Origin of the sequence: Streptomyces sp. NPDC008163 (assembly GCF_042956885.1) — a bacterium.
GTDB classification, from domain to species: domain Bacteria; phylum Actinomycetota; class Actinomycetes; order Streptomycetales; family Streptomycetaceae; genus Streptomyces; species Streptomyces drozdowiczii_A.
Window position 1 is genome coordinate 56,021 of the sequence record NZ_JBIBHG010000003.1, and the last position, 55,684, is coordinate 111,704.

Here is a 55,684-nt window from a genome sequence, read left to right on the forward strand (position 1 = left end):
CGCACCGACTGCCTGGACGCGTGTGAGCGGGCCAACGTCATCGTCGTCCAGCCCTCAGCCGAAGGACGCAAGGCCGGCGGGCGGCCGGTCTGGCTGGGCCAGGTGAACGATCGCGGCGCCGCCGCCGACATCGCCGCCTGGGTCGCTGCCGGCGGCCCGGGGCTCGCCGAGCCGCCCGCCGTCCTCGACCTGTACGCCTTCCGGCCCTCGCGTCGTGTCCGCGCCGAACTCCCCGACGAGTAGCGCCCTTCTCCGGCCAGGTAATGGGCGGTTCGGCGGAAGCGGGGACGGTTACGGCCGCAGCCGGTTACCGCCGCTTCTGCGGGGTGGCGTCGGCTCGGTGTGGGGGGGGGCGGTGAGGTCGAGCAGAAGCATGGCGTCGTGGTCGGGGGTGCCGGGCTGGGCGGTGTAGATGCCCATGCGCTGGCCGGGGGTGCCTTCGAGGGCCATGCCCTGGAAGTTGAGGGTGAGCTTGCCGACCTGGGGGTGATGGAAGGTCTTGGTGAGGATCTTGCGGCCGGTGACCTCGTAGCGTTCCCACAGTCCGGCGAAATCGGGGCTCTTGAGGAGGAGTTCGCCGACGAGCTGGGTGAGGTCGGGGGCGTCCGGGTCGGTGCCGGCCAGGGCGCGGAGCCGGGCGACGCAGCTGCGGATCTGGTTGTCCCAGTCGGGGAAGACCTCGCGGGCGGCGGGGTGGAGGAAGAGGTAGCGGGCGAGGTTGCGCTGGGTGGCGGGCCAGTCCTCGATGCCCGCGTACAGGGCGAGACCGCCGGGGTTGTGGGCCAGGACGTCCATGCTGCGGCTCACGACGTAGGCCGGGTTCGGCCGCACCGTCTCCAGCACCAGCTTCAGGTGCGGGCGTACGGTGCGGCTCGGTGCCGGGGCGGCCTGGGGTGCGTAGCGGGCGGCGCGGACGGCGAGGTCGCGCAGATGCTGGTGCTCGGCATCGTCGAGTTGCAGGGCGCGGGCGAGGGAGTCGATCACGGCGGGGCTGGGGCGGGTCTCCTTGCCGCGCTCCAGGCGGGTGTAGTAGTCGATGCTGACTCCGGCGAGCGTGGCCAGTTCCTCGCGGCGCAGCCCCGGGGTGCGCCGTACGCCCGGTCCGGGGGTGAGGCCGGCGGACTGGGGGCTGGTCTGCGTGCGGCGGGCGCGCAGGAAGCGTGCCAGTTCGTCACCGCTGCTGTGCTGCTCGGCTGCCATAACGCCAGTCTCCCTCGGCCGCTCGTCCGACGTGCCCTCGAAGGGGGCCCTGTCATACCCCCCGCTGCCCATCCCCTGGCACATCTCGGCCTGCCTGGAGCGGGCGGGAGGGTGCAGGGTTGATTGTGTCGCCTCATGTCCGAGGACGCCTGCGGCTCTCCTGCCAGGCAGCGCGTTTCCCGGATGGCGTGCCCCTGGCGGGCGGGTGACGGTGTACATGACGACTCGTAGACCGGGCGAGCCCCGGCCTGGGCCTCGCCTACGGAGAAGGGATACGACGATGGCGCACTGGAACGGCTCGGATCTAGCGAAGATCGCCGCAGCCGAGGAGCTGGACCTCTCATCGGAACGGGCCGACGGCACCCTGCGTGATCCGGTGACGATGTGGGTGGTCCGCTCCGGGGGCCAGGTGTACGTCCGGTCCGTCAAAGGCGCCGACGGCCCGTGGTACCGGGGCACGCAGTCCCGCCACCAGGGCCGCATCGAAGCCGGCGGCGTGCGCAGCGACGTCACCTTCCAGGAGGCCGATCCCGGCGAGTACCCGGGGGTGGATGCCGCCTACCGGGAGAAGTACGGGCACTACACGAGCATCGTCGAGCACGTCCTGACAGAGCGGGCCCGCGCCTCCACCCTCCGCCTCGAACCCCGCTGACAGCCCCGAGCCATCAGCGGCTGCACAGCTTACCGACCTGCCGCAGTAACGAAAGGCAAGACCTCTTATTATGCGTGCCACCCTCATGTACGGGCCCGGCGACGTCCGGGTCGAGAACGTCCCCGACCCGACCGTCGTCGAGCCGACGGACGCCATCGTCCGCATCACCCTGGCCTGCGTGTGCGGCTCCGACCTGCACCCCTACCACTCCATGGACAAGACCGACCAGGGCGCGCCGATGGGCCACGAGTTCCTCGGTGTCGTCGAGGAGACCGGCTCCGCGGTGCGCGGCCTCAAGCGCGGCGACTTCGTCGTCTCCCCGTTCGCGTACGCGGACAACACCTGCCCGATCTGCCGCGACGGCTTCCACACCGCCTGCCCGCACGGCGGCTGGTACGGGGCCGGCGGCGTCGGCGGCGCACAGGCCGAGGCCATCCGCGTCCCCCAGGCCGACGGCACCCTGGTGAAGATCCCCACCGACGTCGACCCGGCTCTGCTGCCGTCGCTGCTGGCCCTGAGCGACGTCTACCTCACCGGCTACCACGCCGCCCACATGGGCCGGGTCGAGCCCGGCAAGACCGTGACCGTCATCGGCGACGGTGCGGTCGGCCTGTCCGCCGTGCTGGCCTCTCACCGCATGGGCGCCGAGAAGATCATCCTCATGGGCCGGCACACCTCCCGCACCGACCTCGGCCGCGAGTGGGGCGCCACCGACGTGGTCGCCGAGCGCGGCGAGGAGGGCATCGCGAAGGTGATGGACCTGACCGGCGGCAAAGGGTCCCACGTCGTTCTGGAGGCGGTCGGGCTGATGCCCGCCTACGAGCAGGCGTACGGCATCGTGCGCCCCGGCGGGATCATCTCCCGCGTCGGCGTCCCGCAGTACGAACAGGCCCCGGTCGGCTTCGGGTCGCTGTTCGGGAAGAACGCCCAGCTCGCCGGCGGCCCCGCCCCGGTACGCGCCTACATCGAGCAGGCCATCCCCGACGTGCTGGAAGGGCGTATCGACCCCGGCCGGGTCTTCGACGCCGAGGTCGGCCTCGACCAGGTCGCCGACGCCTACCAGGCCATGGACGAGCGCACCAGCCTCAAGGTGGTGGTGCGCCCGTGACCGCCCGCACGCCCAACACAGCCGCCACCGCCGCGCACGAGCGGCTGTTCCCCGGCCACGTCTCCACCCTCGCCGTCACGGATCCGGAGCTGATCGAGTACTTCGACAACTTCGCCTTCGACGAGGTCCTGCGCCACACCGGCGACCTGGACGAGCGCACCCGGCTGATGACCCAGCTCGCCGCGATGATCGCCGTCGGCGCCCTCGCCGAGTACCGGGTGATGCTCGGCGCCGCCCTGAGCGCCGGGGTCACCCCGGTTCAGGTGAAGGAGATCGTCTACCAGGCGGTGCCGTACGCCGGGATGGCCCGCGTCTTCGACTTCCTGCACGCCACCAACGACGTCCTCACCGACCGCGGGGTGGAACTGCCGCTGGAAGGGCAGTCCACCACCGGCCCCGACTCCCGGATGGAGCAGGGGGTGGCGGTGCAGAAGCGGATCGTCGGCGACAGCGCGGTCGAGGGCATGTATGCGAACGCGCCCGCCGCCACGCAGCACTTCCAGCGGTTCCTGAGCGGCAACTGCTTCGGCGACCACTACACCCGCACCGGCCTCGACGTGCCCACCCGGGAACTGCTCACCTTCGCTCTGCTCGCCGCGCTCGGCGGCGCGGACTCTCAGGTGAAGGGCCACGTCGCGGCCAACCTCAACGTCGGCAACACCCGCGCCACCCTGCTCGGCGTGCTGACCGGCCTGGTGCCGTTCATCGGCTACCCCCGCACCCTCAACGCCCTGGCCGCCGTCGACGCCGCCGCCCCGGCCGACGACGCCGCGTCCTCGAAGGAAGAAGCATGAACTCCCGTACCTGGCTCATCACCGGTGTCAGCAGCGGCTTCGGCCGCGCCCTGACCACCCAGCTCCTCCAGCGCGGCGACCGCGTCATCGGCACCGTCCGCAACCTGGACAAGATCGCCGACCTCGCTGAGGAGTATCCCGACTCCTTCCGGGCCGAGATCCTCGATGTCACCGACACCGACGCGGTCCGCATGACGGTGGACGCCGCGTTCGCCGCCGGCCGCGTGGACGTGATCGTCTCCAACGCCGGGTACGGGCTGTTCGGGGCCGCCGAGGGAACTCACCGACGCGCAGGTCGAGCACATCATCGCGACCAACCTCACCGGCTCCATCACCCTGATCCGCGCGGCGCTGCCGCACCTGCGGGAGCAGGGCGGCGGGCGCATCGTGCAGATGTCGACGTACGGCGGGCAGGTCGCCTTCCCCGGCAACTCGATGTACCACGCCACCAAGTGGGGCATCGAAGGGTTCGCCGAAGCGGTCGCCCAGGAAGTCGCTCCGTTCAACATCGGGGTGACCATCGTCGAGCCCGGCGGGGCCCGTACCGAGTTCCGCTACGGCAGCGCCCAGGTCGCCGAGGCGATCGACGCATACGACGGCAACCCGGCCCACGCCTTCCAGGCCATGCTGGACCCGGCCAACGGGCTGGCGCCCGGGGACCCGCAGCGTATGGCCGCAGCGATCATCGAGTCCGCCGACACCGAGCCGGCCCCGCTGCGGATGATGCTCGGCTCCCAGGCCCTGGACTCCACGCTCGGCGTGCTGCGCAAGCGGATCGACGACTTCGAAGCCCAGCGCGAGCTGGCGGCCTCCACCGACTTTCCCCCAGGCGAATAGGCCCCTCCCATAGCCCGGCACGCAGCGACAGGAGAAGTGATCGCGCATGAAGTACATCAAGCTCGGCGGTCTGCGGGTCTCCCGGATCGGGCTCGGAGCGATGGGCATGTCGCACGGCCTGACCGGCGCCGGAACCGACGACGCGGAGTCCATCCGCACCATTCACCGCGCCCTCGACCTCGGCGTCACCCTCATCGACACCGCCGAGATCTACGGCCCCTACATCAACGAAGAGCTCGTCGGCCAGGCTCTCAAGGGCCGCCGCGACCAGGTGGTGCTGGCGACGAAGTTCGGCCTGGTCGACCACGGCGGGGCCGGCGCGTGGAATCTGAACTCCACCCCCGACAACATCCGCACCGCGGTCGAGGGGTCGCTCAAGCGGCTGGGCACCGACCACATCGACCTCTACTACCAGCACCGCGTCGACCCGGACACCCCCATCGAGGAGACCGCCGGGGCCGTCGCCGAACTCATCACCGAGGGCAAGGTGCGCCACTTCGGCCTGTCCGAAGCCGGACCGGACACCATCCGCCGCGCCCACGCCGTCCACCCCGTCACCGCCGTACAGTCCGAATACTCGCTGTGGACCCGTGGGATCGAGGACCGCGTCCTGCCCGTCCTGCGGGAACTGGGCATCGGCCTGGTGCCCTTCTCCCCGCTCGGGCACGGCTTCCTCACCGGCACCGTCCGCAACGAGAACGACTTCGCCGAAGGCGACTTCCGGCGCGGCAACCCGCGCTTCACCGGCGAGAACTTCCAGCGCAACATGGCCATCGCCGACGAGGTGCAGGCCATCGCCGCCGACGCCGGTGCCACCGCGGCCCAGGTCGCCCTCGCCTGGCTGCTGGCCCAGGGCGAGGACATCGCCCCCATCCCCGGCACCAAGCGCGTCGTGCGCGTGGAGGAGAACACCGCCGCAGACCGCCTGGCCCTCACCGCCGGGCAGCTGGAGCGGCTGTCGAACCTGCCGCCCGCCGCCGGGGACACCCACCCCGAAGCCGGACTACGCATGCTCGAACGCTGACCGCCGGCGGGCCCGGCCCACGGCAGAGGCCGGGGCAGGCACGGGCGGCGGGTGCCGTCGGGAGGCTACTGGGCGCTGTCCGCTCCGGCGAGGCGGATTTCTTCGATGTCGAGACGGCGCTGTACCTGGACCAGGACGGTGTCGTCGATGGCCTGCTCATCACGCAGGCGCAGCACGGTGGCCCGCTTACGTTCCAGCAGGGCGAGCCGCAGATCGGTGTACTGCCGGTCCCGGCGCAGGATGTCGGCCTGCTCGCCGGGCTTTGGCTCGCTCCCGCCGGCACGGACGACATGGAGGTGGCTCTCGTACTCGCGGCGCGTGCGCTCGGTGATCTGCGGGTCGGTGCCGAGCCGGGCGGCGGTCTCCTCCAAAGCCTGGTACGCCTCCTCGGTCGCGGTGGCCTCGGCCAGCAGGCGTTCTTCGCCCATCTCGGTATCGCGTGGCAGCCGGGCCCAGCGCACCACCACGGGCAGCAGCAGCCCTTGCACGACCAGGGTGAGGACGATGACTCCGGCGGTGACGAACACAATGACGGAACGGTCGGGGAAGGGCGTCCCGTCGTCCAGAGCGGCCGGGACGGACAGAGCCAGGGCCATCGAGATCGCGCCGCGGAAGCCGCACAACGAGGTGACGATACGGGAGCGGTAGGCGACACGCCGCTCGCGTTGGGCGGGGCGCCGGTCCAGCAGCCGGATCCCGTAGGGCACGGTGAACAGGAACGCGAAGCGGGTGGCGACGACTACGGCGCTGACCGCGCCGACCGCGGCCAGGGCGAGGGTGAGGTCCGGCCCGTGCAGAGTGCGAACGGCGGCCTGCGCCTGAAGTCCGACCAGGACGAACAGCGCGCCGTTGAGCAGGAAGGTGGCCAGCGACCAGAACTGCTCGGTCTGCCGACGGGTGGCGGCACCCGCCAAGCGGGGCCCGGCCTGGCTCATCACGAGCCCCGCCGCCACGACCGCGAGGACACCGGAGGCGTCGATCACCTCCGCCAGCAGGTAGGCGCTGAAGGGCGTCAGCAGCACCGTGAGGTTGGCCAGCAGCGGGTCGGTGTTCACCCGGCGGCGCACTATGACGCCCAGCCATGCGACCACCGCCCCAGCGGCGATGCCGCCCAGGTAGGACAGGGCGACCAGCCAGGTGACGTGGCCGAGGGTCAGGTGCTCCTCGCCGATGGTGATGCCGACGGCGAGGCCGTAGATGACGAGGGCTGTTCCGTCGTTGACCAGGCTCTCCGCGCGCAGCAGGGTCAGGTTGCGGCGCGGCAGGGCGCGGGCGAACACCCCGACGGCGGTGGCGTCGGTGGGCGCGACCGCCGCGCCCAGCACCCAGGCCGGGCCCCAGGCGAGTCCGAGGGCGTGTGCGGTCGTGGGGGGGGGGGGGGGGGGGGGGGGGGCCGGGGCCCCCCCCCCCCCCGCGCCCACCCCCCCCCCCGCCCCCCGCCGGGCCCCCCCCCCCCCCCCCGGGGGGGGGGCCCCCCCCCCCCGGGGGGGGGGCCCCCCACGACCAGGGCGGTGCTCATCAGGACGATGCCGCGCAGGTCGCGGCGGATGCCCCGCAGCGAGGTGGTCAGGCTCTCCCAGTACAGCAGGGCGGGCAGGAACAGCAGCAGCACTGCCTCTGGGGGCATGCGTGCCTCGCGCAGCGCGGGTACGAACCCGAGGACCGCCCCCAGAGTGAGCAGGACGACGGGCGGAGCGACGTGCAGTCGGTTGCTGATCATCTGGCCGAGCAGCAGCGTCGCTCCCAGTACCACCAGGAGTTCCAGAGCAGGCACCTTGTCTCCCAGGCAGTGGAACCGGCTGCCCCGGTGGGACAGCGCGAATCGGGCAGTTCCGCGACGCTACCGGCCCTTGGGACGCTCGGCCCCGCGACCTGCCGCAGCATCGCCCGCCCCGCTCACCACGTCGCGCGGGCGCAGTGCGGTTCAGTCGGCCGAGTCCGTGGCGGGCTGCCGGGCGGCGGCCCAGGAGGCGAGGATTCGCAGGCCGTCGTGGGTGGGGGAGCCGACCTCCGCCGTCCACACCACCAGCTGCTGGTCGGGGTCGGTGCTCGCACTCAGGGTGTCCCAGTCCAGCGACAGTTCGCCGGCGACCGGGTGATGCAGCACCTTGGTGCCCACGCTGAGCGTGGCGACGTGGTGGGCGGCCCACCACGTGCGGAAGTCGGCGTCCTGTACGGACAGCTCGCCGACCAGCGCGGTCAGGCGCGGATCATCCGGGTACTTCCCCGCTTCCATCCGCAATTGCGCGACCGCTGTACGCGCGACGCTTTTCCAGTCCGCGTACAAGCGGCGCATCATCGGATCGGTGAACAGGATCCGCACGTAGTTGCGGTGCTTCTCCGGCACCTTCCCGAAGTCCGTGATCAAGGCCGCAGCCAGCGGATTCCACGCGATGACGTCCATCCGGCGTCCCATGACGATCGCCGGGGTGGAGGTGAGGTCGTCCAGGACCCGGCGCAGCTGCGGCTGCACCTTCTGCACCGTGCGGCGGCGGGGCTTGGCGGTCTCCTTGCCGGCCAGGCCGAACAGGTAGCGGCGCTGGTCCTCATCCAGGTGCAGCGCCTCGGCGATCGTCTCCAGTACCGGCGCGGAGGCGGGCAGGCGGCCCTGCTCCAGGCGGGTGTAGTAGTCGGTGGAGATCGCCGCGAGCTGCGCGACCTCCTCACGGCGCAGCCCGGCCACCCGGCGCGGGCCGCCGCCGTCGGGCAGGCCCACGGCGCGCGGCGTCAGCTCGGCCCGGCGGGCCTTGAGGAAATCTCCCAGCTCGTTGCGGTTGCTGCTCATGAAGCCACTGTCTCACCGACGGCAGCACCGGCGGGAGGGAAGGTTCCTTCCCCGGATGGTCTCCTCCCGGGGAAGAAACTCTCCTCTGGGCGGGCGGCCGAGGCACTGCGAACCTGTCGTTGTGCGGGGACGGAAGACAGGAGGCGTAGGTCGTGCAGGAACGTAGCGCGAACAGTTCCCCCGGCTCGTGTCCCCGGCCCACGCCGGCCAGGGACACGAGCGGCACACGGTCCGTCTTCACGTTCGATGCCCTGGGCACCCGATGGGAGATCGACACGCACGAACCGGTGGAAGAGGCGCTGCGCGGGCAGATCCTCCACCGGATCGACGGCTTCGACGCCGTGTACTCCCGGTTCCGCCCCGACTCGCTCGTCTCGCAGATCGCCGCCGCACCCGGCGGTGGCCGCTTCGTCTTCCCCGATGACGCCCTCGGCCTCTTCGACCTCTACGACCAGCTGTCGGTGCTCACGGACGGGGCGGTGGATCCGCTGGTCGGCCGGGACCTGGAACTCCTCGGCTATGACCCGGCGTACTCGCTGACCCCCGCGACCCCCGCCCGACGCGCGGCCCACGCGGTCACCCGTCCGGCGTGGAGCAGGGACGTCGAGCGGGACGGGGCGGTGCTGTACACCCGCCGGCCGCTGGTGATCGACGTCGGCGCGGCGGGCAAGGGCTACCTCGTCGACCTCGTCGGCGCCCTGCTACGGGAGGCCGGGATCACCCGCTTCGTCATCGACGCCAGCGGGGACCTGCGCCATACCGGCGGGCCCCCGGTCCGGATCGGGCTGGAGCACCCCACCGAGCCCGGCCGCGTGATCGGGGTGGCGAACCTGTCGGACGCGGCACTGTGCGCATCCGCCACCACCCGCCGTACGTGGGGGCCGGGACTGCACCACGTCCTCGACGCCCGCACCGGCACTCCCGTCAACGACATCGTGGCCACCTGGGTCGTCGCCGGCCGTACGGCCGTTGCGGACGCCCTGGCCACCGCCCTGTTCCTCACCCCGGCACACCGGCTCGCGGCCGGCTTCCCGTTCACGGCCGTGCGTATGCACGCCGACGGCCGCACCGACACCTTCGGCAGCTTCGACGGCACCTTGTTCACCGCCGACCAGACCTGACCAAGCCCCAAGGCCGGGCCCCCGGCGTGCGGCGTACCGCCGCACGCTCACCAGGCGACACCGTCTTACGGAAAGGCAGCACCCAGCATGAGCGCGCTGAGCAGGAAAATCACCGTGGCCACGGCGATGGGCGCCTGCGCCCTCACGACCATGACCGGCTGCTCCACCACCGACACCGACAGCTCGCGGCCGTCCTCACCCAGCAGCCCCAGCACCCCGGCACCGGAGGCCGACGGGAGCACGCAGTACGCGGACGGCCGCTATGAGGCGACCGGCGAGTACGGGAGCCAGGACTCCTCCATCGGCGTCACCCTCACCCTCGCCGACGACGTGATCACCGACGTCGCGGTCGACCCCCACGCGACCGACCCCACCTCCCTCGACCTGCAGGAACGCTTCGCCGACGCGATCGGCGACCGGGTCGTGGGCCGCGAACGACGACGTGCACATCGACCGCCTCGCCGGATCCAGCCACACCCCCGACGGATTCAACGACGCCCTCGAAAAAATCAAGAACGAAGCAGAGCGATAACGCCTTCCACCGGCAGCGAAGCACATTTCGATACATGCCATGAGCCACACCCGTTAAATTCCGTCCGACTTCCCGCTATTCGGGGAATCGGCACCCTTCGAGAGGACAGCGTGAAAAGCAGAGCATTGTGCGTGGCAGGGGCCATGTCACTCACCCTGGCCGTTTCCGCGTGCGGCAACGACGCAGCAGAGGAAAACCGTCCCTCCTCGGGCGCGAAGCCGTCCGCGACCGCACAGGCACCGAGCCCAGCGGGCACCGAGAGCGTGAACGGGGTGAAGGTCAGCGTGCGCATCGGGGACACGACCACGCAGGCGACGCTGACCGACAACGCCACCGCGCGGGCCTTCGCCGCCACGCTCCCAGTCACGGTGCAGATGAGCGACATGCTGGAGCGCGAACTGTACGGGTCGCTGCCCCAACCGCTCCCCGCGCCCGGGAGCGACCGGCAGACCGACTACCAGGCCGGTCAGCTCGTGTACTGGCCGCCCGGTCCCGGCCTGGCGGTCTACTACAAGCACGCCGGCCCACCGGTCCCGGGGCCCGGCATGGTGGTGCTCGGCACGATCGACGAGGACCTGGACGCCTTCACCGGACTCGACGGCACCGCCCAGGTCACGATCGCCCGCGCCGACTGACCCCACCACGCCCAACCCGCATCCGCCGATCCGACTCGTAAGGGGGGAGGGATCCTTCCCCGGAACAATCCTTCCTCTTTTCGGGCGCGCGAGGCGGTGCCAAGGTGGACGACGTGGTGATGAGGAGCCCTGGGAAAACCCGGTAGCCAATTTCCGGAGTACGGGTTGCTCCTCCGCCGCAGGACTTTTGCACATCATCCGGCGTGCGGCGCCGGAGACGCTTTCCGGAATATTCCGGAGAACGGAGAAGAAGCCGCCGTGCAGCACATCAAGCTCAGGAACCTGGACGTCTCCCGCATCGGCCTCGGAGCGATGGGGATGTCCGACTTCTACACCGGGGCCGGTACGAACGAGGCGGAGTCGATCCGCACCATCCACCGTGCGCTCGATCTCGGCGTCACCTTCCTGGACACCGCCGAGATCTACGGCCCCTTCGTCAACGAGGAACTGGTCGGCCGCGCCCTGAAGGGACGGCGCGACCAGGTGGTGCTGGCCACGAAGTTCGGCCTGGTCTCCCACACCGACGGAACAGCGACGCCGAACGCGGTCGACTCCTCCCCCGCGAGCGTCCGCGCCGCCGTCGAGGGCTCCCTGCGGCGCCTGGGCACCGACATCGACCTCTACTACCAGCACCGCGTCGACCCGGACACCCCGATCGAGGAGACCGTGGGCGCGCTGGCCGAGCTGATCGGCGAGGGCAAGATCGGGCACATCGGCCTGTCCGAGGCCAAGCCCGCCACCATCCGCCGCGCCCACGCCGTCCACCCGATCACCGCGCTCCAGACGGAGTACTCCCTGTGGGAACGAGAGGTCGAGGAAGAGATCCTGCCGCTCGTCCGCGAGCTGGGTATCGGCTTCGTCCTGTACTCGCCGCTCGGGCACGGCTTCCTGACCGGCACCGTCCGCTCCATCGAGCACCTGGAAGCGAGTGACTTCCGCGTCGGCAACCCCCGTTTCGGGGGTGAGAACTTCCGGCGCAACCTGGCCATCGCCGACGAGGTTCAGGCCGTCGCCGACCAGGCGCAGGCGACGCCCGCCCAGGTGGCGCTGGCGTGGCTGCTGTCCAAGGGTGAAGACATCGCTCCGATCCCCGGGACCAAGCACGTCTCCCGCGTCGAGGAGAACACCGCCGCCGACACTCTTGTCCTGACCGCCGACCAGCTCGTCCGGCTCGACAGCCTCCCCAAGGCCCTCGGAGACCGCTTCCAGGAGGAGTACGGGCAGCTCATCGAGAAGTGACCACCCCGTTTCCCACCTCCCGCCGGGCCCGGCACAGATACAAGGAGACACGCCATGTCGCAGGAACCCTCCGCGGCGCAGCAGGCCATCGGTGACGTCACGCCCAAGCTCGCCGACCTGACCGACCAGGTCCTCTTCGGGGACGTCTGGGAGCGGCCCGGTCTGTCGCCCCGGGATCGCAGCCTGGTCACCGTCGCCGCCCTGATCGCCCTCTACCGCAGCGACCAGCTCGGCTTCCACCTCAAGCTCGCCCTCGACAACGGGCTGACCCGGGAAGAACTGAGCGAGGCCATCACCCACCTGGCCTTCTACGCCGGATGGCCCAACGCGATGGGCGCCGCCGGCCAGCTCAAGGCCATCCTCGCCGACGCCGAATAGCCGCGGCAGCGGGAAACAGCGTTCCTGAGCCGGGGCAGCCCGTGCCCGCGCCGCGAGTCGCGGCGCGCACAAGGGGGGCACCGAAGTTGCGCACCACCGTCAGCAGCCACAAATGATCAAGGAGACATCCGGCATGACCGACCAGGGATTCGAGCAGATCTTCCCGCTCGGTGACACCAACGACGCCTACGCCGAGAACTTCATCGGACAGAGCTACCTGGCTCCCCTGACCGGCGGGAGCGTCCCGGTCAGCAACGTGTCCTTCGAGCCGGGCTGCCGCAACAACTGGCACATCCACCACGGCACCGGTGGCGGCGGCGACCAGATCCTGCTCTGTACGGCCGGCAGCGGCTGGTACCAGGCCGAAGGCCAGGACCCGGTCAGCATGACCCCGGGCACCGTCATCCGCGTCCCGGCGGGCACCAAGCACTGGCACGGCGCGAAGGCCGACGCGTGGTTCTCCCACGTCGCCTTCATCACCCCGGGCGAGAACGTCAGCAACGAATGGCTGGAGCCCGTCACCGACGAGGTGTACGGCCGACTGCCCAAGAACGGAGCGAACGCATGAGCATCCTGAACGAGACCTACACCCTGTCCAACAGTGTCGAGATCCCCAAGCTCGGCCTGGGCACGTGGTTCATCGACGACGACAAGGCATCCGACGCCGTACGCGCGGCGATCGAGATCGGCTACCGGAACATCGACACCGCTCAGGCGTATGGCAACGAGCGCGGCGTCGGAGAAGGTGTCCGAACCTCCGGCCTGGCCCGCGAGGACCTGTTCGTGTCGACGAAGCTGGCCGCGGAGATCAAGGACTACGACGCGGCGACCGCGGCGATCGACGAGTCGCTGGCGAAGCTGGACATCGGCTACATCGACCTGATGCTGATCCACGCCCCCCAGCCGTGGGACGACTTCCGCGGCGGCGACTACGCCGAGGGCAACCGCCAGGCGTGGCGCGCACTGGAGGAGGCCCACAAGGCCGGGAAGATCCGCGCGATCGGAGTCTCGAACTTCCTCCAGTCCGACCTGGAGAACATCCTCGCCCACAGCACCGTCGTCCCCCACGTCAACCAGGTGCTCCTCCACGCCGGAAACACCCCGGAGGAACTACTGGCGTTCTGCGGGGAGCGGAACATCCTCGTGCAGGCGTACTCGCCGATCGCCCACGGCACGCTCCTCAACAGCCCCCAGATCAAGACGATCGCCGAGAAGTACCAGGTGAGCGTCCCGCAGCTGTGCATCCGCTACACCCTGCAACTGGGCACCCAGCCGCTGCCGAAGACCGCGAACCCCGATCACATGCGCTCCAACGCCGCCGTCAACTTCGAGATCTCCGAAGCGGACATGACCGCGCTGCGCACCCTCGACGAGCGCGACTACGGCGAGCACGCCGCCTTCCCCGTCTACAGCGGCAAGTAAGACCGTACCGGGCCGGCCGCCGCGCCCCCCGCCGCGGCCGGCCCGGCAGCACGCCGCATCACCGCCACCAGGACGGCGGCAGAACGAAGGGAGCACCGATATGACGGACACGATGAAGGCACTGCTGCTCGGCCGCGGACCCGAGTGGGTCCTGGACGACGTGCCGGTCCCCGAGCCCGGACGCGGCGAGGTACTCATCCGCAACCGCGCCTCGGCGACGAACAACGCCGACCTGCCCATGCTCGCCGAAGCCGACCCCACCCACGGCGGCACCGGTAAGGAGTCCATCGCCGGGTTCGAGTACGCCGGCGAGATCACCGCCGTCGGCCAGGACGCCGGCGACTGGAAAGTCGGGGACCCGGTCATGGGCACCTTCCCCTCCGCCTTCGCCGAGTACCTGGTGGCCGATCACCGGTTCGTGCTGCCCCGCCCCCAGGACCTGGAGCCGGAAGTGGCGTGCGCGCTGCCGACCGCACTGCTGACCGAGTTCGGCGCACTCACCGTCGCCGGCTTCCAGCCGGGGCAGAGTGTCCTGAGCACCGGGGCGTCGACGGGCATCGGCATGATCGGCATCCAGATCGCCAAGACCCTCGGCGCATCGAAGATCATCGCCACCACCCGCAGCACCGACAAGAGGGACCTGCTCACACGCCTGGGCGCGGACACCGTGATCGTCACCGGCAAGGACGACGACCTCACCCGCGCGGTACTCGCCGCCACCGACGACGAAGGAGTGAACGTGGTCCTCGACCACGTCGCCGGCGACACCTTCGCCGCCTGCCTACCAGCGACCGCCCTCGACGGGCACGTCGTGAACATCGGCCGCCTCGCCGGCCCCGCCACAACGATCGATCTCGACGACCTGTCCTACCGGCACCTCACCGTCCACGGCGTCTCCTTCGGATTCTCCCGGGACTGGGAAACCGTCCCGATCCTGGACGGGCTCCGCGCCGAGGTCCTGCCGGCCGTCGGCCGCGGCGACATCACGCCCGTCATCGACACCACCCTCAACATCGAGCAGTACCAGGAAGCCGCCGACCGAATCCGCTCCGGCAACACAGTCGGCAAGATCGTCTTCACATTCGGGTAAAGACCCGTACCGGTCTGGAAGGTGGGGCGACGCACACAGATCTCCATGAAGAGCAGTCGTCGAGCGGCAACCCACCTACGTTGCGCCCTCCAGCAGAACTGTGCTCTGCGCGACTGGGTTCGTTGTCAAACGCCTCGATTGGATGTCAAAGGACAACTACTCTCCCCGCGGCCACGGCCCCAGAATTCGCGGCGCAATGACACCGTCTTGGTCGTACGTCGTACCTGCCGGGGGTGCTGCACTCGCTGAGGCTGTGGCCCGAGCATCAGATGGGCCACTCCGGGAACCGCTCTCGGTGGCTCGACCGTCATTCCGCGCACGGCCACTGCCATGGGAGGCTTGGCGCCGTGGATTCGAGGAGATATCTGGGGCAGGCAGGCATGGAGGCAGCCGTCCTCCCCTCCCGGGCGGCCTACCTGATCGCGGGCGGCAGCGCGGCCGGCTTCCGGACGGCTGTGACGCAGGCCAGCAGCCGGTGGGGCGGCATGACCGAGCCCATCGTCGAAGCACTGGACTCGAGCCTGTCGCCGCTGCACGAGCAGGCCGTCCGCGTCGCCAAGGTCGAAGCGCTCGTCAACATCGACGCCACTCCCCTGGCCGCCGAGGCGATCGCGGAGGTCCTGGGGCTGCCCGTAGTCGCCCTCGCGGACATGAGGGAGAGCGGTGTGGTGTTCACCTGTTCCCCGGACGAGGTCAGGGAGTTCACGGACCCCGCGTACGCGCCGATCGCAGCAAGTCCGACCGGGCCGCTATGGCAGTTGGCGGGGGCCGGCTGCGTCGAGCCGGGCCTTCCCGAACACGCAAGGGTGAGCGAGCGGGAAGACGAGTTCGGCCGCTATCAGCTCCAGGGCGACACACGGATCCAAAGCACGGTCGCGCAGTTCGGCGAGTACCAGAGCACCACCCCGGGGCACACCTCGATGGTCCTGTGGGTCGTCGAGGACGAGGGCTTCGCCGACAGCCTCGACTTCTGGAACACCCGGGCGCTGCGACCGGTGGACACGATCGACATGCCGATGCTGCTGCTGCCGGGCGCCGACGCGGTCAAGCACTGGCTCGACTTCCCCGAGCAGGTAGCCCGTCTCCTCGGATCTCGCCCCGGCCAGTTCGCTCCCGACGTAGCGCTCGTCAGCCGCTCGGCGTCGCCCGACCAGCTGCTGGAACTCGCTTCCGTGCTCGGCCTGGTTCCCACCGAGGAGGAGCCGCGGGCCGGAGCTCGCATCCCCGAGCCCCCGGCCCGGGTCGCCCCTTTCACCTTCCGGACGGACCTGGACCCCACGGACTGGGTGACCCTCGAACGCCACTACGGCGTGCCGACGTCGTTCGACGTCCAGGTCTTCGCCGACGGGCCGAGCACCCTGCGCTTCGCGCAGCCGGTCCGGTTCAACGGACACGCCGGGGCCCTCGTGAGGTTCTGGGGCGAGCCCCTGCTCGGATTGCCGGCCCGCCCGTCCATCGCCCGGCTCGTCCACCCCGATGCCCAGTGGCGGGACGGCAAGCTGCAGTTCACGGTCATGCCGATGAGCCCTCAGCTCACCATTCCCGTGAAAATCCCCCTGCTGCCGCAGGCCACGGAACGGCTTCTGGACGATGTCGCCACCGGGCACCGGCTTTCCTCCGCAGGACGGCTGGGAACGGCCCTGGCCGAGAACGCCGACAGCTCCGTGCTTCTCGAACCCGGTGTCTACGAGGCTGCCGTCGCCCTGACCACGCCTCGGTCCAAGGAGCTGTTGAGGCGGCTGAAGGAGCTTCGCGCGGACGGCGATCCGGACGCCGACCTCGCCGAGCTGGCCGCTACGTGGGGAGGCCGGTCCGAGCGCCGCTACCTGCCCGCCGGCAGGCTGCAGGACGTCAGGGCGGAAGACCAGGCGGCGGCGCTGGAACGGCTGTGCGCTCTGGGCTGGGCCGAGCGCGGGCTGGAGAGCGTGTGCCCCTCGTGCACCAGCCGTTCGTTCGTTCCGCTCGACCGGACCAGCGGTGCCCCGCAGTGCCCTGGGTGCGGGGCCGTTTCCGCCTACCAGTCCGGCGGCGCGCCGACCGCCGTGCACTACCGGCTCGACAGCTTCACCGACCGGGCCAGCGACAACGGCCTGCTGCCGCATCTGCTCGTCATCGCCGAGCTCTGCCGGCGCAAGCCCCGTTCGCATTTCCTCCCCGGCACCGACGTCACCTTCGAGGACGGCGCCCAGGAGGAGGTAGACATCTTCGGTGTCTGGGACGAGAAGGTGCTCTCCGGGGAAGTGAAGACCTCAGCCTCGGAGTTCACCGAGGCCCAGCTCCGGCGCGACGTCGCCCTGAGCCGGCGGCTCGGAGCGGACGTGCACCTGCTCGCCTCGATCACCCCGGTCGCCGAGGACGTCCGGAATATCGCGCGGGAACTGTGCGACGCGGCCGGGCTAGAGCTGGAGGTCCTGGACCAAGCCGACCTTCGCCCGGCCACACACAAGCCCGTCCCCGCGACGGCGGCCGACGGCCTCGGCTGGCTGCGTACCGCGACGGCCGACCTCGCAGCGCTGATCGAGAAGGGCAAGCCCATCAAGCATGGCCAGGTGGCGCAGATCCTGAAGACCGCGTCCGGCGGAGCCCCACCGGTCCCCGGACACATCAAGGCTCTCTCCTGGGCACTGACCGAGCACCGCGACGATGCCGAGGGCCTGCTACTCCGCACCCTCGAAATACTCGACGCTGCGGTCCATGAACAAGCCGCCTCCAGCCGGAAGGCGTAGAGGCAGCTATCGGCCGCCGCGCCGGCGCTCAGTCACACGCGGCCACCCCGGGCCCGGTATCCGCCGTGCGCGACAACGCCGGACCCTCCTACACCTGGACCAAATGAGCGGCTCCGAGGATGACGTCCGTCTGGTATCCGACTGTTTGCGCCAGTGTGAAAGGAACGGGCCGGAGCGCTCTTTCCGCCGTCCGAGTCCACTTCGTGAACACTGCATTCAGCGCCGCTCGCTCGGTGAGCAGGGCAGTGTGGCGGGGCATCTCGGTCAGCAGGGCGTCGAGGTGCCGAAGGAGCATTCCGGCGCCCCGTAGCGGAACCAGCAGCGTGAGGTCCTGGTCGGCGCAGGCCCGCGGGTGCTCACGGGCGATTCGTGCCATCAGGCGCATGATCGCGATCTGTTCCTCCACGGCCGGCCGGTACACGGACGGCGTCGGCGGTACGCGCTCCAGCACACCTTCCAGGACCCGCACCGCCTCGCTCTGGTATGCGGCGCCGTCCGCCGCCGACAGTGTGATGGCCCGCGTCTGCCACATCGGTACCTCCGGCGCGAGGCCGAGCCCCCCGTGCCGCGCGACATAGTGCATGCTGCTCCCGCCCGCAGGCACCCACTCCCCCGGCTCGGGGTCTGGCCGAGCGGCGACGGGCAGTGGCTCCGGCATGACGAAGACCCCGTCGCCGGGTGATTCGAGTCCGACGCAATCCGAGGGCACCGCTTCAATCGGGATGCCGTGACGGCCGGCGGCAGCCGCGAGCACGTTGACGAGTCCGGGGTGACCGTGAGAGGCCATGAGAAAGGCCCCGCCCGTGTCGGAGTTGTGCAATGACACGGAGAGCGCCGGGCGCAAGTCGTCCACCACGGACATCAGCGCAAACGTCTCCGGCAACTGCCCAGTGAAGCCCTCAACAGGGAAGCAGCACTCCGGCTGTGCATCGACCGGGGGCCGGTAGATCGCCCGGTGATAGGTCTCAAGCCCCGTCGGCCACGCCGTCGACCAGCCTTCGTTCAGCCGACCGCCGTCCGGATCGCTGGACAACAGCAGATGCCAGCTGATCCCGTCCCGCATCTCCGGCCGCGCCAGCAGGTACCGCGCCAAGCTCAGCACCGTGGCGGCTCCCACCGGCTCGTTCGGGTGAGGCCCCGCCACCACCAGCACGGTCATCGGGCCCCCGCGGACCGTCAACATCTCCAGCGGCTCACCGGCCCTCGACCATCCAACGGTACTCACCTCGCAGAGACCGGAGTTCTCCACGGCGAGCGTCCTAATGCTTTCCCGCAGCTCACCCCACGCCGGGGGAGCATCCGGCACCACGAGACCCGACTCGACGTACCCACCGCTCAACACACCCTGCACGGTCCACCCCTTCTCGCGCCATTCAGAGACAGCAGTCTGTCCAGCAGCACGCAACCGGGTCAGGGAGTTGCAAAAACTTGCACGGCCACGCGCGTCGACTCACTTCCTTAACTGCTGACTTGCATGAACCGGCATCCGACCCACGAGGAGCAATCCGAGCGGATGCAAGCACGAGCGGGCCCCCAGGGCTTGTCCTGGGGGCCCGCTCGTGACGGTGGTGGCGCTCTTCGGTTAGCTGTTCTTGCCGTCGCTGCCCGGCACGGACACGTCGACCGTGCGGCGGCGGGCAGCGACCAGAACCGCCGCTCCTGCGGCGACGAGCAGGCCGGCACCGGTGGCGATCCATGGGGTCGCGTCGGCACCGGTGTGGGCGAGCGAGCCCGTCGGCGCCTTCGACGTGGGGTCGGTGACCGGGATCTCCGCCGCCGTCGTCGTCGCTGCATCGGCAGCCGGTGTACTGGTGCTCGGCGCGGAGGGCGCGGTGCCGCCGGTCCCGCTGCTCGGCTTGCCCGGGGTGGACGGCGTAGGGGTGGGCGTGTGCGTCGGCTTGTCCGAGGGGTCGGGCTTCGGGGCGGTCGCGGCGTTGGTGACGGTCACGGTCACCGGGGCGGCGGGGCCTACGGTGAACGTCTTTGTCGGCTTGTACAGGTCGTAGCCGGCGGGGGCCTTGATCTCTTTGGCCCAGAACCGCGTCACCCGGCTGGACACCGGCAGGTCACCGGAGGCCGTGCCCTTGGAGCCGGTGGTCAGGGTGAGCAGCGTCGAGGTGCCGGTGCCGATGTTCACGGTCGCGCCGGGCAGGAGTTTGCCGGTCTTGTCGTCCTTGACCTGTACGAGAAGCTTGGCGGGCTTGAACGGGCTGGTAACCGTCAGCCGCGTGGTCGCGCCCGGGGTGACGATGACGTCTTGGTCGGCGCCGACGTCGTGGAGCGCGCTGCCCGAACTCGTTGCCTTGAGCCGGTAGATGCCGGGGACGAGGTCAGGGAAGGTCACCATCCCCTGTACGTCGGTCCTCCCTCGTCCGGCCTCCAGGCCGCCGGCGTCCAGCAGCAAGAACTCCGCGCCGGCCAGGACGTCTCCGGCGGTGTCCTTCGTGGTGATCTCGACCCTGCCCGCGTCCGGGGCCGGGGTCTCGGCGGAGGCCCTGGAGGTCGGTTCGGACGGCTGGGCACTCGCGGCTGGCGCCCAGGCGAGGGCGCCGGCCACCGAAATGGCGACAGCGGCGGGTCGTACGAGACGTGCGTGCACGGGGGCGGAACTCCTTGAAGGGTTGGTGGGGTGTCAGTGGGTCCGGCGGGAGGCCGGTCCTGTCGGCGGTGGGGTCGCGGGCGGGCGCGCGGGGGCCTGGTGGCCCGTCGCTGCCGCCGTATAGAGGCGGTCCCGGAAGTCGAGCGGCACGTCCTTGACGGTGCGGTGCAGCGGTTCGGTGGAGATCAGGGAGGTGGTGAAGGCCGCGACGAGCGTGGCGGGGGTACCGCGCGCGAAGCGTGCCCTCCACTGCGGCTTGCCCCAGTCTCCGGCCCAGGCCGTCCAGGCCGGGTCGTCTGGTCCGCGGAACGTACCGGAAGCGAAGCGATGTCGAACGGCACCGAGGCCGTCCGGCGAACGGAAGATCTGCGTGCCCTTCACGCTCAGTTCGTGGCTCCATCCGCAGGCGAACAAGGGCGCGTACGCCGTGTGCGGGGCCGTCTCGTCGTCGAACAGATGATCCCGGTCGCTGCGCCGGTCACGAAGGTATAGGTCGCGCAGCTCGGCGTGGACATCGTGCAGGAGTTCGGCGGGGGTGGTGACGTCGAAGGTGATCTCCCATGACTTGCGGCCGAAGGGAGTGCGGTTCGCGCCTATGGTCCACGTTCCCTGACCTCTCGTGTCAGGTTCGAGGACGAGCCTGGTCCACACCCGGGCGCATGGGCTGCTGGAGAACGTCATCCCTTCGTCGGCCGGGTGAAGATTCCAGCCGCTGTCGAAGGGGAACGGCCAGATCTCACGGAGGTCCCTGTCCCCCGGTCCGGCGAGGTGGCGAGGCAGGACCTTCACGTTCTGGTCGGGGCCGAAGTTGTTGAAGGGGTCGAGGGGCGGGTCGGGCAGCATGGAGGGCTCCTGACGGAGGCAACGGTGCAGGGCAATGGGGACGCGGGCTCACCGGCCGCGTGCGGCGCCCGCGACCGGTGCTCCGGGCGCCGTGCGGACGGTGTTCTCGATCACGGGCCCCTGGCGGCGGGCGGCCCAGGAGCCGGGGAACCAGACTGCGGTGTACTTCTCGAGCGCGTCGCGCAGCCCCGTGGTGACGGCCCCTTCCCACGGCGGGCGTCCGGGGAGGTGGTACTTGTCGAAGGTGGCGTAGCCCTTGGTGTTCGGGCGTCTGTCGGTGGCCTCGTCGCGGCGGTGAAAGGTCTGGTGGTCCAGGAAGCTCAGCACCACCGCGTCGATCTCACCGCGGTCCGGGTGGACAACCGCCACGCGCAGCCCCCCGTAGGTGTCGGCGTGGATGGTCTCGGCGAAGTCGATCCGCAGCCGCAGGGGTGCGCTGGGGTTAGGGGCGGCGAAGTAGGTGTTGCCCACGGTGGTGCAGTCGTGGAAAGGGAGGCACAGCTCGGCGAAGAACTGGGCAGCTTGGAGGGACAGGCGGGTCTCCGGTTTAGGTGAGGCCGGCCCTACCGGCGGGGGCCTGGCAGCGCCGGGCGGCTGGTGGTGCTCCAGCGCGGAACGCTGGCTGGGGGGAGCGCGGCTGGGCGGCGGGCCGCGAGGGTCCGCCGTACATCGAGCGGTGTGGGAGCCGACGGTGCGGGCGGAAGGATCGGGGTGAGGCGAGCCAGTTCCTTGACGTAGCTGAAGGTCGCCTCGCGCCATCGGGGCAGCGGTGCCGGATCGGCGACGCACTCGGTGACTGCGGTGAGTACGGCGACGGGGGTATCGGTGCTGAACGTGGCGTACCAGGCGGACCGGTTGATGGACTCGCCCGCCCACAGCTGCCACCGGGCCTCCCGCGTCGTGAGTTCGGCCTCCGGATCAAGGGGGCCGGCTGTGTACTCCAGAGCGGCGTGCCCGTCCGGGGCCTGGACCGCGAAGACGCCCTGCCGCGGTTGGTCGAGCATCCAGCCGTGGTCCAGGAGCGGCTTGACCGCGCGGAAGGGGTCGTGCTCGTCGACTCCGGCGACCGGCCGGGCGAGGCAGGCGCCCGGCCCCTGCTCGTACGCGGCGGCGAGGGCGGTGGTGAACGCGGTCACGAACTCGGTGGGTGTCCCGTTGTTGAAGCAGGCTCCCCAGGTCGGGGGGCCGAACGGGTCGCGGTAGGCGTTGATGCGCCAGAGCCCGTCGTCTTCTCCTTCGGGCAGGTATCCGACGCGGACCCTGCGGTCGGGGGCGTGGATGTAGCCGTTGCCGAGGTCGTCGTGTTCGATGCTCCATCCGAGGTCGAGGAGCGGGGCGAGGGCGGGGTCGCCGGTGCCGGTGGTGGAGGCGAGGTAGCGCGGGGCGACGTAGACGTCGCCGTCGATCTCGTGCTGCGGGTCGGGCTGAGCGGTCACCGGTCCGACCTCGTGGTGACGGTGATCTCGTCGGCGGCGGTGTCGAGGCGTTCGGTGACCTCGGCGGTGGTGCGGCCGGTGACGATGAAGAAGCCGGCACGGGCGGTGAACAGGTCCCCTCCATCGACTGGCAGGCGGATCGGGTCACCGACCTCGTGGAGCCACTGGACCTGGTGCAGCCAGGGGGTGTGGGCGGCGAAGGGCGTGGTGATGTGGCGTTCGGTGAGTGTGCCGGAGGTGGCCGGGTAGAGCATGCGGATGCCGGCGGCTGCGTGACGGGTCGGGGTGAGGTCGGGTGTCTGGCCGCATGCGATGTCGGCGGCGGCCTTGGGGAGGTCGATGCCGGTGGCGAGGCGCACGAGGTGTCCGATCATGTCGCCGCCGAGCCTCGCGTTGACCTCGATGAGACGCGGCCTTCCGTCCACGAGCCGTATCTCGACGTGCTGTATCCCGTCCGTGAGGCCCAGGGACTTGACGGCGGCTGCCGCGACAGGGGCGACCTCGGCGAGGAGCGGGTCGGCGCTGTCGATGGTGTGCCCGGTCTCTTCGAAATGAGGGGCCGGTCCCAGGTGCTTGCGGGTCACGGCGACCGCCGTGGTCACCCCGTGCTGGGTCACGCATTCGACGGAGACCTCGGGGCCGTCGAGGTACTCCTCGACCAGGACGCCGCCGCGGTCCTCGCGGCTGCGGGCCGCCCCGGCCGAAGCAAAAGCGAAGGCGGCGGGAAGGTCTTCGGGCCGGTCGACGCGGGCCACACCGATACTGCCAGCGAACGCGGACGGCTTGAGGACGGCAGGGTATCCGATCGTCATCGTCGCCAGCCCGGCCTCCAGCAAGGTGCGGGCGCTCATGTAGGCGGCTGACGGCACCCCGTCGTGGGCGAAGTGTCTCCTCGCGATGGCCTTGTTGCGGCAGCCCTGCATGACCTCCACTCCGGCGAAGGGCAGGCCGATCGCGTCGGCAAGGTGGGCGGTGGGGATGAGATGCCACTCGTCCCAGGTCACTACCCCGGCCAGTTCGTGGCGGGACGCGAGGGCACGGCCGGCAGCGACGACGGCAGTGAGGTCGGCCAGGTCGACGACGGCGTGATCGGTGACGAACTGCGTCTCCCACGTCGGCTCGGTGCCGGTGAGCAGGACGACGTCGTACGCGGCGGCCACCTGCTCCAGGCAGTAGCCGCGGTAGGTCTCGTCTCCGGGAGACACGACGAGTACGAGGGGGCGAGCGGACAAGAAGGGTGCTCCGTATCGGTGGGCATCATGGGAAGTGGGGAGGAGAGCGGGCGGTGTCGGGTCAGTCGGCACGGCGGCGGCGCAGGTCCTCGAAGAGGTGCTTGAGGCTGATCCGGGTCGCTCCGGCGGCAAGGCGCCGGGCGGCCATGCGCTCCAGTGCCCGGTACACCTGCGGGTTGTGGGCGTCGAAGGTGCGGAACTGCTCGGTGATACTGCGACCGACGGCGGTGGGCATGAGGTTCTCCACAAACGGGGGCGTACCGGTTCAGGTGCGAAGGGCGGGGTCGGTGCGAAGGCGGCCGAAGGCGAGCGTCAGGCCGAGGGCCTGCAGTACGGCGCACGCGGTGATGACGTGGCCCAGCGCGTCGGGCGGAGTGAGCGCGGTCAGCACGCCGGCGACGGGGAAGGGCAGCAGGAGGATGAGGATGGTCGCCGACAGGGTGCTGCCGAACTTCTCCGGTGGGATCAGGCGGGAGCGCAGGGTGCGCAGGACGACCGCCATGCCGCCCTCTGCTGCCATGAGGACCGCGACCAGGACCAGGTAGGAGCGGTAGTCGGGAGCCCGGGCCGCGGCGAGGCAGCCGAGCGAGGCCAGTGCGGCGCAGACGGCCCCGACCGGCCACAGGCCCAGACGGTCGAGGAGGACCCTGCAGATGGTGACGGCCAGGAGGGTGGCGGCTGCGGCGGCGGACCAGACGAGGCCGACGGCGGTGGTGGACTGCCCGTAGTGCTGGACGACGATCACCGGTCCGGCCGCCTGGAGGAAGCCCGTGGCCAGATTGGACAGGGTCAGGCCGGTCACGAGCCAGCCGAGCGCGGAAAGCGAGCGGATGGTGTGCCAGCCGGTGACCAGTCCGGCACCGGGCTTCCCGCTCGGCGTACGGGCCGCAGCGGTAGGCGAGGGCGGGGTGCGCAGGGCGAGCAGCGCGGCGAGCAGCGAGAGCACGGTGACCACGGCGAGCATCGCCGGTGGTCCGGCGAGCAGAAGTACCCCGGCAAGTGCCGGACCGGCCAGCGTCGCGGTCTGGTCGATGCCGAGCAGAACGGCCTGGACTCGGTGGGCTCGTGCACCTGCTCGGCGGCCGGCGGCGGCTCCCGCCGTCTCGGCCGCGATGTAACTGACCTCCGTGAGCATGCCGGTCGTCACCGCGAGGACCATCAGGGTCACGCCCGCGGCATGGCCGGTCGGGTAGAGCTGGAGCAGGACCGCGCCCGCAGCAAGGGCGAACGCGCGTCCCAGGGAAGCGAGGTGGAAGACGATGGCCGCCCCGCGCCGGTCGACGATCGAACCCGCCCACCCGAAGGCCGCCAGCCGCGGGATCCATTCCAGGGCGAACGCGGTGCCCGTCAGTGCGGCCGAACGCGTGGTCGCCAGGACGAGCAGCGGGATGCCGTAGGTGGACATGGCGTGCGCGAGGGCGTCCGCCGAGCGCGGCAGGTAGATAGCGCGCACCAGCCCGGCGGTGTGGCCGGCATGCCGGGGCGAGATGGCTGCGTTCACGCGACCATCCCAGGCTCGGGCACGGTGGCCTGGGGGTTGTCGGCCAGCCACTGGAGCAGGAGCGCGCGGGGACGGGCAAGGTCCGCCTCGGCCTCGGCGCTGGGCAGCGACTCGGCGTACCGGCCCGACAGGTCGTCGGAACGGTCGGGCATCAGCGAGGGCACGACGAGGTCGAGAACGTGTCGGACACGATCGGCGAACGCGACCGGTGCGGGGTAGTGGTACCGGTCCCAGCGGGCGACGGCGTCATAGAGATCCGCCAACTCGGATCCTAGAGCGGTGAGTTCGAGGCCGGAGCCGGAAACGATCCGGATGAGACCGTGTGCGCGGGCCAGTTCGATGGCGCGCCGCAGGTGGTGCGTGGAGAGGTCGGTCAGGGTGCCGGCCAGCCGTCGGGGCGGTATCGCCCCGTTGTCGTCGATCTCGCTGACCAGACGGATCAAGGAGCGCGATGCCAGCAGATCGACGGCCTGGCGTACTTCGGCGGGCGTGAGGACGGTGGTGGTCATCGGCGCGGACCTCCCACCGCAGTGGTGGCCGCCTTGGTGGCGTGGGAGAAGAGGTCGCGGATGTGCCACGTCGGAGACGAGTGGCCCGTCCGGGCTTGCGGGAGCGCGGCCGGAGCTGGCCGGGGCTGGCTGCTGGCCCACGGCCTCGGCGCGGTCTTCGTCTGCGGGTTCCCCCAGACGGGGTGCTGGGCCGCCTGGTCGAGGGGCTGGCCGGCGGACCATGCGGACAGGGCTCCGAGAACGGGTCCCAGGCCGTCGCCCGCCGCGGACAGCCGGTAGGGCCGGCCGTTGCCTCCGGTGTCGACCAGACCGTCGGCCACGAGCTGTCGCAGCGGCGGGTACACATTCGTCCAGTCGCTGCTGGGCATCACGATCCGGGCCAGCGCCCGACCGCTGACGTCTCCACGCGACTTGAGTACCCACAGGATGGCGGCGGCGTGGCGCCGGGTGAGCAGGGTGAGGCTGTCCTCGATCTGTTCGATGGCGGACAGCGGGTGGTCCGCCTGCTCCAGGTGCTCCTCGGCCCATGTGACGATCAGCGGCAGGACCGGCAGCAGGTCGGCTCCGCGCTTGGTGTGGCCGTAGGTGACGTGCCGGCCACTGTGCTCGGTGCGCTCGACGAGGCCCGCGTCGCACAGGGACTTGACCTTCGGGTGGAGCTGGCCGTTCTGCAGCCAGGACACCTTGGCCGCCAGCTCGCTGTACCGCACGGGCGGGCCGGAGAGCGCCAGCATGATCCGCACGTTCCATCGCGGGGTGATCATGGCGAGGGCCTCGGTGACCCGGGCGATGTCGGTGTCTGTGTCAGGGGGCAGAGCGGTGGTCGTCAAGGGAGGAACTCCTGGGTGCGTAAAGGGGAAATCGCCTGCGAATCAGCGGCTGGGTGCTGCGCTCGGCGCCGGAAGAGGCGGAGCCGCGGGGACTGCGGGAGCCGTAGGAGAAGGAGCTGGGGCCGGGGTCGGAGCGGGTGCGAGGCTTTGCAGAACGGCGGCGACCGACGTCGCCTGGACGTCACGGACGGCAACGACCTCGGCGAGCCGACGGGATCCGTCGAGGAGGTGGGAGACGTCGCCCTGCCAGATCCGCCGCTCGGGGTCGTGGAGGATCCGGGCAAGGTGATCGCGGTGGAAAGCGATGCCGCGCTCGGCTTGAGCGAGGGCCTTGTGCATGCCGAGCAGCGCGGCGAGCATGCCGGGCGGGTTCTCCTGAGCGTGAGCTGCGAGGTCGGCGAGCGGTGCGCCGTACAGTTCCTCGATCCGTCCGGCTACCTCGGTGGACGTGAGTAGGGACAAGCGCGAACTTTCACGGTCGGGGGGCCCGGGCCGCCCCGGCACGCGGGGGTACCTGGGCGGCCACGGAGGGGAGGGTTGCGGTGGCCTGGAGCTGCGTGGTCCGTACGGGCCGGGAACGCTGACCGGGCGGAGGCATGGTGCGCAGCAGCTCGCCGAGGGTCGCGCGGTAGCCGGCGCGGGCATCGAGCGCTGCCTCCAGCCACTGCGCGTCAACGCGCAGCTTGTCCGCCGACAGGTCGTCCATGTCGCGGTCCGGATCCATGTCCGAGTGCACGCGGTCGCGGACGCGGGCGACCTGCTCCTCGGCGAGCGCCAGGAAGGCACGCAACTCCAGGGCCCGGGCGAGGGCGGGTGACACGTCGTGGGCGACAGCCGCCTCGTGCAGGACGGAGACCGGCTTCCCGAAGACCTTCTGCAGTTCGCCGTCCATGGTGCTGGACTTGGTGCGGCTCATCGGGCGAGCCTCCCTGCCGGCCAGGCCGACGCCGGCGCGGGTGCGGGTGCTTCCGCGGGCCGGCGGGGAGGGCTGGTCTGCACGGCGGGACCGGTCCGGGAACGAAGGCGGGCAAGGCGGTCTGCGGGGAGGCCCTTCTTGCCCGGAGCATCTGGGTCGAGGAGCCATCGCACGACCATGGCTCGGCCGTCGCGGGTGGTGACGGCCGCGTTCACGCGGTGGGCGAGTCCCAGCGTCGGGTCGTCGACCTCGCTGGGCTGTGACTCCAGCGCGGTAAGGAGGTCGTCCTCCGCGCGATCCAGCACCGACTGGGCCTGGACGAGCAGGCCGTGCCACTTCACGACCTGGGTCGCGTCCGTGTTCGCGGTCGGATCCTCGCCGACTGCGGCCCTCAACTCGTCCATGACCATGCCGAAGTGGCTTTCGATGCGTTCAGTGAGTACGCCCACGACATCCTCGGCGCCGTCGGATATACCGTCGGACAAAAGGGAATCTCCTGTTCTGGAAAGGCCGATGCTTGGCGGAAGGCGAAGGGGGCGGCCGTACCTGGGCAGCTCAGCCGGGTACGGAAATCCGCCGGATCCGCATTGCGGTCAGTCCAGGCACATCCGGACGTCGCGGTAGACGTAAGTGCCGGACACCCAGCCCTTGACGCCGGTCGTCTTGTCCGTGATGTAGAGCCAGGTGCCGCTCTTCTTCTGCACGCTGAACTTGTGGCCCCGGTAGACGATGCCGAGAGCGGTGGACTTCGAGCTGGCCTTAGACCGGATGGTCACGGCCTGGGTGTGCACCTCGTACGGCAGCGGCGGCAGGTCGTGGCAGCTGGATGCCGGAACCGCGGAGGCGGCGGTGGGCACCGCGTTGACGGTGGTGGCGGACAGCGCCGGCAGAGCGAGAGAACTGAGCATCACCGCAGATACGGCGATTCGGGTAGAGCGCATGCGGAAAAGACCTCCGTAAAGGCATAGGGACTATGCGGAAACGTGCCGGGGTTCCGGCGGCTGTTTAAGAGTCCGGAGAATCGCCGGTTTGGCTAACCGGCGATCGTCGGTTATGTTGCGCCGCCGCGTCGTACTTGACGCTCAGCGCGTACGACCGGGCGGCCGGGGAAAAGCAGCCTTCGCCACACCCGCCGCACGGCCGGCAGCGGCTGCGGGGCGAACCGGCGGCAGCGGATCGGCCTCGCCGTCAATCCGGCCGTCGCACCACTGCAGAGCCTCGTCCGCTGTGTCGAAGCCACCCTCGCGCAAGGTGTACGTCCACGCATCGGTGTCGAACTCCTCAACGACGACGCGGAACGGGCTGGGGGCTCGCTCATCCATGGCGCGCAGCGCCACCACGGTGAACGCGTCGGCCCAGTCGTCGCGGGTGTACGAGGAGACAATGGCGAAGTGATCGCCCTCGCCCACAAGGCGTCGCTCTAGCCTTCGCGTGGTCTCGTCCGCCGGCAGGGCGCACAGCTCCGGGCTCAAGCCGATGGCATCGCGTGGGCAGCCGCGGTGGATGAGCCAGGACTGGGCCATCACTGCCAGTGGCAAGGCTGCGAGGTCGACGGTGTACGACCCCTTGTCCCGTTTCAAGTGAACGGCGAGGAACTGCGGCGCGCCTGGGGGTCCCAAGGTGGCGGTCCGGTCGAAGAGGACGTAGAAGATTTCCGCGTCGGCATGATGTTGAGCGAGGGGGACGAGCTCGTCCCCAAGCGTGTCGGTGAAGTCGCGGTAAGCCGCCTCGTCGGCGGTCAAACCCGGTTCCGGGTTGGTGGGGGACAACAAGAGCCTCTCGGATGGAATCGTGTGCCGCTTCGCCGAGTGGACGCCGAGGTTGGTGAGCGAGCAGGGAACTTCGGTGTCCGCGCCGTAGGGGCCCGGCGGGCGGCGAAACAGCGCGACACGCCCGATGCCGGCCAGGAAGACCGGCTGGCCGGCGTTGAACGGGGCGGCCGGTGTCGCGGACGCCCAGGCCGGCGCCCTCCAGTCGCCGGAATTTGGCGTGTGGGACGCGGGTGCCAGAGGCGGAGGCAGACGACGACGCCCGCATGCGCCTGGGCCAACTCCCCCTTGCTGGTGGACCAGGTGGGCATGCGGCTCGTCGAGAACATCTCGGTCGCGGAAGGCCCACAGGGTGCCGATGTCGTGGCCCGTGGCGGCTTCGACGCGGTGGTCGAGCGGCGAGACAGCTCGCCGAGGTGAGTTCGGCGCGGGCTGAGTGGGCATGGGCGGCGCTCCGTGCGTTCAGCGGGTGTGGCCGGGCGTGGAGGTCGGCACGGGAGGGCGCAGGTTCGGCAACGCGGTGGGCGGTGGGCCGGGCCGGGGCACAGGTCCGCGGGTGGTCAGCTGCGGAGAACGGGAGCGTGCCGCGTGCGTCCGTGCGCTCAGCGGACGGCGGGGCATCCCCAGCCGACGGCCGACTTCGTCGTAGACGTCGTTGCCCGCGCGCGGCCGGATCGCGATGACGTGGATGTCCTTGTGGTGCACGGAGCCCGCCGGCGCAGGGCGGACGGCGTAGACGACGCGCCACTCCTTGCGCGAGTCCACGAACAGCTTCCGGTACCCCTCCAGGTCCCCGTCGAGCCGCTGCCCGAAGCGCTGCGCATTCACCACCTCCTGCAGGTAGGCGAGGGTGAGGTCGCGGATATCGCTCGGGGCCTGGAGGAGGTCGGTCAGGGCACGGGGATCGAACCTCAGACCGAAAGCCGGTTTCCCTCCTGCGGTCACGACGTCGGCTCGTCCGGCTCGGCACGCTCGTCGGCTGCCTGCTTGGACGCCACCTCCGTACGGACGGACGGCGGCGGGCCCGCCAGGAGACGATGGGCAGGCCGGTCGGGAGAGGTCATGCAGGCCGACAGCGGCCCGCCGGGTGCGCGGATCGCCGCGACAGCGTGGGTGAGGAAATCCCTGTGCCACACGAACAGGCCGGAGAGCCCTGCCTCGGGGTCCCTGTGCTGCTGGTACGCGAGCCACAGGGCGTGGAGCCAGGCCACGACATCGTCATGCTCCTGCCACTCCAGGCACCACGGCGCGGCGGTTGTGACCTCTGCCCCGTAGACCGGGAGGAAGAAGTCGTCGACCCAGTCGCTCAACGCGTCAAGTTCGTCCTCCAGGTCCTCTCCAGCCAGTTCCAGGATCGGACGCGGCTCCGGCGGAGCGGGGCTCGGCGGCCGGCCGAGCCCCGGCATGCCGAACGCGGCGAACGGCGAACCGGGCGGCGGCTCCGGGGCGGAGGAGAGGTGGTCGAGCTGCTGGGCCTGCTGCGCCGACTGCTCCATGAGCCGTCGGACGCTCGCCTCGATTCCCTCCAGCTGCGGATCGGGAATGCGAATCGGCTCCAACTCCCCATCATCAGGCGGATTTACAGATTCGGTCATGCGAGTTCGGCCTCCTATGAGACGCAGAATGAGGAAGGAACGAGGCGGCGACACACGGCGGCGCGCAGACAGAGCCGCATGCCCGATTTCGCTGGGTTATCGACGCGAATGCCGGCATCTGCGCAAGCGACGCTCGCGACTCAGGCGGTGAGGATTACGTCATCCTGGGTCAGGGTCTCCCGGACCGTTTCGGTGAGCCGGTCGGCCGCGATCGAGGCGTACTCCTCGGTCTTCTCCACGCCTATGAAGTCCCGGCCCTCCAGCAGGGCGGCGACTCCCGTGGAGCCCGAGCCGGCACAGAAGTCCAGGACCGTGCCACCCGGCGGAGATATCTTGACGAGGTCACGCATGACGGATACGGGCTTCTGAGTGATATGCCGACGCTTGGAGCCCGACGGCTGCGAGGCGCTGTAGAGGCCGGGCAGATAGACGGGGTTCGCGGCGGCGTTGATCTTGCCCTTGGCGCCCCAGACGATGTACTCGCAGTCCTGGCGGAACTTTCCCTTCTGCGGCCGGGCCTGCGGCTTGTGCCAGGTCAGGATGCCCAGCCACAGCCAACCTGCCGCCTGGAGAGCATCCGTTGTGGAGGGCAGTTGACGCCAGTCGGTGAACAGCAGGGCGGTCCCGCCGGTCTTCGTGAGACGGTGGGCTTCGGTCATGATCTGCGTCAACCACAGGGTGTACGACCGCTGATCCATGTTCTCGCCGGTGAAGTCGGGGAGGGTGTTCTTGGAGTCGGCGGAGGTGTACTTCTGCTTGGCGGAGCGGCTGGTGCGCTCCTTCGCTGTCCGGCCACCGCTGTTGTACGGCGGATCGGTGATAACGGAATCGACGCAGCCCCCCGGAAGGCCGGCGAGAACGCTTAGGGCGTCGCCCTGGTGCAGGGAAAACGGCAAAGAGGAACCCCAATTCGGGTGGAAGGGCGAAATGAACTAGCCGCCTCGCAGGAGTCCTCGCGGGCCGGAAGTGGGCATGCAGAAGCCCGGGGCCGCGGACCGAGGTGAGCGAGGGGAGTCCAAAAACTTTAGAGGCGAATCCGCCGACGGCCAAAAAAGCAGGCGTGAGGTACCGGATTCCGGTACCTCACGCCTGCTTTTTTGGCCAACCGCCAATCCGGGCCTACTGTTTTTGAACTGCCCGGTGCCCACACCCGCTGGATGCACCGGCCGGCCCCGATCGCTCACTCCGGCCGCCGCACCTTTCCGACACACCTCGCGCATGCGGCTCGCCGGACACTGCACCTCGAAGGACACACCGCCATGACATCTCGACATCCACCCATGCCCAGAACGGCTCAACCGAGTTGAAGTGGCTCGCTGCCGGCGTCGGCGTCGTCTTCCTCTCTCCGCTCCTGATCGCCGGCACCGCGATGGCGCTGGTCTCCTCCTCCGACGCCGCGCAGACCACCGCCACGCTCATCCCCTGTACCCCCGCCGTCGACACCGACAAGATCGCCGACCAGGTCAGCCGACTCCTGGACGGCGCGTCCAGCAACGACGTACACGTCGAGGGGCTGGATCTGCCGGGCGAGCAGATCCCCGCCGCGCGGACGATCGTGTCTACCGGCCTCGCCCTCGACGTACCCGCGAAGGGGCAGATCATCGCGCTCGCCACCGCGATGCAGGAGAGCCGGCTGCGCAACCTCAACTACGGCGACCGCGACTCGCTCGGCCTGTTCCAGCAGCGCCCCTCCCAGGGGTGGGGCACCGCCGAGCAGATCCACGACCCGGTCCACGCGAGCAAGGCGTTCTTCGAGCACCTGCTCAAGGTGCCCGGATGGCAGCAGATGACGGTCACCCAGGCTGCTCAGGCCGTACAGAAGTCCGGCCTGCCGGACGCGTACGCGCAGTGGGCGCCCCTCGCCACGGCGCTCCAGACCGCCGTCGTCAAGACCTTCCCCGGCCATGGCACCGACAAAAGCCAGGCCGGCAAGCCATCGACGGGTGTGACCGGCTGCGCGGGCAACCCGGACGGGTCCGCCTTCGGCCGCATCCCCGAAGGCAGCGTCCCCAAGGGCTACTCCATCCCCGCCGACACCGCTCCGAAAGCCCGCACGGCCATCAAGTGGGCGATGCGCCAGCTCGGGACGCTCTACCAGTGGGGCGGCTCGTGCACCGCCGCGCACGGCCCGGACCCGATGGGTCGCTGCGACTGCTCCAGCCTGGTCCAGCAGGCGTACGCGCAGGCCGGGATCACGCTGACCCGCACCACGTACACCCAGGTCCTTGAGGGCAAGGCGATCTCGCTCTCCCAACTTGAGCCCGGTGACCTCGTCTTCAGCCGCGGCGTCGCCGCCCGGCCCGAACACGTCGGGATCTTTCTGGGCGAGGGCCTCGTGATCGAGGCGCCGCGCACCTCCAAGCCGGTCCGGATCACCCCCGTCAAGGACTGGACCATCCTCGCCGCCCGCCGCGTCGTATGACACCGACTCTCACCCGGTCCTCGCCCGTAAGGAGCATCTCCACACCCATGTCCGTCAGTCACCACACCCCCCTCGCATTCGATCCGGGCATCACCCCCCAGGACGGCGGCCTGCCCGGCCTGAGCGTGCTCACGACCGTCGTCAACAGCATCAACCTCTTCGCGATCGTCGCGGTCGTCGGGGCACTCGCCATCTCCCTCGGCGTGTGGGCCTGGGGTCACCACACCGGGGGGCACCAGGCCGAGGCCACCGGAAAGAAGGGTGCGGTCGTCGCCGCCGGGGCAGCCCTTGGGCTCGGGGCGGCGAATGGGGTCGTGGCGTTTTTCTCGACCCTGGGATCGCAGGTGCACTGATGCCGCGACTGCCCTTCCTCTCCTCGTACGGGGCCACCGGGTCGCCGACTCGGCGTATCGCGGTCGTCGCCGCGGCTGCCGCCGTGCTCTTGGCCGTCGCCGTGATCATCGCTCTGCTGACCCGCAGCGACACCGGCCGCCGCGCTCCGGAAACCGCCGTGCCTGCCCCGGCGGACAGCCCGTCCTCCACCACGACCGTGCCCAAGCCTTCCTCCACCACGGGGTCGGTTCCTGCTCCCCCGCAGGTCTCCGACCCGGTCACCTATGCCAAGTCGGCGGCCCGGATGCTGTGGTCGTACGACACCCGCATCACCAGCCGCGACCAGCAACTCGCCCTCATGCGGGCATGGATGACGAAGGAGTCCGCATACGAGGACTGGCCCTCGGTCGCCGGCCAAGTACCCGATCCGGTGCTGTGGTCACGGATGGCCGACCAGGACCAGCACGCCACGGCGAACACCCCCGAGGCCCACTACCCCGGCGCGTTCAAGCAGGCGCTCGCCGAGGACCCGTCCGCCATCACCGAGGCGTACATCTACGCCGTCACCGTCAACGGCGAACAGCGCATCGCGTGGAAGGGCGGCGGCGGATCCGAGGACCGCGCCGTGACCCTCGCGGTGCAGTGCCGCCCCTCCCACGACTGCACCCTGGCCGCCATCGCCCCGACCGTCACGCAGTGACCCGCATCTGACACCGAAAGGAGCACCACCCCGTGGGCTTCTGCGATCTCCCCTTGACCGGGACATTGTGCGCCGTCGGTGACGCGGCCGACTTCGCCTCCAACCCAGCCGAGACCTTGGGGAATTGGCTGGCGAAGTCCACCGCTGAGCTGGCAGCCACCGCCGCCGACCTGGCGGCCGAGGCGGTCACCACCACCACGAAGGTCGACCTCACCGCCGATTGGTTCGTCGACAACTACGAGATGCTCCTGCCGCTGGGCCTGACCGTCACGGTCGGCACCTTCTGCGCGCAGCTGGTCCGGGCCGCGATCCGGCGCGACGGACAAGCACTGACACAAGCATTCACCGGCACCATCTCCGGGATTCTCTTCGCGTTCGCCGCCATCGCGTTGACCACCGTTGCCGTCGAGGTGGTCGACGCTCTCAGTGACGGCCTCCTCGCAGCCGCCCACACCAACCTTGAGTCAGCCATTCGCCGCACGATCAAGGTCAGCGCGCTGGCGGCCCTGTCTCCGATGGGGTGGCTCATACCCGTGGTCGCCGGGCTCGGCGCCGCCGTAGGAGCCATTCTGTACTGGTGCGTCATGATGGTCCGAAAAGTCGGCATCCTCGTCATGGTCACCCTCGCGGTCTTCGCCTCCGCCGGCGGCGGATGGGAAGCCGCACGGCGCTGGCGCAAGGGCTGGATCGAAGCCACCGCCACCCTCGTCGTCTCGAAGCTGCTGATGACCGTGATCTTCATCCTCGGCATCGCCGCCCTCGGCAAGACCGAGGCCACGGACGGAATCGCCGCCCTCGCCGACTTCATGGCTGGCATCGTGATCATGGTTCTCGTCCTGCTGTGCCCCTACGCCGTCTTCAAATTCGTGCACTGGGCATCGGAGACCGACGGCGAGTCCATCCACCGCGCCGGTGGTGCCGGATCCCAGATCGCCCGGGCACACGCCGAGAAGGCGGTCCGGAAGGGCACCGCGGCTATCAGCGCCGCCGGATCCGGCGGTGCCACAGCCGCCGCCGGTGCCGCCCCACAGGGCCCGGATGGTGGCGAGGGCGGATTCCCTGGCCACATCGCCGCCCATCCGACCGGCGGAGACGACCAGGGCAACAAGGATCCGCAGAACGACGGGCCGGGCCTCTCGCCCGGCATCGACCCCGTGAAGACCAGCCTGGAGAAGGCCGTCCAGCCCGCGCCGACGAGTGTGTCCGACGACACCAGCGGCCAGATGGGCGGCAGCCCGGGATCGAACGGCCTCGGCGCGCACGCCTCGTCCGGCCAGGATGCCGGATGGCAGTCCATCCCGCCGACCACAACCCCGCCGCCGCAGGGCACGCCTCCGACAGGCTCGCCGAACGCCACGTTCAGCGGGTCGAGCGAACCGCCACCACCTCCGACCGCCCTCTGATCCCCCGCCCGACACCTGGGGGCAGGAGGCACGGTGCCTCCCGCCCCCAGGCCCCATCCGCGCCACCAGGACCCCCTTGACTGATCCTTCCGTCGCCCCGGTCACGGTGAAATTCCCGCACCGGTCACGCCGAGGCATCCTCCTCGGCCTCTCCCTGCCCCAACTCGTACTCGTGGCCTCGATGGTGGCCCTGCTTCTGATGACGGTGGTAACCACCGGCCTGCTCGGTGCTGTCGCCCTGACCCCGGTATGGGCCACCGCAGCCGCACTCGTCGCGATCCGCCGCCACGGCCGCTCCCTGATCGACTGGGCACCGATCGTCGCCCGCTACGCGCACCGCCGCCGTACGGGCCAAACGCTCTGGCTGGCCCGACCTGTCACCCGGCCCCGGCAGGACGGCATCCTGCACCTGCCCGGCACCGCCGCCTCCCTGAAGGTGGTCACGCCCGGCGACTCCGCCAACGGCGCCGCCGCCGTACACGACCCGCATCACCAGACCCTGACCGCCATCGCCCGCGTCAGCGCGCGAGCGTTCGTGCTCCTCGACCCCGCCACCCAGAACCAGCACGTGAGCAGCTGGGGACGGGCGCTGGCCGGCGTCGCCCGCACGGGGCACGTCGCCGCGGTGCAGGTGCTGGAGCGCACCGTCCCCGACAGCGGTGACACCCTCGCACGCCACTGGGCCCAGCAGGGGCATTCCCAGACTCCGGTCGCCGGGCAGATCTACTCCGAGCTGGTTGCCTCGGCCGGCCCCGCTGCCGCCCCGCACGAGACCTACCTCGCCATCAGCCTCGACCTCAAGGCCGCCCGGCGCCTGATCTCGCAGGCCGGTGGCGGGCTGCCCGCGGCATTCACCGTGATGGAGCAGACCACGGCCAGCATCGCGCAGGCCGCCCGGACCGCCGGTCTCCAGGTCACCGGATGGCTGAGCGCGCGGGAGATCGCCGCCGTCGTGCGTACCGCGTACGACCCGAAGGCGCTCGCCGCTCTCCAGCAGTGGTCCGAGACCGGCCGTGCCGAAGCCGACCCCAGCGCCGCCGGGCCCGTCGTCCAGGTCGAGGAGTACGACCGCCTCGCCACCGACAGCGCGAGGCACACGACGTACTGGGTGGAGAACTGGCCGCGCACAGAGACGGGGGCGGGGTTTTTGCACGGCCTGATGTTCACGGCCGGTGTGCGCCGCAGCCTCTCCCTTATATACGTGCCGCAGGGACTTGAGTCCGCGCTTCGCGACGTCCAGCGGCGCAAGGCCGCGATCATCGCCGACGCCAACGAGCGCACCCGCCGGGGACAGGTGGACTCCGAAGAGGACTCCGTCGAGTACGCCGACGTCAAGACAAGAGAACGGCAGTTGATCGCGGGACACGCAGATGTGGCAATGACCGGTCTGATCACCGTCACCGCCGAGACCGACGCACTCCTGGATGCCGCCTGCGCCCAGATCGAGACTGCGGCTGTGTCCGCCGGAGTCGACCTGCGGCGGCTCAACTACCAGCAGCCCGATGCCTTCACCCTCGCCGCCCTTCCCCTCGCACGGACCGACGCACAGAAGAAGTACGGCCTCGCCACCTGAGCCCGGCCCCACCCGAAAGGCCCCCTTGACGCACCCGCCCGCGTACGACGATGCGCACCCCTACCTCCGCGCGGCGAGCGCCGGAGTACGTCACCACACCCGAGCACTCGCACCGTCGGACAGCAACCCGCCCCAGCCGGCGACCCGCCGGCACCTCGACGTGCTCCACGCCCACCTCGCCGCCCTGCTGCCGCTCCTGGACCAGCTCGGTGAGACCACCCGGCCGCCGCACCCCGCCGCCGGCCGCCACCTCGCTGCCGCGCACACCCGCCTCTGGCAGGCCACCAGCGAGGTCCACGCCGCCTTCCACCTGCTGCCCGGCAGCACCACGGAGGGGGCCGAGGCGAGCGCGTGCCAGCCCGAACGGCTGCCCGAGGGACCGCCCGTGCTGACGATCTGCCAGCGCCACCTGGCAGCCGGGCACGTCGTCCGCCGCAAGACCACCCCCAGCGGTCTCCGCCCGCACACCACGGTCTGCGCGCGATGAGCACGAAACGCAGAATCGAGGGCCTCCGATGAGCCACCGGCCCGCCCGACGTGCTCGTCGGGCATCCGCCAGCCCGCTCTTCACCCCCCACGGCATCGACCGCGCCAGCCGCAAGGCGGCTCGCCGGCAGCTCGCCGAGGCCACCGCCAGAATCCGCACCGAAGCCAGCACCCGCCCGGCGGACAGCACGTCCGCCGAGCACGAGATGCCCGCCGCGCTCTACCCGCCCAGCGGACGCCCCGGACCGGCATCCGCACGCGGCAACCGGCTCCGGCTCCCCGCCCACCGCATGACCACCGCGGTCGCGGCCGGCGCCTACCCCTTCCTCGCCGAGGGCGGCCTCGGCGCAGCGGGCATCTACATCGGCCGCGACGTGCACGCCGAGGCGTCGTTCGTGTTCGACCCGTTCGAGCTGTACGGCAAGGTCGAGGGGTTCACCAATCCGAACCTGTTGCTGGCCGGCGTGATCGGCCAGGGCAAGAGCGCGCTGGCCAAGAGCTTCGCGCTGCGGTCGGTGGCCTTCGGATACCGCGTCTACGTACCGTGCGACCCGAAGGGCGAGTGGACGCCCGTGGCGAACGCCCTCGGCGGCCGATCCGTCGCCCTGGGTCCCGGACTCCCTGGCCGGTTGAACCCCCTGGACGCCGCCCCGCGTCCGGAGCGCGTCTCGGAGGCCGACTGGGTCGGGGAGATCCGTAAGCGCCGGCTCCTCCTCCTCGGCTCCCTGGCCCGAACCGTCCTGGGCCGGGACCTCATGCCCATGGAGCACACCGCCCTGGACATCGCCCTCGACGCTGTCGTCACCAGCGCCGCCGAGGCATCCCGCACCCCACTCCTCGGAGACGTCGCCGCCACCCTCAACAACCCGGCCGCACTCGACGAGGCGGCCGGGACGATGTCGGGCCGGCTCGGCGACGCCGCCCGCGACCTCGCCCACGCCATGCGCAGGCTGGTCAGCGGCGACCTGGCGGGCATGTTCGACGCCCCCTCCACCGTGCGCTTCGACCCGACCGCTCCGATGCTCAGCATCGACCTGTCCCAGCTCGGCGGCTCCGGAGACGACACCGCACTCGTCCTCGCGATGACCTGCGCAAGCGCGTGGATGGAATCCGCGCTCTCCGACCCGTCCGGCGGCCGACGCTGGATCGTGTACGACGAGGCATGGCGCCTGATGAGGCACATCGGCCTGCTGCAACGCATGCAGGCCCAATGGAAACTCTCCCGGGGCCTCGGCATCGCGAACCTCCTGGTGATCCACCGACTCAGCGACCTGCTCACCGCCGGCGACGCCGGATCACAGGGCCGAGCCCTGGCCGAAGGACTCCTCGCCGACTGCAGCACCCGCATCATCTACCGCCAGGAAACCGACCAACTCCACGCCGCAGCCTCCCTCCTCGGCCTGACCTCCGTGGAAATGGACGCCATCGCGCACCTCAACCGCGGCCGGGGCCTATGGAAGGTGGCCGGCCGATCCTTCATCGTCCAGCACCTGCTGCACAGTTACGAGCTCGCACTCTTCGACACCGATGCCCGCATGCACTGAAACATCACATATTTCGCAAACTGGCTGATTCTGACCGAATCGGGAATACGCACAGGACAGGGATGTACGACACTTCCACCTACCCTCACGACATCCGTAGAACCAACCCCAACTACATCCGAGCAGCGGCGGTAAGCCTTGGATTGCTTGCGGACCAGCTCCCTCGGGCCGTCGCCGCAGGACAAGGCGAGGCCGTCAGCGACGCGATCGATGCGGCACTCGGCCGGATCACCTGGGAATTGACCTGTCTCACCGATGACCTGGTCACCAGTTTCAACGGCAAGGGCGGCAACCTCCCCATGCACGCGACCGCGATTCGCCAGTGCGCAGCGCCTCTGGGGCTCGCCACCCACTACCTGGCCAAGGCCATCGACCAGATCAGCTCCCACCACCAGTTCTTCGCGCCCGCCACGGCCACCCAGACCGAACCCCCGAAAGACCTGCTCCCGGCCTTGCAGCGGGACATCGAGCACGCCCGCAACGCGATCTACGCCACCGCGACCCAGTACAGCACCAACGCTTCTCTGCTAGGCAGCAATCCCACCACCAGCACGCATACGCCGAAGTGACGGGCCTGCAATCAACCGGGAAAGGGCGCGTACACCCAAGATGCTGCACGACTTGATACCTCGCGACGAGACCGTCCGTCTCATCGGCGCGCTCACCGCGATGGAGAACAAGCTGCTCGATGCCGCCCACCACTGGGAGTTGCTGGACGAGAACGGGTGTGTACCGGCCGCGCCCTCGTACACCGAGCTGCTGCAGCACGCCGCCGATGCGCACGATCTCTCCCGTGATGTCCTCCGGCTTACTGGTGACTTCGCCGGGAGCCCGTACCGCACGACCCGTGCGGGCAGCGCTGTCCTCGTCCATCTCGCCACCGCGTCCAGCCTGTCGGTCCACGCGGCTCCCCACTTCGCGGACACCGCGGACGGCGCGCTATCGGTGCTGCAGTCCGGCGGACCGCTCGACCACAACCTCGCGAACCGCATGGTCATCGACCACGCCGTGGCGCGATCCTTCCTGCGGCGTGCGTCGGAACCCCTCCGCGACGCGGCCAAGGAACTCGACGACCACCTCGACTTCCACCGCTTCCTGACCAAGCTCACGCCCCGGAACAGCCCGGTGCTCCCGCCCTCCAGACCGGGCCGCCGTCACCACTAGACCAACCGTCACCCCTCAAGGAGTCCCCTGAACCGCCCCGCACATCTCAGCGACGCCGACTGGGCCGAATACCTCAAGTGCCAAGCCGACGATGATGCCCTGATGGAACAGGTCGCCGACCGCGAAGCCCAGAAGGAACACGGCCTGATCGCCGCTTACGACGAGTACGAACTCGACTTCGGCCCGGCTCCCGAGCCCAACTGCGCCCCCTGCGCACCCCCGCCGCCCCACACGGCCGCCTCCCACCGGAGGAGCTGTGGACGCTGACGACGACTACACCCGCGCCGGGGTCCGCCCCTCTCCGCTCGCGCCACTTCCCGACCACCGCCACGTGCACACGCCATGGTGGCAGGAGCTGTGGCGCCGGCACGCTCACATCACCACGCCGCTGCGGGCGCGCGGACTGACGTGCGACATCGAGTTCGGCCTCAGCGCCTACATCGTGCGCGTCCCGCTCCCCGACAACACCGTCCTGATCATCGGCCCGCCCCAGGAGCCCGCCACCGAACGCCCACCGGGAGACCCGGAGGGCTGGGTCGCGACCCGGGAGCACCCCATCGACCCGTCACGCTTCGAGGTCATCTACGACTCGTCGCCCTCCGACGATCCCAGCACCCACCAGCGCCCCGAAGCCCGTCACGGGGGCAGTGCCGAGCCACTGATCGAGGCCATCGACCATCGCCTCGCCCAACTCGGTCTGCTCCCCACCTCGGTGCCTCATGCCCGAGACCTCGCCGACGCGCACGACCCCAGCGCGAACCTCGAATCAACGGAAGCCGCAGCCGAAGTTGCCCTCGACGGGGGCCTCCGTCTCACCCACACCACGTACGGCAGCGCGCACGACAGCGACAGCACGACCGAGCGGACCGGGGCCCAGCCTTCCACCACAACCGCCGCAGCTACGGCTACGGCTTGCGGTGACGCCCTTCTGGACCTCACCGACCAGCTCAACGGCAGCGACTCCCACGTACAGGCCGCCGCTCTGCTTCGACAAGTCCTGGACCCGGACGCCGGCGTGCTGGCACGACTGGCCGACTTCTTCGAAGCTGCTGCGGAGAAGGCGAAGGAAGCGGAGGAGGACGGCGCCTTCGACCTGGCCCACGACCTCGCGGACGCCGCCGTCGGGGCACGCAACCTCGCAGAGGACCTGGAGACTGCCGACGCCCGGATGCGGACGCTGACCTCGATCACGTCGGCCTCTCGCCCCCCGGTCTCCCCGAGCCGTACGCCGTCGCTTCCTCCCCGAGCCCTCCCGACGACGCCCCCGCGGCACACACGATGACGTCCTCGGCATCGGGCCCCGCCCCACGGTGTCATCCCGGCAGAACCAGCCCCGTTCGCGGTGACCAGCCGGCGGCACCGCCCAGGGCCAGGACGTCATCAGCCTTGCTCCAGGGCGCAGACCTCCCAACGAAACGAAGACATGAACGACCAGTCGCTGCCAGCCGCGCCCCCAACCGCCCATGGTCACCAACTCGTTGCCAAGACACTGCACATGCACCCGAATGCACTTCGGAACCTCCACACGCCCGGCAGCGCGGAGGACGAACTCGCAACCCTTGTGGTGCGTAGCGCACTGCATCTCGACAACGTGCAGGCCGAGCTGGTCGACCGTTGCACCTGGGGCGCTGAAGACCTGACCCGTGTCGCAGCCGGAAAGGCTGCGGCGAACCCCCTCGGCATCCCCTGATCGACATCCTGGCCGCCCGCCGCGCCGACGCCGTCACCCACCTCAAGTCGACGCTGGCCGCGTACCAGCGCGCCACCGCCACCGCTCAACCCAAGCGCACCGTCCCCGCCCCGCCGCCCCCGTCCCGGACCACACGACAGACGCGGTGACGCCGTGGCCCATCGCCCGCACGAACCACTCCCGCAGACCGGAAATCCCTCCTGTGCCCACCCTCGAAGACTTCGCCTCGGCTGTGGCCGCCCGCCTGCCCGGCGACTGGACCAGCACCTACGAGCACTACACCCACTACGAGGACCAGTACCCCACGACCAACCGGCTCTGGGACAACGGACATGTCTCCGACCTCGCCAGCACGTACCCTCTCGAACACGCGGCCGTCCTGCGTGGCCCCGAAGATCAGGAGCTGTACGTCACCGGCCGGCCCCTGTGCCCCCACGAAGTCCTCGTAGCCCCGCTTGCACCGGACCGAGCCGGGATCAAGCGCCACCACTTCTTCGGTGTAGAGGAGCCCTCCGGCATCGCCGTGCCCGCCGACCCCGTTCGCGCAACCGCCGCGATCACCCGTCGGCTCCTGCCGCGGTACGAGCAGGCTCGGCTGGAGGTGCTCCGGAAGATGAAGGAAGAGCCCGAGCCGCCCCACCGTGCCGGCCCGGCCCGCACCGACCGGGTCATCACCCTTGCCCGCTATGCCGACGGCGTCATCGGGGCACCGTACGAGAGTATCCCGCCGGACGCCCGGGAGACCTTGTACGCCCACGGATTCCAGTACCACCCGCACCAAAGCGCGTTCCTCCTGCCCGTCGCGTACGAAGACACGGAGCGCGCACTGCGGATTCAGTCCGTCGCTCAGAAGCTCGCGGCCAAAGGCATCGGCCTCAACCTCCGCTACACCCCGCCAGACGCCCCTACCGCATCCGCCCCACCCGCACCGCCGGCTGCCCCCGCCCCCACCCGCACCGCCGGGACGGTCCACCGTCGGTGAAGGGCCATAAGCCCCACCGCTCGCGCACTCGCCGATCCGGCCGGCCAACCCCTTGGAGCCCACCCGCCCCTCCCCCGCGGGCATCACCGCGCGGCTTCCCCCGGGGAGGTGAACACTGCGATACCTCGGCACCCCGTCGGGGCCTGACATACGAGCCGCAATGAGCCTCGGTCGCATCGGTTGCATGACCACCCCGGCCCAGGGCAGCCGCATTCCGCCGGGAGCCTTGTACGCGTGCGACAACTCGCGGTTCGGCAGCGACGGCAAGGGCCGCTACTGGCCCGGCACCGAGCGGTGGTTCGCCTGGTTGTCTCGCACCGTTGACCGCTACGGGCCCGATCGCTGCCTGTGGGCGCTCGCCCCCGACCAGCCGTTCGACGCCGTCGCCACCCTCACCCAATCGGTGCCGTGGCTGGCCCGCATCCGCGAACTGGGCGTTCCCGCCGCCTACGCGGCACAGGACGGCTGCGATCAACCCGGGCTGATGCCCTGGGACAACTTGGACGTCCTGTTCCTGGCGGGAACCACAGAGTGGAAGCTCGGCCCCGTCGCCGAGCGGCTCGCCCGCGAGGCACGAGCCCGCGGCAAGACCATCCACATGGGGCGCGTCAACTCGCTTGTCCGTATGAGGACCGCCGAGTGGTTCGGCTGCGACAGCGTCGATGGAACCTACCTCGCGTACGGCCCCGACAAGAACCTGCCCAAGCTCCTCAGGTGGCTCGACGAACTCGACGATCGCCCCTCGCTGCTCGGCACCACGCACTATCCCGACGGTCTCGGCCGAACGGCCGGGACTACGGCCGCGCGCAACGCGCCCTCGCTCGCCGGAAGAAACACTGCCCCCGCCTCGCCGGCAGGGGCACCACGCACCCGGACCCGCTGACCCTGCCCCGCACGCGGTGCCCGCAGGGCCGTCCGAACCACCAGCCTGAGGGCATGCCCCCCCCTGACCAGAGGAACTCTTTGTACTTTCCCCACCCTGACTTCGAGCTGTACGACAACATCGACAGGACGCCCGAACAGGTCGCCGCCGCGCGCTTCGGCATGGCCACACTCGACGACCTGCGGCGCTGGTCTCGCCGGGATGCCAAGGTCTTCCTCGCCCAGCACCCGCTGCCCGGCGCACCGCTGCCGGAGCTGGACCCCCGCCCGTACGTCGCTGCCCTCGCCGCTGCCAAAACGCCCGCCGAGGTGAGCGCCGTCACCCAGCACCTCCTGGACGCGGTGTACCCAACCGTCCGCGAGGTCAGCAACCTCTTCGCCGAAATCGCACGTTGGGGAGGCCGGCACCAGGACGCCGCCCCGGATTCCCCGCCCAAGATGCTGATGAGCGCCGCCAGCCGCTGCCTGGACGCCTTGACCCTCGCGGACCAGGCCGACATCCGGGTCCTGCGCGAGGAGTACGACCCGGTTTCCAAGCCGGCCCTGCCGAGCACGGCATCCGCCCCGGGCCTCCCCCCGTCCACGCCGACACCGCACCGTGCGACCAAACGGCACACCCCGTGACGGCGGCCGACCGCCCGCTCAGCCCCTGGCCCAGTCCGGAGAGATCCTGCCCTTGCACACCACCCCCCTGATCACCGTCGTCATCGCCAGCCAGTTGCGCGAGGACCGGCTCGAATACCTGACCGCCATGCATGCCAGCCTCACCCGGCAGTCCGTGCCGTGGGAGGCCGTGATCGCGCTCGACGGCGCCTCACCCGACCTCCTCCCGGCACAACTCGCGCGCGACACCCGCGTTCGCGCCCTTGCCCTGCCCCGTCCGGTCGGCGCCGCCTGCGCCAGGAACCTGGCCCTCACCGAAGTACGGACCCCCTACGTCAACTGGGCGGACGACGACGATGAGTTCACCGACGATGCGATGGCTGTACGGCTGAACACCCTGGAATCCACCGGTGTCGGCTGGTGCGCGGGCTGGAGCGAGGACCACCACCCCGACGGCACACGCACACTGTGGCGCTGTCCCACCCCGCCCGGCCGACACGAGGCTGGTGACATCTGGACGTACTGGAAGTCGCCGGCCGACACCATCCCCATCGGCCCGACCACGATCCTCGCCCGCACCGACCTGGTCCGGGCGGCGCCCATGGGCGGTCTCGTCCAGGGCGAGGACTACTGCGCACTCGCCGTCACCTGTCTCGCCCCCGGGGTTGTGCTGCCGGTGTCGGTGTACCGCTACCGCAAGCACTCCGGGCAGATGACCGCCCAGCTCGGCTACGGCCAGTTGGAATCGGCCGCTCGCGAGCACGCCTGGCAGTTCGGCCACCATCTGCGCGCTGTAATACGTGCTGGCGCCGGTGTAGGTTCCGCGGTTTCGTGAGCACTTCCGCGTGATCATGAGCACCGATCGAGCATTTCCGGGTGATCATGGGCAGCGGTAACGTTCAGTAGCGGTCAGTTGGGGACTGTTAACGATCTTCCGGTTTGGGCGGTGCATCCTCTTCGCACCTTTCCAGTATGGCCGTACAGCGTCCGAGAAGGGGCCGCAGCAAGCTGCTCGCTCCTGTGGCGTCGATTCGGTACGCCGACGGGTCGACTCGTGAAGTCCCCTTCAGCCTGCTGCGGTTGAGGGACTTCGAGGAGTCCGAGCCGTGGCGCCGGGTTCGTTCGGTACACGGGATGGCGCACTACTCGGGCGACTACGCCTCGGCGACGACGGGCGGCCAGGTGGTCTATGAGAGCCGCCTGGAGTTGGCCCGTCTGCTGCTCGCCGACTTCGATCCCTCGGTGTGCGGCATCTTCGCGCAGCCCTTGCGCATGGTGGCGCAGGTCGACGGCAGGGTACGCAGCCATGTTCCGGACTTCCTCTTGGTGATGCGCTCGGGGACGGTGCGCATCGTCAACGTCAAGCCGGCCTCGCGCCTGCAGGACCCCAAGGTCGCGCAGGCGCTGGCCTGGCCGGGACACCTGATCGAGCGGCATGGCTGGGAGTACGAGATCTGGTCGGGAGCCGAGCCGACCCTGCTGGAGAACATCAGATTCCTCGCCGCCTATCGGCACCCCGGCGTTGTCCCCGCCGACGCAGTCGAACGGGCCTGGCAGGAAGTCGTCGACGGCGAGGAGCTGGCACTCGCCGAGCGGCGACTGGCCGGAGGCCGAGAGCCCGAAGAAGCCCGTCCGCCGCTCATGGCCTTGTTGTGGGCGGGACGGCTGACCACGGACCTCGCGGCCAGGCCGCTGTCGGGAGAGTGCGTACTGCGGAGGCGCGGATGAACCAGTGGACGACGACGCTGCGGCCAGGTCTGCCGATCGGGTTCGACGGTGAGCAGTTCACCGTCGCGGAGATCGAGGGGCGACGGATTCTCCTGCGCCAGTCGGCGCTGGCCGGGCCGCCGAGGCTGCGGCAGGTCGACATCTCCGTCTTGCTCGCCCATCCCACCACCGAGATCCTGGAGCCGGTCCCGGAAGAGGCGACGGCTTCCGCGGCCCTGCTGAGCGGCTTGGCCGACGAGGAGGACGACGAGCTGACCGTGAAGGTCCAGCACCTCCAGGAGGTCCTGACCGGATACCGGCTCGGCGACGCTGCGCTGGCACTCGACGGAGAGCCGCGGGCGGACTTCGCGCCGGGCAAGCCGCTGCTGCACCGCTACGCCGTCAAGGCCGCTGAGCTCGGCGTCGGGGTCAGCACGATCCGCCGGTGGACGGCGGCGTTCAAGAAGTCGGGCCCGGCCGGGCTCGTGGTCGACCGCCCCGTGCGCAGCGTGGTGGAGCGGGCGGATCACCGCTGGGTGGAGATGGCCGAGGAGGTCTTGAAGGCGCACGTCAAGGCGAGCCGTCCTGTGCGCGGGCTGATCCTCGCTGAGATCGAGGAACGGCTGGTCAAGAAGCACGGGGAAGGCGCGGTGCCGCTGCCGGCGAGCACGATGGGCTACGAGTTGCTGCGGCAGCTGGCCAAGGGGACCAACGCGTTCGAGGGGAGCACCAAGGGCAAGCGGTCAATCGCGGACGCCCCGCAGGGCACGTACGGCCGCCTGCGTGCCACTCGGCCGGGCGAGTACGTGGTCCTGGACACCAACAGCCTGGACGTCTTCGCGATGGAGCCGCTGACCTGCCGGTGGGTCCGGTGCGAGCTCACCGTCGCCATGGATCTCTACAGCAGGTGCATCGTGGGCCTGCGGCTGACTCCAGTCTCGACGAAGTCCGTCGATGTCGCAGGGGTGTTGTACGAGACGGTGCGTCCGCGCGAGGCCCGTGCCGGCGGAGGGGAGCCGTTGCCGTACGCCGGGGTGCCGTCCACCGTGGTGGTCGACGCGGAGAAGCTGGTGGACCGGGACGGACAGCCGCTGCTGCCGACGGTCGCCACGGAAACGATCATCTTCGACCACGGCAAGGTCTACCTGTCGAACCACATCAAGAGCGTCTGCGCGAAGCTGCGGATCTCGCTTCAGCCCGCTCGCCCGAAGACCCCGACCGACAAGCCGGTCGAGCGCTGGTTTCGGACTCTGAACCAGGGCCTGTTGGCAGCGCTGCCCGGCTACAAGGGCTCCGACGTGCACAGCCGGGGAGAGAAGGTCGAGGACGAGGCGTTCTTCTTCCTCGATGAGCTCGAAGCGGTCATCCGGGATTGGATCACCATGGTGTATCACCGGCGCCGCCACCGCGGGTTGTGCATCCCGGAGGTGCCGGGGCTGAAGCTGAGCCCGTTGGAGATGTTCGAGCACGGCGTCACGCGCGCCGGCCCGCTGCGGATTCCGCTGCGTCCCCATCTCGCCCTGGACTTCCTCGAAGAGTTCCGCGTCCCGATCCACCACTACGGCGTGGACATCGACGGCCTGCGCTACAACGGCGTGGGGCTCGACGGCCACCGCAACCAGCCCAGCCCGTACCGGGGCGTGGACGCGGGGAAGTGGCCGATCGCCATCGACTCCGGCGACATCACCAAGGCGTACTTCCAGGACCCGCAGACGCGGGAGTGGCACGTCCTCAACTGGGAGCACGCCGCTGCTCTGGGCATGCCGGTGAGCCGGGAGGCCCTTGCGTACGCCCGTCGGCTCGCAAAGCAGAAGGACCGGTTCCCGGACACCAAGCGCGCGCTGGTCGAGCTGCTGGAGCGGTGGGGTGCGGGGCTGACGCGGGATCGCACCGAGCGGCGCATGGCGGTTCGGCTGTCCCAGGAGCGACTGCGCATGGTCGGCAACGACGAGGCGCCCGACGCGACCGACGTCGTCGCCTCTCTCCCGTCCCTGCGGAAGGTGGCAGCCGCCGGCGGGCCCGGGGCCGGCGCAGAGGAGACGCAAGTCCCGGACCTGCGGGTCGTCGAGGGCGCGAGCGAGGTGCCGGGTGGGGACGATGACGAGGACGACGAGCTGGAAGCCGCCTTCCCGGGCGACGAGAACGGCGCCGCGATCGACGAGGACGACTACTACGCCGACGTCTGGGAGAGCCGTTGAGCACGGCGGGCGGCGCCGAGGACGCCGAGCCGTTCGAGGGCGACGACCGCCAGTACAGCCCGACCCGGCTGCCCGGATGGCTGCAGGAGGTCTACGGTCCTGACCGGATCCGGCCCGAGCAGCTGAGCCGGTCCCAGCTCGCAGACCTGTCGCCGCGAGCGCTCTCGGTCCACAACGACAACCGGGAGGTCTGGCACGCCAACATCGGCCCGATCGACACCCCGCAGCTGCTGGCGCTCCACGCGGACTTGCGCGAGATCGTGGAGTCGAACCGGCAGGACGGCAACAAGACGAAACCGGCAGCCCTGGTGGACGCCCACCCAGGGCTCGGCAAGAGCACGGCGGTGCGCGCATATGGCTGCGACCTGTTCAAACGACAGGTCAACCTGCGCGGGGACACCACTCCGGCCGGTGCCCGCAGGGTGCCCGTCATCTACATCGCGCTGAGCGGCAACACACAGATCCGCGGCCTGAACGCGGCGATCTGCCGGTTCTACGGGCTGCCCGTCAAGGGAGATGCCGACACCCTGGCCGAGCGGGCCGTGGACGCGGTGCTGTCGATGAAGACCGTCGCCATGATCATCGACGACATCCACTTCCTGGCCGGCTCGAAGTCCAACTCGGTCCGCATGGCCAACCAGCTCAAGTACCTCTCCAACGTCTTCCCCGTCACCCTGATCTACGTCGGCGTCGGAGTCCAGGAACGCGGCATCCTCCATGAAGGCTTCTCGCCGAAGGAGAGCCCGCTCGCCCAGTTCGGGCGCCGCACCACGGCGCTGACGCTGCCGCCCTTCCAGGTCGATGACGACGAGAGCCGCCTGCAGTGGCACCGACTGCTCAAGACGATCGAACAGAAACTCGTCCTGGCCGAGAAGTACCCCGGCATGCTCGCCGAGGACCTCTCGGACTACCTCTTCGCCCGCTCCACCGGGCACTTCGCATCGCTGATGTCGCTCATCAACCGCGGCTGCCTGCGCGCGATCCGAGGCGGGCACGAGCGCCTGGACAAGGAACTGATGAACCAGGTGAAGAACGACGCCGCAGCCGAGGAGGCGCGCAAGGAACTCGAAGCCGAGCTCAAGGCAGGTCTCAAGACCACGCGGCCTACCCTGGACCCGCGACGGCCAAGGAAGTCGGCATGACGGGCTGGAGTGACGAGCGCATCCCCATCGCCGTGGCGCCCGCCCCGGGGGAGGCTCTGGACAGCTGGCTGGAGCGGTACGCCCAGCGGCTTCGGATCAACACCTTGGACTTCGTCGACTATCTCGGCCTGCCGCACTCGTCCGCGCGCACGATGGTCCGCCGCCTCACCGACGACGAACGCGACGTGCTTCAGCGCCGCACCGGGATCGGCGCCGAGCAGCTGAGGGCGATGACCCTGGAGCCGTACGACGGCTCCCTCGTGCGCATCGACCCGGTATCGCGGCGCCTTAGGTGTCCGCCCGCCTGGCGGCACTACGGCACGACGTCCCGCTACTGCCCGGCCTGCCTTCGGGAGGAGCAGACGCGGTGGCAGGTGCGCTGGCGCCTCGGCTGGGCTTTCGCCTGCACCCGGCACGAACTGCTGCTGCTCGACCAGTGCCCCCAGTGCGGGAACGCCCCGCCCGTGGCCACCCGCGGCCGGCACCGCGTCGTGCCGCGGCCGGAGACCTGCCGGTCCTGGATCATTCAGCGGGGCCAGGACGTCCGCTGCGACTTTCCCCTTGCCCAGGCGCCGGCGGTCCGCCTGCCCACGGACGGGTCGGTCCTCGTGGCCCAGCACGCGGTCGACATCTCCGTGCTCGCCGACCACCACGGCGCCGCGTCACGCCAGCGCAGTGGCGAGCTGTCGTTCCTGGGCCGGCGGGCCCTGCGCGGCATCCACGCGCAGCTCGACCTGGCGCCACCGGTGGTCCATGAGGTCCTCGCGGAGTGCGGCGGGACCACACCCCGGGTCGCCGCCACGCACGAAGTACACGACACGCAGTACATCGCCGTCGGCACGGCCCTGGCCGTCATCGCGACAGACCTGGAACACCCCGCCTGCGACGAGCTGTTCGCGTGGCTGCACCGCGGCCACGGGCAGCCCATCGGCGTCCCCCGCGATCATCCCACCTCGGACCTGGGGAACTGGAGGCCGGCCGGAGCACGCGTGATCTCGCGGATCCTCAAAGCCTCGGACCCACAGCTCACCCTCAAGGCCCGGCTGCGCTACAGGACGGCGACCCCCGATCCCGCGGCTCCCGCGCTGACCGAAGAACAGGTGAGCCAGCGGGCAGCGAAACTGCCCGGGATGCTCTGGGCGTCCTGGATGCTGCGGCTGCTGCCGGCCAAGTCCGCGCACCAACCGCGGATCGGCGGCATGCGTCGCGCCTGCGTGAACCTGATGCTGATCCCCGGCGGCCCGATCGGGCATCGGCAGGCCACCCGGCTCATGGGCAACAGCCACTTCCGCAGCCAGCAGGAGGCCCTGCTGGCCTTCGTGGACGCGGACCACATCGCCAGCGCGCTGGCGCACTTCGCGCACGTCGTCGACGCGCACACCATCCCCATCGACTACGCCCGCCGACGCAATCTGTTCGCCGACGAGAGCGTCGAGCTGGCCCTCGACGAGAGGCGGCACCGTGAGATCTGCCGCAGCTTCGGCAGCCGCCAGTTCACACCGGTACATCAGGAGCGGGCCCGCTGGCAGGTGCGCCGCCTGCTGCTGGGGGCCGAGCCCTACCGAGGCAACCACCCACCCGCCTGGGCTCACCGCTTCACCTACCGGCTGCATCCCGATCTTCGTGCCTTCTTCGACGATCAGGCCGCTGCCACCCTCGCGGCCCACGGGATCAACGAACCGGTGTGGTGGGAGCCGCCCGACGACTGGCTCGACGGCACCGTGCTGCCCGTCGCCCCGCTGGGCATCACCACGGACCGCCTGGCCGCGCTCCTAGCCCCGGGGCCGGCCGCCGGCGAGGTGGCCAAGGAACTCGGCCTCACGATGCACCAACTGCGGCTGCTGCTGGAGAGCCAAGGGATCAGCGCCCCGAAACCGCCCAAACCCCGAGGGCCAGGGCACCCCACTCCCCGGAAAGGGAACCTTGCGCCCGATCGCCTGCGCCACCTCTACGAACACCGGGGGATGCAGCAGAAGGACATCGCCGAGCTCGCCGGCTGCAGCCCCGGCATCGTCCGCTACTCCTTGAGGGAGGCCGGAATCCCGCTCCGGCCGCGCCGCGCGGCCGGAGAACTCGCCCGGTCCGTCGACCCCGACTGGCTCAGAATCGAGTACCACGTCAAAGGGCGCACGGCCGCGGACATCGCGCGGGAGCTCAACACCGGCGGAGGCAGCATCACCAACCTCCTCGACGCATGGGGGATCCCTCGGCATCCCCTGCGCGGTCACGTCCCTCCGCCGCGCGTCCACCCGAATCCGTTCGCTGATCTGCCGGTGACGCTCTCGCCGGCCATGCACCGCATCAGCATCCGCCAGAACAGTCTGACGGCCCTGCGGAGCGCGGTGCTGGTGCCGGGATACCCCACGCGCCGCTCGGCAGCCCTCACCCTCGGCATCCCCCGGACGACGTTCAACGCCCACCTTCGCCTGGTGGAGGACGGCGCCGGATTCGCCGTATTCAACCACCGCAAGCGGCCGGTCCGAGTGACGCCCCGCGGCCAATCTCTCATCCGGGAGGCGAAGCACCTGATCGCCCTCTTGGACGCGGCACGCGCGGCACGCCAGGAGGGGTAAACCGGCCGGTCAAGCCGCAGCTCAGAGCTCCTTGCGGGGGTCGGTGGAGATGCCGGGGCCGGGATTCAGACCACGAGGGCGGCAGTGTTCTCGTCAGTGTCCCGGGCACTGCGAGCGGCGAGGTACCGCTCGGCGTCCAGGGCCGCGGCCGCGCCGGTGCCGGCGGCGGTGATGGCCTGGCGGTAGGTGTGGTCGACGACGTCGCCGGCGGCGAACACCCCCGGCAGGCTGGTACGCGTCGTCGGGGCGGCGACGGTGATGTAGCCCTCGCCATCAAGGTCGAGCTGGCCGGCGAACAGCTCGGTGCGCGGGTCGTGGCCGATGGCAATGAACAGCCCCGTGACGTCCAAGTCGCGGGTGGCGCCGGTGAAGACGTCGCGCAGGACGACGCCGCCGAGCATGCCGTTCGTCTCCTTGATCTCGGCGATCTCGCTGTCGAAGGCGAAGGAGATCTTGTCGTCCGCGAAGGCCCGGTCCTGCATGACCTTGGAGGCGCGCAGGGTGGAGCGTCGGTGGACGACGGTGACCGACTTGGCGAAGCGGGTGAGGAAGGTGGCTTCCTCCATGGCAGTGTCGCCGCCGCCGACCACGACGATGTCCCGGTCACGGAAGAAGAACCCGTCGCAGGTCGCGCACCAGGACACGCCCCGGCCGGACAGCTCTTCCTCCTGCGGCAGGCCGAGCTTGCGGTAGCCGGAACCGGTGGCGATGATCACCGTCTTCGCGCGGTGGACGGTGCCGGCGGAGTCGGTGAGGAGCTTGATGTCGCCGGTGAGGTCCACTCCGACGATGTCGTCGTCGATCATCTCGGCACCGAACTTCTCGGCCTGGGCCCGCATGTTCTCCATCAGGACCGGCCCGTCGACGCCGTCGGGGAAGCCGGGGAAGTTCTCGACCTCGGTGGTGGTCGTGAGTGAACCGCCGACGAAGATGCTGCTGCCGAAGAGCAGGGGCCGCAGCTGGGCGCGTGCGGTGTAGAGGGCGGCGGTGTATCCGGCGGGGCCGGAGCCGATGATGACGACCTCGCGTATCTCGCTCACGCCGTCGCCTCCGGCTTCGCCGGGGCGATCTCGGCGATCAGGCCCTCGACGAGGGTCTTGATCTCGTCGCGGATCGGGCGGACGGCCTCGACGCCCTGGCCGGCCGGGTCCTCGAGCTTCCAGTCGAGGTAGCGCTTGCCGGGGAAGACGGGGCAGGTGTCGCCGCAGCCCATGGTGATGCAGACGTCCGACTCGCGGACCGCGTCGACGGTGAGGATCTTCGGCGTCTCCTTGGAGATGTCGATGCCGACCTCGGCCATGGCCTCGACGGCGGCCGGGTTCACGGCGGCACCCGGGTTGGAGCCGGCGGAACGGACCTCGACGCGGTCTCCGGCCAGGTGAGTCAGCCAGGCGGCGGCCATCTGGGAGCGGCCGGCGTTGTGGACGCAGACGAACAGGACGGACGGCTTGTCGGCCATGGTGATCGTTCTCTCTCGTCGCATGGCGGAACCCAGCCGCCGATGACTTCAGTCCCCGCTGGTATCAGCGAGTGGTGATGTGAGAGTATCAGTGCATGCTGACTTCAGTCGATCCTGATGTGATCCGGGTGCTGGGCGATCCGCTCCGCCTCCAGATCGTGACCCTGCTGGCGCGCGAGACGCTCTGCACGACGCACCTGGTCGAGGAGACCGGAGCCAAGCAGACCAACCTGTCCAACCACATGAAGGTGCTGCGCGAGGCCGGGCTGGTGGAGACCGAGCCGTGCGGCCGCTTCATCTACTACAAGCTCAAGCCCGAGGTCCTGGCCGGCCTATCCGAGCAGCTCGCTGAACTCGCCGCCTCCGCCCGCACCGCCGCCGAGAACAAGAGGGCCTGCCCGTGACCTCCACCGAGCCCACCACCGCCCGCACCCAGGGCGCCGGCCCAGCCGGGGACGACTCGATCGTCAAGAAGCTCTCCACCCTCGACCGCTACCTCGCGGTGTGGATCCTGCTCGCCATGGCCGTCGGTCTGGGCCTGGGCCGGATTGTCCCGGGGATGAACGACGCGCTCGCGAAGATCGAGATCGGCGGGATCTCCCTGCCGATCGCGCTCGGTCTGCTCGTGATGATGTATCCGGTCCTGGCGAAGGTCCGCTACGACCGGCTCGACGCCGTCACCGGCGACAGGAAGCTGATGGCCTCCTCGCTGGTCATCAACTGGATCGTCGGCCCGGCGGTGATGTTCGCGCTCGCGTGGATCTTCCTGCCGGACCTGCCCGAGTACCGCACCGGCCTGATCATCGTGGGACTTGCCCGCTGTATCGCCATGGTGATCATCTGGAACGACCTCGCCTGCGGCGACCGGGAGGCCGCCGCCGTCCTTGTCGCCCTGAACTCGGTGTTCCAGGTCCTCGCGTTCGGTCTGCTGGGCTGGTTCTACCTCGACCTGCTGCCCCGCTGGATGAACCTCGGCGACGGCCAGGGCCTGGACGTGTCCGTCTGGCACATCGCGCTGAACGTCATCATCTTCCTCGGCATCCCGCTGCTGGCCGGCTTCCTCACCCGCCGCATCGGCGAGCAGAAGCTGGGCCGCGAGAACTACGAGGCGAAGTTCCTTCCGAAGATCGGCCCGTGGGCGTTGTACGGCCTGCTGTTCACGATCGTCATCCTCTTCGCCCTCCAGGGGAAGACCATCACCTCGCAGCCGCTGGACGTCGCCCGGATCGCGCTGCCGCTGCTGGTCTACTTCGCCGTGATGTTCTTCGGCACCTTCCTCCTTGGCAAGGGACTGGGCCTGGCCTACGACCGCACCACGACGCTGGCCTTCACCGCGGCGGGCAACAACTTCGAGCTGGCCATCGCGGTCGCCATCGCCACCTTCGGCGTCACCTCCGGCCAGGCCCTGTCCGGGGTCGTCGGCCCGCTCATCGAGGTCCCAGTGCTGATCGGCCTGGTCTACGTCGCGCTCGCCTGGCGCAAGAAGTTCGCCGCCGACGCGGTGACGACGGCGCCGTGACGCAGCAGACGGATGTGGTGGTGGTCGGCGGCGGCCAGGCAGGGCTCGCCGCCGCCTACCACCTGCACCGCCAGGGCCTCGACTTCGTCATCCTGGACGCCGATCCGGCTCCAGGCGGGGCCTGGCAGCACATGTGGGACTCGCTGCACCTGTTCTCCCCGGCCGAGCACTCCTCCCTGCCCGGCCGCCTCATGCCCGCCCAGGCGGGCGAGACCTACCCGGGCGCCGGGCACGTGGTGGACTACCTCGCCGACTACGAGAAGCGCTACGACCTGCCTGTTCAGCACGGCACCCGCGTGGACGCCGTACGCCGTGACGCGGACCGCCTCCTGGTCGAAGCGGACTCCGCGACGTGGCGGGCCCGTGCGGTCATCAGCGCCACCGGCAGCTGGTCGCGGCCGTTCATCCCTGCTGTCCCCGGCCGCAGCGTCTTCACCGGGCGGCAGCTGCACACGGTGAACTACCGTTCGCCGGCGGACTTCGCTGGACGGCGCGTGATCGTGGTCGGCGGCGGGAACTCCGGCGCCCAGA

At 70.2% G+C, this 55,684-nt stretch carries 61 protein-coding genes and 1 pseudogene (2 of these 62 cut by a window edge); 39 read left to right on the plus strand and 23 right to left on the minus strand.

Annotation, left to right across the window (positions count from 1 at the left end):
* Positions 1–243: the 3' portion of a (2Fe-2S) ferredoxin domain-containing protein gene (locus tag ACFZAT_RS08165; RefSeq protein ID WP_391261870.1), read on the plus strand. 144 nt of this gene lie to the left of the window's left edge; only the last 243 of its 387 coding nucleotides appear in the window; its start codon lies off the left edge, out of view; the stop codon is at positions 241–243.
* 48 nt (positions 244–291) lie between these two features.
* Here the strand turns inward: ACFZAT_RS08165 and ACFZAT_RS08170 are convergent, their stop codons facing one another.
* Positions 292–1,200, minus strand: coding sequence for a helix-turn-helix domain-containing protein (locus tag ACFZAT_RS08170; RefSeq protein ID WP_391261873.1), 909 nt, complete (start codon positions 1,198–1,200; stop codon positions 292–294).
* A 280-nt stretch (positions 1,201–1,480) separates the two neighbouring features.
* On the opposite strand from ACFZAT_RS08170, the gene ACFZAT_RS08175 reads away from it, so the two are divergent.
* From ACFZAT_RS08175 to ACFZAT_RS08200, 6 genes and pseudogenes are all read left to right on the plus strand, one after another.
* Positions 1,481–1,852: a DUF2255 family protein gene (locus ACFZAT_RS08175; RefSeq protein ID WP_391261875.1), complete on the plus strand. Its 372-nt coding sequence runs from the start codon at positions 1,481–1,483 to the stop codon at positions 1,850–1,852.
* Between the two features lie 70 nt (positions 1,853–1,922).
* On the plus strand, positions 1,923–2,960 hold the full coding sequence (locus ACFZAT_RS08180; protein ID WP_391261878.1) for an alcohol dehydrogenase catalytic domain-containing protein: 1,038 nt from the start codon (positions 1,923–1,925) through the stop codon (positions 2,958–2,960).
* Entirely contained in the window at positions 2,957–3,754 is a 798-nt protein-coding gene (locus ACFZAT_RS08185) for a carboxymuconolactone decarboxylase family protein (protein ID WP_391261881.1), read from the plus strand. The genes ACFZAT_RS08180 and ACFZAT_RS08185 overlap by 4 nt, the downstream gene beginning before the upstream one ends.
* A pseudogene (locus tag ACFZAT_RS08190) lies at positions 3,751–3,957 on the plus strand (SDR family NAD(P)-dependent oxidoreductase); the annotation flags it as partial. The gene ACFZAT_RS08185 and the pseudogene ACFZAT_RS08190, both read left to right, overlap by 4 nt.
* A 103-nt stretch (positions 3,958–4,060) precedes the next feature.
* A complete protein-coding gene (locus tag ACFZAT_RS08195; protein ID WP_391262732.1) occupies positions 4,061–4,591 on the plus strand; it encodes an SDR family NAD(P)-dependent oxidoreductase in 531 nt (176 codons plus the stop codon).
* A gap of 46 nt (positions 4,592–4,637) precedes the next feature.
* Entirely contained in the window at positions 4,638–5,615 is a 978-nt protein-coding gene (locus ACFZAT_RS08200; protein WP_391261884.1) for an aldo/keto reductase, read from the plus strand.
* Positions 5,616–5,680: 65 nt separating this feature from the next.
* Here ACFZAT_RS08200 and ACFZAT_RS08205 read toward each other — a convergent pair whose 3' ends face one another.
* Both ACFZAT_RS08205 and ACFZAT_RS08210 read right to left on the minus strand, forming a co-directional pair.
* The gene (locus tag ACFZAT_RS08205; RefSeq protein ID WP_391261887.1) at positions 5,681–6,940 is read right to left on the minus strand and encodes a Na+/H+ antiporter; all 1,260 of its coding nucleotides are present in this window, start codon (positions 6,938–6,940) and stop codon (positions 5,681–5,683) included.
* 599 nt (positions 6,941–7,539) lie between these two features.
* On the minus strand, positions 7,540–8,400 hold the full coding sequence (locus ACFZAT_RS08210; protein WP_391261890.1) for a helix-turn-helix domain-containing protein: 861 nt from the start codon (positions 8,398–8,400) through the stop codon (positions 7,540–7,542).
* Positions 8,401–8,552: 152 nt separating this feature from the next.
* Here ACFZAT_RS08210 and ACFZAT_RS08215 point away from each other — a divergent pair, with 152 nt between their 5' ends.
* Entirely contained in the window at positions 8,553–9,521 is a 969-nt protein-coding gene (locus tag ACFZAT_RS08215) for an FAD:protein FMN transferase (protein WP_391261892.1), read from the plus strand.
* Positions 9,522–9,586: 65 nt separating this feature from the next.
* On the opposite strand, the gene ACFZAT_RS08220 is transcribed toward ACFZAT_RS08215, so the two are convergent.
* Positions 9,587–9,736 carry a hypothetical protein gene (locus ACFZAT_RS08220; RefSeq protein ID WP_391261895.1) on the minus strand — a complete coding sequence of 50 codons (150 nt, stop codon included), beginning with the start codon at positions 9,734–9,736 and terminating at the stop codon, positions 9,587–9,589.
* 460 nt (positions 9,737–10,196) lie between these two features.
* Between ACFZAT_RS08220 and ACFZAT_RS08225 the strand changes: the two genes are divergently transcribed.
* The 7 genes from ACFZAT_RS08225 (at position 10,197) to ACFZAT_RS08255 (ending at position 17,543) form a co-directional block, all read left to right on the plus strand.
* Positions 10,197–10,688: a cyclophilin-like fold protein gene (locus ACFZAT_RS08225; RefSeq protein WP_391261898.1), complete on the plus strand. Its 492-nt coding sequence runs from the start codon at positions 10,197–10,199 to the stop codon at positions 10,686–10,688.
* Positions 10,689–10,946: 258 nt separating this feature from the next.
* Positions 10,947–11,927, plus strand: a complete 981-nt coding sequence (locus tag ACFZAT_RS08230; protein WP_391261901.1) for an aldo/keto reductase — start codon at positions 10,947–10,949, stop codon at positions 11,925–11,927.
* Between the two features lie 54 nt (positions 11,928–11,981).
* Positions 11,982–12,305 carry a carboxymuconolactone decarboxylase family protein gene (locus tag ACFZAT_RS08235; protein WP_391261904.1) on the plus strand — a complete coding sequence of 108 codons (324 nt, stop codon included), beginning with the start codon at positions 11,982–11,984 and terminating at the stop codon, positions 12,303–12,305.
* Between the two features lie 133 nt (positions 12,306–12,438).
* Positions 12,439–12,873: a cupin domain-containing protein gene (locus ACFZAT_RS08240; protein WP_391261906.1), complete on the plus strand. Its 435-nt coding sequence runs from the start codon at positions 12,439–12,441 to the stop codon at positions 12,871–12,873.
* The gene (locus tag ACFZAT_RS08245) at positions 12,870–13,727 is read left to right on the plus strand and encodes an aldo/keto reductase (RefSeq protein ID WP_391261909.1); all 858 of its coding nucleotides are present in this window, start codon (positions 12,870–12,872) and stop codon (positions 13,725–13,727) included. Before ACFZAT_RS08240 ends, ACFZAT_RS08245 begins: the two co-directional genes overlap by 4 nt.
* A gap of 100 nt (positions 13,728–13,827) precedes the next feature.
* Positions 13,828–14,817 (plus strand): zinc-binding dehydrogenase, encoded by a 990-nt coding sequence (locus ACFZAT_RS08250; RefSeq protein WP_391261911.1) that lies wholly within the window; start codon positions 13,828–13,830, stop codon positions 14,815–14,817.
* A 347-nt stretch (positions 14,818–15,164) separates the two neighbouring features.
* The gene (locus tag ACFZAT_RS08255; protein ID WP_391261915.1) at positions 15,165–17,543 is read left to right on the plus strand and encodes a hypothetical protein; all 2,379 of its coding nucleotides are present in this window, start codon (positions 15,165–15,167) and stop codon (positions 17,541–17,543) included.
* Positions 17,544–17,631: 88 nt separating this feature from the next.
* Here ACFZAT_RS08255 and ACFZAT_RS08260 read toward each other — a convergent pair whose 3' ends face one another.
* From ACFZAT_RS08260 to ACFZAT_RS08305, 10 genes are all read right to left on the minus strand, one after another.
* The gene (locus ACFZAT_RS08260) at positions 17,632–18,894 is read right to left on the minus strand and encodes a M14 family zinc carboxypeptidase (RefSeq protein WP_391261917.1); all 1,263 of its coding nucleotides are present in this window, start codon (positions 18,892–18,894) and stop codon (positions 17,632–17,634) included.
* A gap of 231 nt (positions 18,895–19,125) precedes the next feature.
* Entirely contained in the window at positions 19,126–20,142 is a 1,017-nt protein-coding gene (locus tag ACFZAT_RS08265) for a SpaA isopeptide-forming pilin-related protein (RefSeq protein WP_391261920.1), read from the minus strand.
* 33 nt (positions 20,143–20,175) lie between these two features.
* Positions 20,176–20,985, minus strand: coding sequence for a DUF317 domain-containing protein (locus tag ACFZAT_RS08270; RefSeq protein WP_391261923.1), 810 nt, complete (start codon positions 20,983–20,985; stop codon positions 20,176–20,178).
* A gap of 48 nt (positions 20,986–21,033) precedes the next feature.
* On the minus strand, positions 21,034–21,519 hold the full coding sequence (locus ACFZAT_RS08275) for a hypothetical protein (protein ID WP_391262734.1): 486 nt from the start codon (positions 21,517–21,519) through the stop codon (positions 21,034–21,036).
* Between the two features lie 29 nt (positions 21,520–21,548).
* Positions 21,549–22,421: a DUF317 domain-containing protein gene (locus ACFZAT_RS08280; RefSeq protein WP_391261926.1), complete on the minus strand. Its 873-nt coding sequence runs from the start codon at positions 22,419–22,421 to the stop codon at positions 21,549–21,551.
* Positions 22,418–23,653, minus strand: a complete 1,236-nt coding sequence (locus ACFZAT_RS08285) for an ATP-grasp domain-containing protein (protein WP_391261929.1) — start codon at positions 23,651–23,653, stop codon at positions 22,418–22,420. The genes ACFZAT_RS08280 and ACFZAT_RS08285 overlap by 4 nt, the downstream gene beginning before the upstream one ends.
* 61 nt (positions 23,654–23,714) lie before the next feature.
* Positions 23,715–23,888: a hypothetical protein gene (locus ACFZAT_RS08290; protein WP_391262789.1), complete on the minus strand. Its 174-nt coding sequence runs from the start codon at positions 23,886–23,888 to the stop codon at positions 23,715–23,717.
* Between the two features lie 30 nt (positions 23,889–23,918).
* Positions 23,919–25,154 carry an MFS transporter gene (locus ACFZAT_RS08295; protein WP_391261932.1) on the minus strand — a complete coding sequence of 412 codons (1,236 nt, stop codon included), beginning with the start codon at positions 25,152–25,154 and terminating at the stop codon, positions 23,919–23,921.
* Positions 25,151–25,663, minus strand: coding sequence for a regulator (locus ACFZAT_RS08300; protein WP_391261935.1), 513 nt, complete (start codon positions 25,661–25,663; stop codon positions 25,151–25,153). Before ACFZAT_RS08300 ends, ACFZAT_RS08295 begins: the two co-directional genes overlap by 4 nt.
* A complete protein-coding gene (locus ACFZAT_RS08305) occupies positions 25,660–26,493 on the minus strand; it encodes a winged helix-turn-helix transcriptional regulator (RefSeq protein ID WP_391261938.1) in 834 nt (277 codons plus the stop codon). Before ACFZAT_RS08305 ends, ACFZAT_RS08300 begins: the two co-directional genes overlap by 4 nt.
* Before the next feature lie 147 nt (positions 26,494–26,640).
* On the opposite strand from ACFZAT_RS08305, the gene ACFZAT_RS08310 reads away from it, so the two are divergent.
* Positions 26,641–26,949 (plus strand): hypothetical protein, encoded by a 309-nt coding sequence (locus ACFZAT_RS08310; RefSeq protein WP_391261941.1) that lies wholly within the window; start codon positions 26,641–26,643, stop codon positions 26,947–26,949.
* A 16-nt stretch (positions 26,950–26,965) separates the two neighbouring features.
* Here the strand turns inward: ACFZAT_RS08310 and ACFZAT_RS08315 are convergent, their stop codons facing one another.
* From ACFZAT_RS08315 to ACFZAT_RS08345, 7 genes are all read right to left on the minus strand, one after another.
* Positions 26,966–27,409 (minus strand): hypothetical protein, encoded by a 444-nt coding sequence (locus ACFZAT_RS08315; RefSeq protein WP_391261943.1) that lies wholly within the window; start codon positions 27,407–27,409, stop codon positions 26,966–26,968.
* Entirely contained in the window at positions 27,406–27,894 is a 489-nt protein-coding gene (locus ACFZAT_RS08320) for a hypothetical protein (RefSeq protein WP_391261946.1), read from the minus strand. The genes ACFZAT_RS08315 and ACFZAT_RS08320 overlap by 4 nt, the downstream gene beginning before the upstream one ends.
* Positions 27,895–28,002: 108 nt before the next feature.
* On the minus strand, positions 28,003–28,350 hold the full coding sequence (locus ACFZAT_RS08325) for an SH3 domain-containing protein (RefSeq protein WP_391261949.1): 348 nt from the start codon (positions 28,348–28,350) through the stop codon (positions 28,003–28,005).
* Positions 28,351–28,491: 141 nt separating this feature from the next.
* The gene (locus tag ACFZAT_RS08330; RefSeq protein WP_391261952.1) at positions 28,492–29,622 is read right to left on the minus strand and encodes a hypothetical protein; all 1,131 of its coding nucleotides are present in this window, start codon (positions 29,620–29,622) and stop codon (positions 28,492–28,494) included.
* An 18-nt stretch (positions 29,623–29,640) separates the two neighbouring features.
* Positions 29,641–30,123, minus strand: a complete 483-nt coding sequence (locus tag ACFZAT_RS08335; protein WP_391261955.1) for a hypothetical protein — start codon at positions 30,121–30,123, stop codon at positions 29,641–29,643.
* A complete protein-coding gene (locus ACFZAT_RS08340) occupies positions 30,120–30,674 on the minus strand; it encodes a DUF4913 domain-containing protein (protein ID WP_391262736.1) in 555 nt (184 codons plus the stop codon). Before ACFZAT_RS08340 ends, ACFZAT_RS08335 begins: the two co-directional genes overlap by 4 nt.
* Before the next feature lie 239 nt (positions 30,675–30,913).
* A complete protein-coding gene (locus tag ACFZAT_RS08345; RefSeq protein ID WP_391261958.1) occupies positions 30,914–31,669 on the minus strand; it encodes a DNA methyltransferase in 756 nt (251 codons plus the stop codon).
* A 407-nt stretch (positions 31,670–32,076) separates the two neighbouring features.
* Between ACFZAT_RS08345 and ACFZAT_RS08350 the strand changes: the two genes are divergently transcribed.
* The 20 genes from ACFZAT_RS08350 to ACFZAT_RS08445 all read left to right on the plus strand — a co-directional run bounded on the left by ACFZAT_RS08350 (position 32,077) and on the right by ACFZAT_RS08445 (position 52,175).
* Complete coding sequence (locus ACFZAT_RS08350) at positions 32,077–33,195, plus strand: NlpC/P60 family protein (RefSeq protein ID WP_391261961.1); 1,119 nt, start codon at positions 32,077–32,079, stop codon at positions 33,193–33,195.
* Positions 33,196–33,242: 47 nt separating this feature from the next.
* A complete protein-coding gene (locus tag ACFZAT_RS08355) occupies positions 33,243–33,548 on the plus strand; it encodes a DUF6112 family protein (RefSeq protein WP_391261964.1) in 306 nt (101 codons plus the stop codon).
* Positions 33,548–34,228 (plus strand): hypothetical protein, encoded by a 681-nt coding sequence (locus ACFZAT_RS08360; RefSeq protein WP_391261967.1) that lies wholly within the window; start codon positions 33,548–33,550, stop codon positions 34,226–34,228. The genes ACFZAT_RS08355 and ACFZAT_RS08360 overlap by 1 nt, the downstream gene beginning before the upstream one ends.
* Positions 34,229–34,260: 32 nt before the next feature.
* Positions 34,261–35,631, plus strand: coding sequence for an ATP-binding protein (locus ACFZAT_RS08365; RefSeq protein WP_391261970.1), 1,371 nt, complete (start codon positions 34,261–34,263; stop codon positions 35,629–35,631).
* A gap of 76 nt (positions 35,632–35,707) precedes the next feature.
* Positions 35,708–37,204, plus strand: a complete 1,497-nt coding sequence (locus ACFZAT_RS08370) for an SCO6880 family protein (protein WP_391261973.1) — start codon at positions 35,708–35,710, stop codon at positions 37,202–37,204.
* A 25-nt stretch (positions 37,205–37,229) separates the two neighbouring features.
* Positions 37,230–37,691, plus strand: coding sequence for a DUF6238 family protein (locus ACFZAT_RS08375; protein ID WP_391261976.1), 462 nt, complete (start codon positions 37,230–37,232; stop codon positions 37,689–37,691).
* Positions 37,692–37,719: 28 nt separating this feature from the next.
* Positions 37,720–39,234, plus strand: a complete 1,515-nt coding sequence (locus ACFZAT_RS08380) for a VirB4 family type IV secretion system protein (RefSeq protein WP_391261978.1) — start codon at positions 37,720–37,722, stop codon at positions 39,232–39,234.
* A gap of 62 nt (positions 39,235–39,296) precedes the next feature.
* Positions 39,297–39,803 carry a hypothetical protein gene (locus ACFZAT_RS08385; RefSeq protein WP_391261981.1) on the plus strand — a complete coding sequence of 169 codons (507 nt, stop codon included), beginning with the start codon at positions 39,297–39,299 and terminating at the stop codon, positions 39,801–39,803.
* 52 nt (positions 39,804–39,855) lie between these two features.
* Positions 39,856–40,398, plus strand: coding sequence for a hypothetical protein (locus ACFZAT_RS08390; protein WP_391261984.1), 543 nt, complete (start codon positions 39,856–39,858; stop codon positions 40,396–40,398).
* A 102-nt stretch (positions 40,399–40,500) separates the two neighbouring features.
* Positions 40,501–40,665 carry a hypothetical protein gene (locus ACFZAT_RS08395; protein WP_391261987.1) on the plus strand — a complete coding sequence of 55 codons (165 nt, stop codon included), beginning with the start codon at positions 40,501–40,503 and terminating at the stop codon, positions 40,663–40,665.
* Positions 40,655–41,680: a hypothetical protein gene (locus ACFZAT_RS08400; protein WP_391261990.1), complete on the plus strand. Its 1,026-nt coding sequence runs from the start codon at positions 40,655–40,657 to the stop codon at positions 41,678–41,680. The genes ACFZAT_RS08395 and ACFZAT_RS08400 overlap by 11 nt, the downstream gene beginning before the upstream one ends.
* A 141-nt stretch (positions 41,681–41,821) precedes the next feature.
* Entirely contained in the window at positions 41,822–42,088 is a 267-nt protein-coding gene (locus tag ACFZAT_RS08405; RefSeq protein ID WP_391261993.1) for a hypothetical protein, read from the plus strand.
* A 202-nt stretch (positions 42,089–42,290) separates the two neighbouring features.
* Entirely contained in the window at positions 42,291–43,070 is a 780-nt protein-coding gene (locus tag ACFZAT_RS08410) for a hypothetical protein (protein ID WP_391261995.1), read from the plus strand.
* Positions 43,071–43,254: 184 nt separating this feature from the next.
* Entirely contained in the window at positions 43,255–43,953 is a 699-nt protein-coding gene (locus ACFZAT_RS08415) for a hypothetical protein (RefSeq protein ID WP_391261998.1), read from the plus strand.
* Between the two features lie 80 nt (positions 43,954–44,033).
* Positions 44,034–44,576 (plus strand): hypothetical protein, encoded by a 543-nt coding sequence (locus tag ACFZAT_RS08420; RefSeq protein ID WP_391262000.1) that lies wholly within the window; start codon positions 44,034–44,036, stop codon positions 44,574–44,576.
* Between the two features lie 67 nt (positions 44,577–44,643).
* A complete protein-coding gene (locus ACFZAT_RS08425) occupies positions 44,644–45,390 on the plus strand; it encodes a glycosyltransferase (RefSeq protein ID WP_391262738.1) in 747 nt (248 codons plus the stop codon).
* Between the two features lie 137 nt (positions 45,391–45,527).
* On the plus strand, positions 45,528–46,283 hold the full coding sequence (locus ACFZAT_RS08430) for a TnsA-like heteromeric transposase endonuclease subunit (protein ID WP_391262003.1): 756 nt from the start codon (positions 45,528–45,530) through the stop codon (positions 46,281–46,283).
* A complete protein-coding gene (locus tag ACFZAT_RS08435; protein WP_391262006.1) occupies positions 46,280–48,460 on the plus strand; it encodes an integrase in 2,181 nt (726 codons plus the stop codon). Before ACFZAT_RS08430 ends, ACFZAT_RS08435 begins: the two co-directional genes overlap by 4 nt.
* On the plus strand, positions 48,457–49,602 hold the full coding sequence (locus tag ACFZAT_RS08440) for an AAA family ATPase (RefSeq protein ID WP_391262009.1): 1,146 nt from the start codon (positions 48,457–48,459) through the stop codon (positions 49,600–49,602). Before ACFZAT_RS08435 ends, ACFZAT_RS08440 begins: the two co-directional genes overlap by 4 nt.
* The gene (locus ACFZAT_RS08445; RefSeq protein ID WP_391262012.1) at positions 49,599–52,175 is read left to right on the plus strand and encodes a TniQ family protein; all 2,577 of its coding nucleotides are present in this window, start codon (positions 49,599–49,601) and stop codon (positions 52,173–52,175) included. Before ACFZAT_RS08440 ends, ACFZAT_RS08445 begins: the two co-directional genes overlap by 4 nt.
* Positions 52,176–52,240: 65 nt before the next feature.
* Here the strand turns inward: ACFZAT_RS08445 and trxB are convergent, their stop codons facing one another.
* The gene (trxB, locus tag ACFZAT_RS08450) at positions 52,241–53,215 is read right to left on the minus strand and encodes a thioredoxin-disulfide reductase (RefSeq protein ID WP_391262015.1); all 975 of its coding nucleotides are present in this window, start codon (positions 53,213–53,215) and stop codon (positions 52,241–52,243) included.
* Positions 53,212–53,634: an arsenate reductase ArsC gene (locus ACFZAT_RS08455; RefSeq protein ID WP_391262740.1), complete on the minus strand. Its 423-nt coding sequence runs from the start codon at positions 53,632–53,634 to the stop codon at positions 53,212–53,214. The genes trxB and ACFZAT_RS08455 overlap by 4 nt, the downstream gene beginning before the upstream one ends.
* 95 nt (positions 53,635–53,729) lie before the next feature.
* On the opposite strand from ACFZAT_RS08455, the gene ACFZAT_RS08460 reads away from it, so the two are divergent.
* The 3 genes in view from ACFZAT_RS08460 to ACFZAT_RS08470 are tightly spaced (each overlapping or abutting the next) and all read left to right on the plus strand, a layout consistent with a single transcriptional unit that may run on beyond the window.
* Positions 53,730–54,038, plus strand: coding sequence for a metalloregulator ArsR/SmtB family transcription factor (locus tag ACFZAT_RS08460; RefSeq protein ID WP_391262017.1), 309 nt, complete (start codon positions 53,730–53,732; stop codon positions 54,036–54,038).
* A complete protein-coding gene (gene arsB, locus ACFZAT_RS08465; protein WP_391262020.1) occupies positions 54,035–55,153 on the plus strand; it encodes an ACR3 family arsenite efflux transporter in 1,119 nt (372 codons plus the stop codon). The genes ACFZAT_RS08460 and arsB overlap by 4 nt, the downstream gene beginning before the upstream one ends.
* Positions 55,150–55,684, plus strand: the 5' portion of a protein-coding gene (locus ACFZAT_RS08470; RefSeq protein WP_391262022.1) for an ArsO family NAD(P)H-dependent flavin-containing monooxygenase. The gene runs 524 nt beyond the window's last position; only the first 535 of its 1,059 coding nucleotides appear in the window; it begins with the start codon at positions 55,150–55,152; its stop codon lies off the right edge, out of view. Before arsB ends, ACFZAT_RS08470 begins: the two co-directional genes overlap by 4 nt.

Excerpts from the sequence above, each read along its gene's own strand:
- ACFZAT_RS08315 (WP_391261943.1), bottom strand. The coding sequence starts at position 27,409 with ATGAGCCGCACCAAGTCCAGCACCATGGACGGCGAACTGCAGAAGGTC.
- ACFZAT_RS08455 (WP_391262740.1), bottom strand. The coding sequence starts at position 53,634 with ATGGCCGACAAGCCGTCCGTCCTGTTCGTCTGCGTCCACAACGCCGGC.
- ACFZAT_RS08240 (WP_391261906.1), top strand. The coding sequence starts at position 12,439 with ATGACCGACCAGGGATTCGAGCAGATCTTCCCGCTCGGTGACACCAAC.
- ACFZAT_RS08360 (WP_391261967.1), top strand. The coding sequence starts at position 33,548 with ATGCCGCGACTGCCCTTCCTCTCCTCGTACGGGGCCACCGGGTCGCCG.
- ACFZAT_RS08210 (WP_391261890.1), bottom strand. The coding sequence starts at position 8,400 with ATGAGCAGCAACCGCAACGAGCTGGGAGATTTCCTCAAGGCCCGCCGG.
- ACFZAT_RS08170 (WP_391261873.1), bottom strand. The coding sequence starts at position 1,200 with ATGGCAGCCGAGCAGCACAGCAGCGGTGACGAACTGGCACGCTTCCTG.
- ACFZAT_RS08300 (WP_391261935.1), bottom strand. The coding sequence starts at position 25,663 with ATGACCACCACCGTCCTCACGCCCGCCGAAGTACGCCAGGCCGTCGAT.
- ACFZAT_RS08325 (WP_391261949.1), bottom strand. The coding sequence starts at position 28,350 with ATGCGCTCTACCCGAATCGCCGTATCTGCGGTGATGCTCAGTTCTCTC.
- ACFZAT_RS08340 (WP_391262736.1), bottom strand. The coding sequence starts at position 30,674 with ATGGAGCAGTCGGCGCAGCAGGCCCAGCAGCTCGACCACCTCTCCTCC.
- ACFZAT_RS08245 (WP_391261909.1), top strand. The coding sequence starts at position 12,870 with ATGAGCATCCTGAACGAGACCTACACCCTGTCCAACAGTGTCGAGATC.
- ACFZAT_RS08175 (WP_391261875.1), top strand. The coding sequence starts at position 1,481 with ATGGCGCACTGGAACGGCTCGGATCTAGCGAAGATCGCCGCAGCCGAG.
- ACFZAT_RS08395 (WP_391261987.1), top strand. The coding sequence starts at position 40,501 with ATGGAACAGGTCGCCGACCGCGAAGCCCAGAAGGAACACGGCCTGATC.
- ACFZAT_RS08430 (WP_391262003.1), top strand. The coding sequence starts at position 45,528 with ATGGCCGTACAGCGTCCGAGAAGGGGCCGCAGCAAGCTGCTCGCTCCT.
- ACFZAT_RS08235 (WP_391261904.1), top strand. The coding sequence starts at position 11,982 with ATGTCGCAGGAACCCTCCGCGGCGCAGCAGGCCATCGGTGACGTCACG.
- ACFZAT_RS08405 (WP_391261993.1), top strand. The coding sequence starts at position 41,822 with ATGAACGACCAGTCGCTGCCAGCCGCGCCCCCAACCGCCCATGGTCAC.
- ACFZAT_RS08435 (WP_391262006.1), top strand. The coding sequence starts at position 46,280 with ATGAACCAGTGGACGACGACGCTGCGGCCAGGTCTGCCGATCGGGTTC.
- ACFZAT_RS08385 (WP_391261981.1), top strand. The coding sequence starts at position 39,297 with ATGTACGACACTTCCACCTACCCTCACGACATCCGTAGAACCAACCCC.
- ACFZAT_RS08250 (WP_391261911.1), top strand. The coding sequence starts at position 13,828 with ATGACGGACACGATGAAGGCACTGCTGCTCGGCCGCGGACCCGAGTGG.
- ACFZAT_RS08355 (WP_391261964.1), top strand. The coding sequence starts at position 33,243 with ATGTCCGTCAGTCACCACACCCCCCTCGCATTCGATCCGGGCATCACC.
- ACFZAT_RS08270 (WP_391261923.1), bottom strand. The coding sequence starts at position 20,985 with ATGCTGCCCGACCCGCCCCTCGACCCCTTCAACAACTTCGGCCCCGAC.
- ACFZAT_RS08415 (WP_391261998.1), top strand. The coding sequence starts at position 43,255 with ATGACCACCCCGGCCCAGGGCAGCCGCATTCCGCCGGGAGCCTTGTAC.
- ACFZAT_RS08460 (WP_391262017.1), top strand. The coding sequence starts at position 53,730 with ATGCTGACTTCAGTCGATCCTGATGTGATCCGGGTGCTGGGCGATCCG.
- ACFZAT_RS08445 (WP_391262012.1), top strand. The coding sequence starts at position 49,599 with ATGACGGGCTGGAGTGACGAGCGCATCCCCATCGCCGTGGCGCCCGCC.
- ACFZAT_RS08225 (WP_391261898.1), top strand. The coding sequence starts at position 10,197 with ATGTCACTCACCCTGGCCGTTTCCGCGTGCGGCAACGACGCAGCAGAG.
- ACFZAT_RS08380 (WP_391261978.1), top strand. The coding sequence starts at position 37,720 with ATGAGCCACCGGCCCGCCCGACGTGCTCGTCGGGCATCCGCCAGCCCG.
- ACFZAT_RS08200 (WP_391261884.1), top strand. The coding sequence starts at position 4,638 with ATGAAGTACATCAAGCTCGGCGGTCTGCGGGTCTCCCGGATCGGGCTC.
- ACFZAT_RS08180 (WP_391261878.1), top strand. The coding sequence starts at position 1,923 with ATGCGTGCCACCCTCATGTACGGGCCCGGCGACGTCCGGGTCGAGAAC.
- ACFZAT_RS08330 (WP_391261952.1), bottom strand. The coding sequence starts at position 29,622 with ATGCCCACTCAGCCCGCGCCGAACTCACCTCGGCGAGCTGTCTCGCCG.
- ACFZAT_RS08290 (WP_391262789.1), bottom strand. The coding sequence starts at position 23,888 with ATGCCCACCGCCGTCGGTCGCAGTATCACCGAGCAGTTCCGCACCTTC.